46 protein-coding genes, 1 tRNA gene and 1 pseudogene are annotated in these 51,298 nt (G+C 57.4%); 19 read left to right on the top strand and 29 right to left on the bottom strand.

Features of this window, described 5'->3' with window-relative positions:
- Positions 1–62: 62 nt before the first annotated feature.
- From serS to WCS52_16880, 5 genes are all read right to left on the bottom strand, one after another.
- Positions 63–1,346: a serine--tRNA ligase gene (gene serS / locus WCS52_16900; GenBank protein ID MEI6168861.1), complete on the bottom strand. Its 1,284-nt coding sequence runs from the start codon at positions 1,344–1,346 to the stop codon at positions 63–65.
- Between the two features lie 122 nt (positions 1,347–1,468).
- The gene (gene tsaE, locus WCS52_16895) at positions 1,469–1,909 is read right to left on the bottom strand and encodes a tRNA (adenosine(37)-N6)-threonylcarbamoyltransferase complex ATPase subunit type 1 TsaE (GenBank protein ID MEI6168860.1); all 441 of its coding nucleotides are present in this window, start codon (positions 1,907–1,909) and stop codon (positions 1,469–1,471) included.
- Complete coding sequence (locus WCS52_16890) at positions 1,890–2,828, bottom strand: thiamine-phosphate kinase (GenBank protein MEI6168859.1); 939 nt, start codon at positions 2,826–2,828, stop codon at positions 1,890–1,892. The genes tsaE and WCS52_16890 overlap by 20 nt, the downstream gene beginning before the upstream one ends.
- A 79-nt stretch (positions 2,829–2,907) precedes the next feature.
- Positions 2,908–4,689 (bottom strand): ATP-binding protein, encoded by a 1,782-nt coding sequence (locus tag WCS52_16885; GenBank protein ID MEI6168858.1) that lies wholly within the window; start codon positions 4,687–4,689, stop codon positions 2,908–2,910.
- Positions 4,690–4,691: 2 nt separating this feature from the next.
- Complete coding sequence (locus tag WCS52_16880; GenBank protein ID MEI6168857.1) at positions 4,692–5,378, bottom strand: response regulator; 687 nt, start codon at positions 5,376–5,378, stop codon at positions 4,692–4,694.
- A 123-nt stretch (positions 5,379–5,501) separates the two neighbouring features.
- Here WCS52_16880 and WCS52_16875 point away from each other — a divergent pair, with 123 nt between their 5' ends.
- Positions 5,502–6,134, top strand: a complete 633-nt coding sequence (locus tag WCS52_16875; protein ID MEI6168856.1) for a DUF47 family protein — start codon at positions 5,502–5,504, stop codon at positions 6,132–6,134.
- 31 nt (positions 6,135–6,165) lie between these two features.
- Complete coding sequence (locus WCS52_16870) at positions 6,166–7,242, top strand: inorganic phosphate transporter (GenBank protein MEI6168855.1); 1,077 nt, start codon at positions 6,166–6,168, stop codon at positions 7,240–7,242.
- Between the two features lie 10 nt (positions 7,243–7,252).
- Here the strand turns inward: WCS52_16870 and WCS52_16865 are convergent, their stop codons facing one another.
- On the bottom strand, positions 7,253–8,314 hold the full coding sequence (locus WCS52_16865; protein ID MEI6168854.1) for an ATP-binding protein: 1,062 nt from the start codon (positions 8,312–8,314) through the stop codon (positions 7,253–7,255).
- Positions 8,311–8,991: a response regulator transcription factor gene (locus WCS52_16860; GenBank protein ID MEI6168853.1), complete on the bottom strand. Its 681-nt coding sequence runs from the start codon at positions 8,989–8,991 to the stop codon at positions 8,311–8,313. The genes WCS52_16865 and WCS52_16860 overlap by 4 nt, the downstream gene beginning before the upstream one ends.
- A gap of 359 nt (positions 8,992–9,350) precedes the next feature.
- On the opposite strand from WCS52_16860, the gene WCS52_16855 reads away from it, so the two are divergent.
- From WCS52_16855 to WCS52_16840, 4 genes are read left to right on the top strand one after another with little or no spacing between them, the layout of a single operon-like run.
- Positions 9,351–10,376: a hypothetical protein gene (locus WCS52_16855; protein MEI6168852.1), complete on the top strand. Its 1,026-nt coding sequence runs from the start codon at positions 9,351–9,353 to the stop codon at positions 10,374–10,376.
- On the top strand, positions 10,366–11,085 hold the full coding sequence (locus WCS52_16850) for a methyltransferase domain-containing protein (protein ID MEI6168851.1): 720 nt from the start codon (positions 10,366–10,368) through the stop codon (positions 11,083–11,085). The genes WCS52_16855 and WCS52_16850 overlap by 11 nt, the downstream gene beginning before the upstream one ends.
- Positions 11,086–11,109: 24 nt before the next feature.
- A complete protein-coding gene (locus WCS52_16845; GenBank protein MEI6168850.1) occupies positions 11,110–11,739 on the top strand; it encodes a hypothetical protein in 630 nt (209 codons plus the stop codon).
- Positions 11,740–11,749: 10 nt separating this feature from the next.
- Entirely contained in the window at positions 11,750–12,625 is an 876-nt protein-coding gene (locus tag WCS52_16840) for an SDR family oxidoreductase (GenBank protein ID MEI6168849.1), read from the top strand.
- Here the strand turns inward: WCS52_16840 and WCS52_16835 are convergent.
- Positions 12,603–13,847, bottom strand: a complete 1,245-nt coding sequence (locus WCS52_16835) for an NAD(P)/FAD-dependent oxidoreductase (GenBank protein ID MEI6168848.1) — start codon at positions 13,845–13,847, stop codon at positions 12,603–12,605. The two genes, WCS52_16840 and WCS52_16835, sit on opposite strands and share 23 nt — an antisense overlap.
- On the bottom strand, positions 13,844–15,376 hold the full coding sequence (locus WCS52_16830; GenBank protein ID MEI6168847.1) for an MFS transporter: 1,533 nt from the start codon (positions 15,374–15,376) through the stop codon (positions 13,844–13,846). The genes WCS52_16835 and WCS52_16830 overlap by 4 nt, the downstream gene beginning before the upstream one ends.
- Before the next feature lie 201 nt (positions 15,377–15,577).
- Between WCS52_16830 and WCS52_16825 the strand changes: the two genes are divergently transcribed.
- A tRNA-Ser gene (locus WCS52_16825) sits at positions 15,578–15,669 on the top strand.
- Between the two features lie 379 nt (positions 15,670–16,048).
- Here the strand turns inward: WCS52_16825 and WCS52_16820 are convergent.
- The 6 genes and pseudogenes from WCS52_16820 to WCS52_16795 form a co-directional block, all read right to left on the bottom strand.
- Positions 16,049–16,267, bottom strand: a complete 219-nt coding sequence (locus tag WCS52_16820) for a hypothetical protein (protein MEI6168846.1) — start codon at positions 16,265–16,267, stop codon at positions 16,049–16,051.
- A gap of 47 nt (positions 16,268–16,314) precedes the next feature.
- Entirely contained in the window at positions 16,315–17,025 is a 711-nt protein-coding gene (locus WCS52_16815) for a hypothetical protein (GenBank protein ID MEI6168845.1), read from the bottom strand.
- A gap of 53 nt (positions 17,026–17,078) precedes the next feature.
- Complete coding sequence (locus WCS52_16810) at positions 17,079–18,218, bottom strand: tyrosine-type recombinase/integrase (GenBank protein ID MEI6168844.1); 1,140 nt, start codon at positions 18,216–18,218, stop codon at positions 17,079–17,081.
- 736 nt (positions 18,219–18,954) lie between these two features.
- Positions 18,955–19,953, bottom strand: coding sequence for a hypothetical protein (locus WCS52_16805; GenBank protein ID MEI6168843.1), 999 nt, complete (start codon positions 19,951–19,953; stop codon positions 18,955–18,957).
- Positions 19,954–20,457: 504 nt separating this feature from the next.
- Positions 20,458–21,417 (bottom strand): annotated as a pseudogene (locus tag WCS52_16800) (PDDEXK nuclease domain-containing protein).
- A gap of 158 nt (positions 21,418–21,575) precedes the next feature.
- Positions 21,576–21,932, bottom strand: a complete 357-nt coding sequence (locus WCS52_16795; GenBank protein ID MEI6168842.1) for a hypothetical protein — start codon at positions 21,930–21,932, stop codon at positions 21,576–21,578.
- An 874-nt stretch (positions 21,933–22,806) separates the two neighbouring features.
- On the opposite strand from WCS52_16795, the gene WCS52_16790 reads away from it, so the two are divergent.
- Positions 22,807–23,946: a Gfo/Idh/MocA family oxidoreductase gene (locus WCS52_16790; GenBank protein MEI6168841.1), complete on the top strand. Its 1,140-nt coding sequence runs from the start codon at positions 22,807–22,809 to the stop codon at positions 23,944–23,946.
- A gap of 25 nt (positions 23,947–23,971) precedes the next feature.
- Here WCS52_16790 and WCS52_16785 read toward each other — a convergent pair whose 3' ends face one another.
- From WCS52_16785 to WCS52_16775, 3 genes are read right to left on the bottom strand one after another with little or no spacing between them, the layout of a single operon-like run.
- Complete coding sequence (locus tag WCS52_16785) at positions 23,972–24,415, bottom strand: serine dehydratase beta chain (GenBank protein MEI6168840.1); 444 nt, start codon at positions 24,413–24,415, stop codon at positions 23,972–23,974.
- Entirely contained in the window at positions 24,412–24,669 is a 258-nt protein-coding gene (locus WCS52_16780) for a hypothetical protein (protein ID MEI6168839.1), read from the bottom strand. The genes WCS52_16785 and WCS52_16780 overlap by 4 nt, the downstream gene beginning before the upstream one ends.
- Before the next feature lie 32 nt (positions 24,670–24,701).
- Positions 24,702–26,150: an alpha-glucosidase/alpha-galactosidase gene (locus tag WCS52_16775; GenBank protein MEI6168838.1), complete on the bottom strand. Its 1,449-nt coding sequence runs from the start codon at positions 26,148–26,150 to the stop codon at positions 24,702–24,704.
- 119 nt (positions 26,151–26,269) lie between these two features.
- On the opposite strand from WCS52_16775, the gene WCS52_16770 reads away from it, so the two are divergent.
- The 3 genes from WCS52_16770 (at position 26,270) to ilvN (ending at position 29,666) form a co-directional block, all read left to right on the top strand.
- Positions 26,270–27,118: an AraC family transcriptional regulator gene (locus WCS52_16770; GenBank protein ID MEI6168837.1), complete on the top strand. Its 849-nt coding sequence runs from the start codon at positions 26,270–26,272 to the stop codon at positions 27,116–27,118.
- Between the two features lie 171 nt (positions 27,119–27,289).
- Positions 27,290–29,086 (top strand): biosynthetic-type acetolactate synthase large subunit, encoded by a 1,797-nt coding sequence (ilvB, locus tag WCS52_16765; GenBank protein ID MEI6168836.1) that lies wholly within the window; start codon positions 27,290–27,292, stop codon positions 29,084–29,086.
- A gap of 37 nt (positions 29,087–29,123) precedes the next feature.
- Positions 29,124–29,666 carry an acetolactate synthase small subunit gene (ilvN, locus tag WCS52_16760; GenBank protein MEI6168835.1) on the top strand — a complete coding sequence of 181 codons (543 nt, stop codon included), beginning with the start codon at positions 29,124–29,126 and terminating at the stop codon, positions 29,664–29,666.
- A gap of 8 nt (positions 29,667–29,674) precedes the next feature.
- On the opposite strand, the gene mutL is transcribed toward ilvN, so the two are convergent.
- The 8 genes from mutL to WCS52_16720 all read right to left on the bottom strand — a co-directional run bounded on the left by mutL (position 29,675) and on the right by WCS52_16720 (position 39,957).
- Entirely contained in the window at positions 29,675–31,477 is a 1,803-nt protein-coding gene (gene mutL / locus WCS52_16755; protein MEI6168834.1) for a DNA mismatch repair endonuclease MutL, read from the bottom strand.
- A 5-nt stretch (positions 31,478–31,482) separates the two neighbouring features.
- On the bottom strand, positions 31,483–32,982 hold the full coding sequence (locus tag WCS52_16750) for a prenyltransferase/squalene oxidase repeat-containing protein (GenBank protein ID MEI6168833.1): 1,500 nt from the start codon (positions 32,980–32,982) through the stop codon (positions 31,483–31,485).
- A 66-nt stretch (positions 32,983–33,048) separates the two neighbouring features.
- Positions 33,049–34,539, bottom strand: coding sequence for a prenyltransferase/squalene oxidase repeat-containing protein (locus tag WCS52_16745; GenBank protein ID MEI6168832.1), 1,491 nt, complete (start codon positions 34,537–34,539; stop codon positions 33,049–33,051).
- Between the two features lie 19 nt (positions 34,540–34,558).
- On the bottom strand, positions 34,559–34,972 hold the full coding sequence (locus tag WCS52_16740; GenBank protein ID MEI6168831.1) for a biopolymer transporter ExbD: 414 nt from the start codon (positions 34,970–34,972) through the stop codon (positions 34,559–34,561).
- Between the two features lie 21 nt (positions 34,973–34,993).
- Entirely contained in the window at positions 34,994–35,422 is a 429-nt protein-coding gene (locus WCS52_16735) for a biopolymer transporter ExbD (GenBank protein MEI6168830.1), read from the bottom strand.
- 24 nt (positions 35,423–35,446) lie between these two features.
- The gene (locus tag WCS52_16730; protein ID MEI6168829.1) at positions 35,447–36,271 is read right to left on the bottom strand and encodes a MotA/TolQ/ExbB proton channel family protein; all 825 of its coding nucleotides are present in this window, start codon (positions 36,269–36,271) and stop codon (positions 35,447–35,449) included.
- Between the two features lie 44 nt (positions 36,272–36,315).
- Positions 36,316–37,104 carry a hypothetical protein gene (locus WCS52_16725; protein MEI6168828.1) on the bottom strand — a complete coding sequence of 263 codons (789 nt, stop codon included), beginning with the start codon at positions 37,102–37,104 and terminating at the stop codon, positions 36,316–36,318.
- Positions 37,105–37,119: 15 nt separating this feature from the next.
- Entirely contained in the window at positions 37,120–39,957 is a 2,838-nt protein-coding gene (locus WCS52_16720; GenBank protein ID MEI6168827.1) for a tetratricopeptide repeat protein, read from the bottom strand.
- A 191-nt stretch (positions 39,958–40,148) separates the two neighbouring features.
- On the opposite strand from WCS52_16720, the gene WCS52_16715 reads away from it, so the two are divergent.
- On the top strand, positions 40,149–40,775 hold the full coding sequence (locus WCS52_16715; GenBank protein MEI6168826.1) for a type II secretion system protein GspG: 627 nt from the start codon (positions 40,149–40,151) through the stop codon (positions 40,773–40,775).
- Between the two features lie 72 nt (positions 40,776–40,847).
- Here WCS52_16715 and WCS52_16710 read toward each other — a convergent pair whose 3' ends face one another.
- Positions 40,848–41,621 (bottom strand): hypothetical protein, encoded by a 774-nt coding sequence (locus WCS52_16710; GenBank protein MEI6168825.1) that lies wholly within the window; start codon positions 41,619–41,621, stop codon positions 40,848–40,850.
- 25 nt (positions 41,622–41,646) lie between these two features.
- Positions 41,647–43,128, bottom strand: a complete 1,482-nt coding sequence (locus tag WCS52_16705) for a hypothetical protein (GenBank protein MEI6168824.1) — start codon at positions 43,126–43,128, stop codon at positions 41,647–41,649.
- Between the two features lie 640 nt (positions 43,129–43,768).
- Between WCS52_16705 and WCS52_16700 the strand changes: the two genes are divergently transcribed.
- The 7 genes from WCS52_16700 to WCS52_16670 all read left to right on the top strand — a co-directional run bounded on the left by WCS52_16700 (position 43,769) and on the right by WCS52_16670 (position 48,251).
- A complete protein-coding gene (locus WCS52_16700; protein ID MEI6168823.1) occupies positions 43,769–44,353 on the top strand; it encodes a Maf family protein in 585 nt (194 codons plus the stop codon).
- Between the two features lie 854 nt (positions 44,354–45,207).
- Positions 45,208–45,666, top strand: a complete 459-nt coding sequence (locus tag WCS52_16695; GenBank protein ID MEI6168822.1) for a hypothetical protein — start codon at positions 45,208–45,210, stop codon at positions 45,664–45,666.
- A gap of 175 nt (positions 45,667–45,841) precedes the next feature.
- A complete protein-coding gene (locus WCS52_16690) occupies positions 45,842–46,075 on the top strand; it encodes a DUF2442 domain-containing protein (protein ID MEI6168821.1) in 234 nt (77 codons plus the stop codon).
- Positions 46,076–46,332: 257 nt separating this feature from the next.
- Entirely contained in the window at positions 46,333–46,668 is a 336-nt protein-coding gene (locus WCS52_16685) for a hypothetical protein (GenBank protein MEI6168820.1), read from the top strand.
- Positions 46,665–46,958 (top strand): NadS family protein, encoded by a 294-nt coding sequence (gene nadS, locus WCS52_16680; GenBank protein ID MEI6168819.1) that lies wholly within the window; start codon positions 46,665–46,667, stop codon positions 46,956–46,958. Before WCS52_16685 ends, nadS begins: the two co-directional genes overlap by 4 nt.
- Positions 46,959–47,712: 754 nt before the next feature.
- Positions 47,713–47,934 carry a DUF433 domain-containing protein gene (locus WCS52_16675; GenBank protein ID MEI6168818.1) on the top strand — a complete coding sequence of 74 codons (222 nt, stop codon included), beginning with the start codon at positions 47,713–47,715 and terminating at the stop codon, positions 47,932–47,934.
- Positions 47,931–48,251 (top strand): DUF5615 family PIN-like protein, encoded by a 321-nt coding sequence (locus tag WCS52_16670; GenBank protein MEI6168817.1) that lies wholly within the window; start codon positions 47,931–47,933, stop codon positions 48,249–48,251. The genes WCS52_16675 and WCS52_16670 overlap by 4 nt, the downstream gene beginning before the upstream one ends.
- 759 nt (positions 48,252–49,010) lie before the next feature.
- Here WCS52_16670 and WCS52_16665 read toward each other — a convergent pair.
- Positions 49,011–49,538: a nucleotidyl transferase AbiEii/AbiGii toxin family protein gene (locus WCS52_16665; protein ID MEI6168816.1), complete on the bottom strand. Its 528-nt coding sequence runs from the start codon at positions 49,536–49,538 to the stop codon at positions 49,011–49,013.
- Positions 49,539–51,298: the final 1,760 nt, after the last annotated feature.

Raw genomic sequence — 51,298 nt, 5'->3', positions numbered from 1 at the left:
GCATCGCACTTTTCTCCTTTATTGAAAAGTGTCAATCTACAGCCGGACGGGACACCCACTGCCTACTGCCCACTGCCCACTGGCGTCAGCTGGCGGATCCCGCCCATATAGGGAACGATCGCGTCGGGAAGGATCACGGATCCGTCTGCCTGCTGCCCATTCTCCAGAATAGCCACCATCAGCCGCGGCAACGCCACGCCGGAGCCATTCAAGGTGTGAACAAAGTCCAGCTTCCCATCCGCACGCCGGTACCGGATGTTGGCACGCCGCGCCTGGAATGACTCAAAATTACTGCAGGAGGAGACTTCCAGCCATCCATTCTGCCCGGGGGCCCAGAGTTCAATGTCATAACACTTGGCGGCGGCAAAACTGATATCGCCCTTGCAGAGCGACAGGACCCGGTAATGAAGCCCCAACCGCTGCAACACCTCCTCGGCATTCACGACCAACGATTCCAGCTCCGCATAGGACGTGGCCGGCTCGACAAACTTGACCATCTCCACCTTATCGAACTGATGGACCCGGATAATGCCACGGGTCTCTTTGCCGGCGGCTCCGGCCTCACGGCGGAAACACGGCGTGTAGGCCGTCAGATAAACCGGCAGCGCCTTGTCGATCACATCATCCCGGTAATAATTCGTGACCGGCACTTCGGCCGTGGGAATCAGCCAGAGGTCGTCGGTCGCGTGATACATATCCTCCGCCATCTTGGGCAACTGACCGGTACCGATCATGGAAGCGGTATTGACCACAAACGGCGGGAGCATTTCCGTATACCCATGCTCGGTCGTATGAAGATCCAGCATGAACTGGATGAGCGCGCGCTGCAACTTAGCGCCCTGCCCCAGATACAGCGGGAACCCGGAACCGGTCATGCGGGCGCCCCGGGCGAAATCAAAGATCCCGAGCCGCTCCCCCACGTCCACATGCCCCTTGGGCGGAAAGGCAAACGTCTTGGCCACCCCATACGTGCGCGCCACCACATTGGCCGCGGCGTCCAGCCCGTCGGGCAGGCTGTGGTGCGGAAGATTGGGGATCCGCAGCAGGTTGTCCTTGAGACGGCTGTCAATATCACGGACTTCGCCATCCTTCTGGACAATCAGGTCGCCCAGCTCGCGCATGGCTTTCTGGGTCGCGGCGGTATCCTGGCCCTTGCTCTTGAGCATCCCGATTTCCTTGGAAACCACATTGCGCTGATTTTTCAGGTTCTCGACCTCGGTCACCAGCTTACGGCGCAACCCATCATCGGCCACCACCGCATCCAGGAATTCCAGACTGGCGCCACGAGACAATAAGCCCTGCCGCACCTGGTCCTCATGATCACGAATCAATTTGATATCCAGCATAAATCACCCCAAACGTTGGTTCATTAAAAGCGGGATGATGCTAGCGAAGCCGACGGCGGGATGCAATGACGGAAGAGAGTGAGCCAGTAAGCAGTGGGCAGAGGACACTTACTGCTCACTGCCTACTGGCTTAATTTGATCAACGATTTGATCGTGATGCGGCGGGCATGGGAGACGGCCAGGGTCTCGAAGAAAATATGGATGGTCCGGGGCGGAAAAATATCCTCGGCCCGTTCGGCCCATTCAATGGCGGTAATGCCGGCGGCGTCGAAATATTCCTCAAGCCCCAGCATCAGGGCGTCCAGCGAATCACGCAGGCGATAGAGGTCCACATGCACCAGCGGCCGTAGCCCGGGATATTCATGGACCAGCGTAAAGGTCGGACTGGTCACCGGCCGATCCACACCCAGGGCAAGGGCCAGCCCCTGTACAAAACAGGTCTTCCCGCTCCCGAGGTCCCCATGCAACGCCAACACCTGTGGCCCCGGCAACTGCTTCAACACATGCCGTGCCAGTTTATGCGTGTCTTTCACACTGTTGGATTCAACGACTAAAATGTTCATATCCATGAATCGTCAATGGTTTGCAATCCTGTCCATCCCGGCCTTCCACCCGGCCCGGCTTCGCCGTCATCTCGCCAATCCGTGTGCAAGGCAGGAGGAAGGCCTTGGCCCAGGCCGCCTCAAACGACCGGGCCTTCCGCTCCTGCACGGTGAAGAGTAATTCAAAATCCTCCCCATCTGCAAGCGCATGCTCCAGCGCCGACCGTTGATCCTTGAGGCGGCGGGCCGCTCCGGCCACAGGAATGCGCCCGAGATCCAGCACCACCCCGGTGCCGCTGGCGGCCGCCAACCGGCGCACATCCGTGGCCAGCCCATCACTGACATCCATCATCGCGGTGACCCCGGCCGCCTCACGCAGCCATTGCCCCTCGCTCAGCCGCGGCTCAAAGCGTAAATGGCGGCCCAATCCGCTGCCGCCCAGAGCCCCCGTGACATAAAGGGCATCCCCCGGCCGCGCCCCCGACCGCAGGATCGCCTTCCCGCGGGGGACACGCCCCGCGGCAAACACATGCACTTCCAGGACTTTTCCACTACTGGTATCGCCTCCGACAATCGCCGCACCATACCGGCGGGCCAACCGGGCCATCCCTTTATACACGGCCTCAATATGGGCTACTGAAGCGGTGGGCGGGGCCACCAGATCCACCAGAATCCACAACGGCTCGCCGCCCATGGCCGCCAGATCACTCAATACCCGGCCCAGCGCTTTATGCCCGATCGCGACCCCGCTGGCCTCCGGCAGGAAATGAACACCCTCAATAACCGGATCACTTTTCAGAAGCAGATCATAGGGGTCACGCCGGCCCGGGCGGACCACGGCACAGTCGTCGCCGATTCCGGCGACCACATCCGCACGCCCCGGCACCAGCCGTTTCAGCCGCCGGATCAAGTTGTCTTCACCAATCTGTTGGGTATTCATTTTCTGACAGAATGCACAAAATATACAAAATAGAATTTAAGATCGTCTCCTCAATTCTGTCTCATTCTGTAAATTCTGTCTAAGAATTCTTTGTTGCCTGCGGAAGACGCAAAATAAACGTGCTGCCCTGGCCGGGGACACTTTCCACCGAGACGCTGCCGTGATGGGCGATGGCAATATGTTTGACGATAGCCAAGCCCAGGCCGGTCCCCCCCATGGCGCGACTGCGCGCCTGGTCCACCCGGTAAAACCGTTCAAAAATGCGTTCCAAATGGTGCCGTTCAATCCCGTGCCCCTGATCCGCCACCCGGATCTCCACAACGTCCTGGGTCTGCCCCCCGGTCACCGTAATCCGCGTTTCCTCAGGACTGTACTTGATGGCATTATCGAGAAGATTCCCGACCGCCTGTTCCAGCAGAGGCGCATTAATCAAGGTCTGCAGCGAGTCCGGACAATCCAGCACCAGCAGAATCCCCCGGGCCTCCGCCCGTTTGGCAAACGACTGGACGGCACGGGACAGGACATCATGCACTGACCCCAAACCCAGCACGATCTCCCCTCGTTCCGACTCAAACTCCAGCCGGGACAATGCCAGCAGATCCTCCACCATCAATTCCAGCCGGGTCACATGGCGCCCCATCATCTCCAGAAACCGCATCGACTCCCCGGGGTTGTGGACCGCCCCGTCGGACAAGGTTTCCACACAGCCTTTCAGCGTCGTAATGGGGGTCTTCAGCTCATGCGACACATTGGCCACAAAATCACGCCGCATGGTTTCCAACCGCTTCAGGCGCGTAATGTCATTCATGACCACCAGTGCCCCGATATTATTTCCATCTGCATCCTTAAGCGCCGCGCCGTGGAGCTGAATGACGCGTTCCGATTCACCACGCAGCACGATCACCCGTTCCGTCGGACCCGGCGCCGCAAGGGTCACCCCCAGGAATTCCTGTAATTCGATATTGCGAACCGTTTCCAGAATGTGGCGGCCCCGCGCCTCGTCCGGCTTCAGCCCCAGAAGGTGGCAGGCGGCAGGATTGATGAGAAGGACCCGCTCCGCCAGATCCACGGCGAGAACGCCCTCCACCATGTTCGCCAGCACCGCCCGTTGCTCATTATGCTGCAACGCCTCGGTACGCACCCGGTCATGAAGTTGGAGCGCCATCTTATTCATGGTCTGGGCCAGCGCGCCCATTTCCGCCGTGTCCGGCACCGGAATCCGGGCGGTCAGCTCCCCTTTCGCAAACTGCTCGGAAGCCTGCCGCATGTGTTCGAGCGGCCGGGTGATCCGTTGCGAGAGCGCGAGGGCCACCAGGGCAAACAAGCCGGCCACGATCAGCCCGCCCATGGCCATGCTGCCGTAGAGCGCCTTGAGGGCGTCATCAATCACCGCCAGGGGGAGCGAGACCCGAACGACCCCGGCGACCGTACCATTCTGCCAGACCGGAATCGCCAGATACATGAGGCGACGACGCAGGGTGTCACTATAGCGCGACGCCTGCCCGGTCCGGCCTGCCAGCGCCTCCATGACCTCCGGCCGGTTCCGGTGATTCTCAAGACCGGCCGGGTTTTCAGAGGAGTCGGCCACCACCCGTCCGTCGGTGGTCATAATCGTCACGCGCGTCAATGTCATCCGGCCCAGGTCATTGACCAACTGATTCAACCCCGCGGCATCCTGCCCCAGGGGGGGGGTGAGTTCACGGGCAATAATCTGGGCGCGGGCCAACAGGTCTGCGGCCACCTGCTGCTGATGAAAGGAATACAAGGACCGGTCAACGTACCAGGCCGTTGCCGCCAACGCCCCGAGGGTCACTATTAGAAAATAGATGTAAATCCGCCAGAATAGTCGTTTCGTTCGCATGCTCACTCCTTGAAGCGATAGCCCACCCCGCGGACCGTTTCGAGATAGTCCGCCCGCCGCCCCAGTTTGCGCCGCAGGGAAACCATCTGGACATCCACCGCACGGTCGGTGACGGCGTAATCCTCCCCCTTCACCCCATCCACAATCTGCTCACGGGTGAATACCCAACCCGGTCGCTGCGCCAGGAAATGGAGCAGCCGGAACTCCGACGCGGTCAGGTCCAACGCGGTCTTCCCGCACATCACCTCATGCCGGCCGGGATTGATCACGATGTCATGTATCGCGAGCTGTTCACCGGCCTTGGCCGGCCCCTTTTCACGGCGTCGCAGCACCGCATGAATCCGCGCGAGCAACACCTTCATATTGAACGGCTTAGCCACATAGTCGTCCGCCCCCATTTCCAGCCCGACCACCACATCCGACTCCTCCCCCTTGGCAGTGACCATGATAATCGGGATTCCGGCCGTTTCAGGCTTGGCTTTCAGCAACCGGCAGATCTCCAGTCCCCCTACTCCCGGCAGCATCAGATCGAGAAGAACCAGATTCGGCTTGTTCCGGGAGATCGCCCCAAGCACCAGCTCTCCATTGGCCAGCCCCGTCACCTCGTACCCGTCCCGGGTCAGGTTGTAGGTTAGCAGCTCAAGGATATCCCGTTCATCCTCGACGACAAAAATATGTTCTTTAGCCATAGGCGTCCTTTAACTGTCCAACATACTAGGCAAACTCACCGGTAAAGGGAAAGCGTTTCTTGTTAGAAGTTCGTGAGGAAATGTTCGTGATTTTTGCAACTCATTGTGGCATAAGTTCACTCCATGATAACAGCCATCAGACGACTACTCGGGTACGACGACAAATTCTTCAACCTTCTGGAAGCCAGCGCGGACGAAGCCAAGGCTAGCGTCCAACTGTTGCTGACCCTGATCAAAACGCCGGAAAGCACGACCTCCATGGGCGATTTCATCCAGTCCCGCCGCAAGGACAAGCGCATTACCGAGCAGATCACAGAAGAATTGTGCAAAACCTTCGTGACGCCACTGGAACGTGAGGACATTGAATCCCTCTCCCTGGCCCTCTACAAAATCCCGAAAACCGCTGAGAAATTCAGCGAGAAATACATGCTGTGCAAAGGCATGCTGAAGGATGTGAATTTCCTGGAACAGGCCGCCATCCTGGATCAAACCACGGACACCGTGTCCCAGATGGTCAAAAAACTCCGGGCCCGGGCCCATCTCGAGGACGTAAAGGAATTCAATAACCGGCTCCATTACCTGGAAGGCGAAGCCGACAAATTGATGCTCGATCTGGTCAAGGACTTGTACAGTGGAAAGCATGACCCGCTCAAGGTCATCATCATCCTCGATCTGCACGAGACCCTGGAGAAGATCATCGACCGCTGTCGTGATGTGGGGAATATCATCTTCCAGGTCGTCCTGAAGTATTCCTGACCACGAACCTTGTAACCCGAAGAACACACGCATGCTCACCCTCATCCTGATAGTGTTAGTGATCGCCCTGGCCTTTGAGTACATCAACGGCTTCCATGACACGGCCAACTCCATTGCCACCACGGTATCGACCAAGGTCCTGAGCCCGCGGCAAGCCGTGTTCATGGCCACCTGCTTCAATCTTCTGGGTGCCATGGCCGGGATCTCGGTGGCCAAAACGATTGGACAAGGGTTGGTGGATACGGCCTATGTGGGGATCGACACCATTCTGGCCGCCCTGCTGGGGGCCATCATCTGGAACCTGCTGACCTGGTGGCTGGGACTGCCGTCCAGTTCAAGCCACGCCCTGATCGGGAGCCTCTGCGGGGCTACGCTGGCCTCCTCCCAGGGGAACTGGCATGTCATCAAATGGGCCGTATCCAATCCCGTCACCGGCCACACGGAGGGGCTCTGGCCCAAGGTGATCATGCCGATGTTTGTCTCCCCTGCCGTCGGGTTTATTGGTGGGGCCTTGCTGATGGGCCTGCTGGTCGTGTTGCTTCACAAAATGCGGCCCCTGCTGATCAATAAGATTTTCTCCAAACTCCAACTGGCCAGCGCCGCCTGGATCAGCTTCAGCCATGGCACCAACGACGCCCAGAAGACCATGGGGATCATCGCCCTGATTCTCTTCACGGCGACCACTAAAAGTAACGCCTTCGGCGTCCTGCCCCCCTGGTTGGAATTTCTGAGAACCCCCGAGTTCACGGTCGCCACCTGGATCAAGGTTACCTGCGCCCTCACCATGGCCGCAGGCACCGCCGCCGGCGGCTGGCGCATTATCCGGACCATGGGCCACAAGATCGTGCGGATGCAGCCGATCCACGGCTTTGCTGCTCAAACCACGGCGGCCACCGTCATTTCCATCGCCACCCACTGGGGGATTCCGCTCTCCACCACCCACGTCATCTCCACCTCTATTATGGGGGTGGGCGCCACCAAGCGGCTCAGCGCCGTGAAGTGGGGCATCGTCGGTCGCATTGTCTGGGCCTGGGTGCTGACCATTCCGGTCACCGCCCTCCTTGGCTACTGGATCGAGAAAGCGCTCCTGCCCTTCTGGGGGAAGTAACCGGCCCGCCTCACGACATGGACGGCAGCAGCGGTAGCCGCACATGGAACACCGCGCCACGGGCATGCAGGGTACTCAGTTCTACTTGGCCGCCATGGGCTTTGGCAATGGCCGCCACGATCGCCAGACCGAGGCCGGCACCCGTCTGACGGGTTCCGGGGACCTGCCCGAACAACTCGAACACGCGCCCGGCCAATTCCGGAGCGATCCCCGGCCCCGTATCGGCTACGGTGATCAGCACCCCGCCCGCAGACTCCTGCTCCACTTTCATGAGAATATCTCCTCCGTTCGGGGTAACCCGAAGGGCATTGTCAAGAAGGTTGGCCAGCATCTCCACCAACAGATCTCCATTCCCCAGCACCTGAAGCCCCTCCTCGGTCTCCAGGCGCAAATTCACCCGTTTCTCCTCGCACAACGGCTGATAAATCTCCGCCGTCCGGTGCGCGACTTGCCCGATGTCCATCCGGACAAAGGAGGCGCGGACTTCTGTCCGTTCCAGTCGGGCGAGCCTCAGCAACTGTTCGGTCACGCGCGCCATCCGCCTGACTTCTTCCAGCATATCCGCCAGCGCCTGCCGGTACTCCTCGGGCGGGCGGTCGCGTGACAGGGCGACCTCCCCCACGCTTTGCATCGCCGCCAGGGGCGTCCGCAATTGATGCGAGGCGTCACCGCTGAACCGGCGCAAGCGCTCGACGGCCTCATGATAATAGTCGAAGGCGGCATTGATCGTGGTGGCCATGCGCCGCATCTCATCATCGGGCATATCGCCGGTGGAGATCCGCTCTTCAAAATGGCCGGCACAGATGTTGTCAGCCGCCAGGGTAATGGTCCTGACCGGCTGGATCATCCACCGTGAAATCCACCAGGCGACCCAGATCAGCAGGGGAAGCATGGCCAGATCCCAGCCCACTCCCGTAACCGCCTCCATCAGATGTTCACGCAACCGTCCTTCCGGATGATGTATCCAGGCACGGAACTCGATGATGCTGAAGATGGCGAACTGCAGGGCCACAAAGAGCACCAGCAGGGCCACCAACCAGTAGAACATGCGCAGACGCAACGGTGTTTTCATTTGTTTCCCTTCAGTGCAAACCCGACGCCATAGACGGTCCGGATCAACTCCTTGTCAAAGCCCCGGTCTACCTTCGCCCGCAAATGCGAGATATGGACGTCAATGACATTATCCAAAGGGGTCGCCCGTGACTCAATGTGCCAGACATCCCGGGCGATCATCTCGCGCGACACCGTTTTCCCGACATTCACCGCAAGGTACCTGAGCAACTCGAACTCCTGACCGGTCAGGGTGATCTCGCTGGCGCCCCGCATGACCCTCCGGTTCAACACATCGATGGCCAGCTCATCCACCTTCAGGATCGCCGCATTCGGAGCCTCGGGGCGGCGGAGCCGGGCCCGGATTCTCGCCAGTAATTCCGCGAGGGAAAAGGGCTTTACAAGATAATCATCCGCGCCGGCATCCAGTCCCTTGACACGATCCCGCACTGCATCGCGCGCCGTCAGGATAATCACGGGGGCCACGCAGTTCCGGGACCGGAGCACCTGCAGCACCTCCAACCCGCTCCGGTCGGGCAACCCGATATCCAGGAGAAACAGGTCAACGGGGTCGCCCTCCACCGGTTTCAGGGCATCGGCCGCCGTCCCGCAGGTCGTCACGTAATAGCCGTCCTCCCTGATCCCCTTGGCGAGGGCGGCCGCCATCATTTTATCATCTTCCACAACCATCACATGCATGTGCATCACCTCAGCAAATCCACCACCGAGTACACCATGAAATCCCCACCGCAACAAGGGGCAAAATGGGTGGTTGGGGTTGCGTTCGGGCGCATCTCTGTATGGTGGCTCGCGGTGTGGGGCGGATGTCCCCATCCGCCTTTTTGCCAGTTGGATCCGCAGACAGGCGGATGGGGACATCCGCCCCACACCCACTCTTCGCTTTGTAACCAAACGTTCAGCCCACATAGCGCCAATACTCGGATCGGAGATGAGCCCTTTGCTTTCTTAAGAAATCTTCATGATTCCTGAATGGCTACGGCCGGAGGTTTCGTGTCATCCTCTTGACAGATCAAATGGTGAGGAAAGGGAAAACCAGTATGAACGAAAGTCGGGCAATGGCAATGTGGGAATCGGTCAAGGTCCTGGGACGGGCCTTCGGCGAACAACAGGCAATTGTGCGCGAGGTGCACCGGCTGGCCGCCGAGGTCGTGCAGTCGCCCCCTGACACCCCCGCCGCCTTCAGGGTGGAACTCCCCGCCACGCCGGGTCCGCTGCTGACCCTGCGACGCAACCTGTTTTCCACCCTTTTCCAATCCACGTATCATGTGCTGGACGTCGCCCCCGAACGACGCCAGCTCTATGGCTCGATCAACTACCTGTTCCGGATCTGGGTCACCAGTGCCGATAATCTTTTGGATAATGAGGACAAGGTAACGCTGCCCATTCAAATGCCGGGCCAGTCCCGCGTCATGCGGCAGGTCGTTGCGATCATGGCCGCCGACCGCATCCTCCAGCGACTCCTTAACTCCGCCCTGCAAGCCGGGCAGATTACCCGGGAAGAGGCGGCGCTCCTTTCCGAAAGCTCCCTGCAGGTGCTGCTTCCCAGCGCCGCGCAGGAGGCCACCGAGGAAGGCGGGATCACCGACCGGCCCCGTCCGGAGTATGTGCTCAACACGATCCACCGCCTGAAAACGGGCATGCTGTTCCAGTTGCCGTTTCTCGGGCCTGAACGCATCGAGCGCGGCGTGGACCGGCGGAAAATGATGGCCCTGAAAGAGGCGCTCATGGCCTTTGGACTCGGGTGCCAGATCCTGGACGACATCCGCGACATGGCCCGGGACCACCGGGAACGCCGCCACAACTACATTCTCTCCAGCCTCAAATGGACGTCCGATCCTTACGAACAGGTTCTCGACCGCCGGCAACCGGGAGTCGAGGAACGCCTCCATGGCGAGGTGCCCCATGTGGTACTCCCGGCCGCCCGGCTGGCGATGACCTATCTGTGCAACGGATTGAAGGCCATGAGCCGGGAAGGGCTCCATATCCGGAATACCGCCATCGACACCATGGCGAGCGTGCTCTTTGACTCATTGGACCTGAAGGACTTGAAATATGCACTCTGACACCCTCACTCAAACCATGCTGACAGCGCGCGGCATCAGCTGCCTGCCCAAACCGCCGGGAGATCCGGCGCGTCAAACCTCCGGCCGTACTCTGGATCATGTGGCCAGCGTATACGATCTGCTTGAACCCCTGATGATGTTCGGCCTCGATGCGGTCATCCGGCGCGAAGTGATCACCTTGCTCGCGCTGAAGGGGAGCGAGAAGGTCCTGGATGTCGGCTGCGGCACCGGAACCCTCACCCGCCAGATCGCCCGCTCCCTTTCCGACCCGGAACGCTCCTGCGTGGTCGGCGTCGACGCCGCGACGGCGATGATCGAGGTCGCACGCCGCAAGGCGGAGAAGATGCCCAATGTCGCTTTCGAGTCCACGCTGGCGGAGCAGCTTCCCTTTGCGGACAGCTCTTTTGACTGCGCCGTTTCGACCATGTTTTTCCATCACATCAACGCCGACCTCAAGTGCCGGGCCTTGAATGAGATCTGGCGGACCCTGGTGCCGGGCGGGAAAACCATCATCGTGGATATCACCCCCCCGACAAACTGGTTCGGGTCGATTTGCGTCTGGGCCGGATACTTCCTGTTCCAACAGGCGGAGATCCGGGAAAATATCGAGGGCAAGCTGGAGACGGCGTTTACCCGTTCGAAATTCCGGCAGTGGCACACCGTTGCCCATCACGCTGGGTATGTGTCTGTTTATGTATTGGAAAAATAATAAAAAAACAAGAAAAGGAAAATAATGATGAAAAAAAGTGCAATGATTCTCATGGTTCTGGTGGCAACACTGGGGATATCCAACGCCCGCGCGGATAACGAAGGCGACACCATGGCCAAGGCGGTCAGTAACTACGTCGCCGGTGTCATGAAAGGCCTGCAAGGAGTTGCAGACCAACAGCCCACGGTGGACACCTTCCGGGCGCAGATGAAGCCGTTCATGGAAGCCACCCCGGGGGTATTCGGGGCCTCCCTGATCGACACGAATTTCGTCATCCGGCAGGTGTACTACCGGCGTGATTTCCTCGCGGTGGGGTTTGACCTGAAACGCGTCAGCGAACTGGATTATTTCTGGAAGCTGATGCAGCAGAAGCCGGAGCCCCAACTCAGCGAGCCGGGTCATGGCAGCCTCATTCAGCCGCGCCTGGTGGCCATGCGTTACCCGATCCTGGTCAATGGTGAATTCAAAGGCATTGTATCAGTCCTGATTCATACCGATGCGTTTCTGGAGGCCGTGGGATTGGACGCCTGCAGTGCCTTCAAAATCACCTGTCTGGGGAAACTGGCGGAGCAGAAAGGCTCGCTGACCACGCCTCATCATGAGACCAAACTGGCGTTACCCTCCACCGAGTGGCAGATCGAATTTCAAAAATAGGAGACGACCGATGCACGTTTTTATTGCAGGCGCAGGGGGCCCTCTTGGTAAACAGCTGATTAATGCCTTCCTGGACAAGGACGCACAGGTTACCGCCATGGGGTTCAGTAAGCAGGAGTTCGCCGGGTTATATCATCCCCGGCTCACCACCATGGCTTGTGACGTCACCAAGCCCGAGCAACTCGTGGGGATATGCAAGGGGGCCGACATGGTGCTGTCCTGCATTGGCATCACCCGGATGCGGAGTCAGCTAACCCACATGGATGTGGACTATCAGGGAAATCTCAACCTCCTCAACGCGGCCAAAGCCCAAGGCGTACGGAAGTTCGCCTTCATCACACCGATCGGCGCCGAGCATGGTGAAGCACACGGGGTCCCGCTGCTACAGGCCAAATACCTCTTCAAGAAAGAGCTGAGGAAATCAGGCCTGGATTGGGTCATCTTCCGGGCGGGCGGTTTTTTTGCCGACCTCATGGAGATGGGCCGGATGGCGGAAAAAGGCACGATGGTTGTCGTCGGGCCCGGCACCAATGTCTTTACGCCCGTTGATGTAAAGGACGTGGCCCGGGTGATGGCGGAGGACAGCCTGACCCGGAGCAATACGGAGGTCGAGATAGGCGGACCGCAAGATATGAGCTGGAACGAGATCTGCCTGGCCTGTTTTGCCCATTACGGAAAGAAACCGCGGATTATCCATGTGCCGGCCAGATTATGTGCGGCCATCCTCCCTATCCTGAAGCTCTTCTCCCCCACGAATTATGCCATGGGCAAACTCGTGCTGTTCATGTCCACGCATGATTTAAAAACCGAGAAACGAGGAAAACTGAGTTTTGCGGACTATTTGAAGAATTGCTCAACACCGGTTACAGCTTCTTCTCCGAGGTGATTAGCCGTACCGCACGGTCGAAGAAAAAATAATCCCATGACCAGTTGATGAGAACAAGCAGGCGGTTCCGGAAGCCGATCAGGAAGGCGATGTGCACCACCAGCCAGATCAGCCAGGCCGGAAACCCAGTGAGTTGCATGGGGCCCAGCCGCACGACTGCGGCGTTGCGGCCGATCGTGGCCATGGAACCGGGATCGCGGTACCGGAACGGTTCGAGCGGCTCGTCCGCCAGCAGCCGCCAGATGTTGGTGGCCGCCGCTTCCGCCTGCTGGATCGCGACGGGACCGATCATGGGATAGACCGCTTGTCCGTCCCCCTCGGGTTGGGCGCAATCGCCAATTGCAAAGACCTCCGGATGCCCCGGGAGTTGCAGCGTGGGCTGAACCCGGATACGCTTAAGCCGGTCTAACTCCACCCCCAGTCCGCTCGTCAGCCGTTCAGCCCGCACCCCGGCAGCCCACACCAGCGTCTGGGCCGGGATCCGCTCCCCGCTCTTCAACAACACATGGGTGCCATCGTATTCACACACCCCCGCGCCGAAACGGACCTCGACGTATTTCCGCCATAGCGTCTCTTCGGCGGTGGCCCGCAGCCGGTCCGGGAAGCCGGCCAGCAGGCGGTCCCCGTTTTCAAGCAGCACAATGCGGACGTCCTTGATGTTAAGCTGGTGGTAGTCGCGGATGAGGACCAGGCGGAACAGTTCGGACAGGGCCCCCGCGCATTCAACGCCCGTCGGCCCGCCGCCAACCACCACAAAGGTCAGCAATGCCCGGCGCTTCAGAGGGTCCGACTCCTGGACCGCCCGCTCGAAACGGCCCAGCACATGGTTGCGGATATTCTCGGCATCGTCCAGATCCTTCAAGCCGAAGGCATGTTCCGTAATGGAGGTCATCCCGAAGAAGTTGGTTTCCCCGCCCACCGCCAGCACCAGGTAGTCGTAAGCCAGGGAGCCCGAATCCGTGACCACGGTCTTACCGGCCAAATCCACATGCGTGACCTCAGCCAGTCGGATATCGACATTCCGTTGCGTCTTCAGGATCGACCGGAGGGAGTGGGCAATATCGGTGGGGCCCAAGCCGGCGGTGGCCACCTGGTAGAGCAATGGTTGGAACAGATGATAATTCCGGCGGTTCAGCAATGTAATCCGGACCGGCGCATCAGCCAGGTGTCGCACCACACGCAATCCGCCAAATCCACCCCCCACCACGACGACATGTTTCATTTATCCATCCTTGCTTCGGGTGCATCAATCGCGACCACCTTATACCCACCGCGCCGGCGGTCGCAAATATAAATCGTCCCGAACACCAGCACGATCACCACGGACAGAGGGGCCAGCCGGCGGAACGCCATGCGGCCGCCATAATTGTCGGCGGGATCCAGTACGGCTTTCACCTGGGCGACCACGGCGCCGGCCTCGGGGGAATCAGGCGCCGAGGCGGCGGCCGAGACCGCGTGGCGCAGCGTGTTGGCGGTTCCAGCAGGCAAGGGACGCCCGGAGCCGGACTGCGCCAGGGTCGCGGAGGCATCCGTGACCGCGGCCTGGATCTCACTCTTGAACGGATCCCGGGCGGCGGAGGCCAGCGGCGTATACACCTCCACCACCTGCTGGAGCACAGCGACCGCACCGGGCGCGTCCAGTCGCGCAGGCAGGTTTTGGTCGGCGATGCGGCCCAGCCAGGGGGACGCGAGCATGCCTGAGGCGAGCATACCCATGCCGCCCATGAGCGAGAGGGCCAGCGCGCCCCCCTTGGGCACACGTTCCGCGACGACTCCGAGCATGGTCGGCCAGAAATAGCAGACCCCCAACGCAAACACGGTGGCCGAGGCCAGGGCCAGGGTCATGGTTTCGGCGTAACTCAGCCAGAACAACCCCAAGCCCGACAACACGGCCGACCCCACCAACATCCCGGTGGGCGACAGGCGGTGTACGATCGGTCCGGCAAAGAAACGCAGCACGGCCATCAGCCCGGAGATCCATACCAGCACGAGGATCCCGTGCATGCCGCCCGCCTGCAGAATGGCAGGGATCCAGCGGTTCGGTCCCAGTTCCAGCGAGGCGGTGATGCCCATGCAAAGGAAAAACACCAGGAACAGTGGACGGCCCAGCGTGGCCCGGACCATGCCGCTGAACGAAACACCGGAGCGGACGCGCTCGGTGACCGGGAAGGATTGCCCCAGGAAGAGAAGGCCATAGCTGAGGGTCGGGATGAGAATGAGCCCCAGACGCAGCTTATAGGAGCCAAGTCCGAATTGACTGAACGCGAAACACAACAGGCCACCGATCACGATGCCGCCGGGAAACCAGACGTGGAAGCGGTTCAGCATCTGGGTCTTGCGGTCCGGATAGAGCGTGGCCACGAGGGGATTACACGCGGCCTCAACCGTCCCATTCCCGAGCGAGAGGATGAGGGCACCGGCAAAAAGGGCCCAGAACCCGGTGGCGGCCATCATCAATAGCGGGCCGACCAGATGACAAATCCAGGCGAACCGTAACAGCGACCGCATGCCGAGCGCATCACACAACGGTCCCAGCACGATGATCGAGAGGGTAAAGCCCCATAAGGCGGCCCCCCCGATCTGCCCTACCTGCGCATTGGTCAGGACAAACGTCGTCTTCAGCGTCCCCATGATATCGCCAATCACCGCGAAGGCCACGGAGGTGGAGATGAGCGCGATGCAACTGCAAAAGAAAAGGCGTTTGGCATGGACTTCTCCCTGACCTGCTGGCGTGGTTGCGATTCCCGACATAATGAGCTCCCTTTCTGGCGATTGTTTCTAGCCGTCGTATTCAAACCAAAATATTGGGCAATATTCTGATCATTCAGTTCAATTTGTCAAAAAGTCTCTTTCGCTCACAACCCTGAATAAAAGCCTTCACCGGGCGCGCGAACCATGCCTTGACTTTATCAGGAGGGTTTTCTAGTTTTACCGAGCCTTTCGCAACCCTATGGAGGGGTGGCAGAGCCCGGTTGAATGCGCATGACTCGAAATCATGTTTACCTTCACTGGTAACGGGGGTTCGAATCCCTCCCCCTCCGCCATTTCAATAAATGCCCTGAAAACATTGCCTATTAAGCAGCAATGTGCTGGCAAAATATCGTTATGGATAACGGTCAAGGCTAACGGCTCCCCTTAAATCACAGACGTTTACCGATGTCACAATGCCCTACACGCCCCGCGATATACAAGAGGCGCATCTTTGTGTGTCTGGACATTCAGTCGGGCTCTACAGAGGTAAGTAGATGGTTATTTTTCGATCTGCCGAGCAAGAGTTGCGAGCCTGCTCCTCGACAATCACCCCTCACTTTGCCGCTACAGGATAGCCAGGGTTCGAACAATCTGGCTAGGAATGAGTGTATCCCTAGCGGGTAACCCATATTCTCGGAACTCGCCGTGATCACCCAAGGCCGATCGCAGGAGTTATACATAGACACGCCGGAGGGCCTCAACCAGCCCGAAGGCGGGGCTGTGGGTAAGGTTGTAGATGTGTGGTCTGCTCAATCCTGTGATCGGGCAATGGCCGACCGAGGGGATGCCAATCCACTGAGGACCGAGTGGCGGTATGATTGATTTCCGGGTGACCGGAGCGGAAGCACGTCCGCCGCTGTAAGAAACATCACAAGCTGTTTTTGTCTTCATGCCCCCACGATGACATAGGGGCGTGGGGACTGTGGCCCCCACAGTCCCTACTTTTTATGACGAGCAATATCGTGCCGTTCGAGAGTCTTAGCGGAACATTTGTGTTTATCAGCAATACGCTTGCGGGCACTCGAAATGCTCACAGTCCCTACAGGAGGACAATGCTTCCGCCGATACTCATCCAGATCTCTTAACGCAGCGTCAATGAGAGGCTGGAACTGGCGTGCCCGAATTGCTCCACTCTCTTTTGCGGCGTTCAGCACTTTTTGCCCTCGGGCACTATCTGCGGCAAGTATCGCTTTTTTCCGCCGAATCACAGCAAGGGCTTTCTGCTCTTCACTCCTCCGCCTTTTCACCCATTTATCAACCCTAATTTGATCATCATCAGAGATGATAGTCGTATCGGTCTCTATGTCTTTCCAATATTCTTGAAGATACCGCCTAGCTTCATTCACTTGAGCCGAACAATGATCAGGCATGACATGGTTATACGCCCGTTCCTTAAAGGCATCACTTCCCTTTACAGATGTTTTGTAATCGTCCTTTCCCTTAATCATATTCGTGAAAATAATAGCAGCCCTTTTCGCCCCATTCGTCACCCAGATGTGCTGGGCCAACAACTCTCCAATCTTTTGCGACCGCTCTTCTTGGGGAAATTCATAAGCTTTATTCAAAACCTTTTTCTGAAAGTCTGGATCAACCGAACCTACGACACGGTACAACTCATCCAAGACGTCCTTTCTTTGGCTTTTCTTCATAAGGCATCAATCTGCAATTTGATTGCTAGAGATCATCGTCTTTCCTTAAACAATTACTTTGTGAGGTCTGGGAGCTTGTCAACAGCGGCTCGTAGCGAAGAGCGGTCAATCTTCGTGTAATTTCTTGCGATCGCAGCCGACTCATGCCCCAACAAAGTCATAGCCACAACGTCCGTTACGCCATTATTCCGCAAGGCGCTTGCCGCGGAATGGCGTAGACAGTGAAACGAGAGTTCATTCAGGACACGCCTGGAATCACGCCCACCTTTCGCCTTCTCGTGAGAGCGTTTCGGCACAAGCCCAGCACTGACCATAATGTTGTAAAACCGATTACTCAGAGTGCCTGAACGGTTACCTTCATATGAAGATGGGAATAAGGGAGCATGAGGATCATCACTGGACGGTAGCGCCATAAGATATTGCACGAGGACCCCAGCCAGAGGAACGTGCATTGGGCGTTTTGTTTTCTGGGCGGTAAAGTGAAGTTCCTTATTGGCGAAATCCACATTAGCCCAAGTCAATGAGGCGATATCCGACAGACGAGCACCGACATAATAACCAAAGAGAATCATTCCCCTCCATTCATTATCGGAAACCCCAAGAATAAGTTTTAATTCCTCGCCCGTGAAAGGTCGGCGCTTGCCTTGCAACCCCTTCACAGGAGATATTTTCGAGAATATGTCGTCATCAATCAACCCATCTTTCCGGGCCTGGCGCCATACGCCGCCAAGTATCTTTAACGTTTTGTTGACGCTTGCAGCCGCCATGCGTCGGGCCAAAGTATCACGCAACGCTGAAACGTCCCTCAATGTGATCGTTTCGATAGATCGATTCGCCTTGGCCCCCAAATGGTCAAGGAGTGTATTCCGAGCTGTTCGATACTGCACAAGGGAGGATTCCTCAACTTCCAGCTCTTTCTTTGAAAGCCAGCTTTCGAGGTATTCCCTTACCGTACTCGTTGGGAGCATTTCCTTGTTAGATCTGGCGAATATGTCAGCCAAAACTTTGCGAGCCCGTTCTTGTGTCAGCCGGCCCTCCCGGCCGGTCTTTGATGCCTCAGCCCATTCGAGACAACGGCGCATGGCTTCTTTCTTATCATTAGTACCGGTGGACTTTAATGATCTAAGTCCGTCACCATTGTAAAAAGCGGCGTACCAATATGGGCGACCATCTCTCTTGTGTATGCTGGGCATCAGTTACTTCTCCAATCTATGGATAACGTAATGGATAACGTTCACTGATGTCAACGACGTAGGCAATGTATTATTTGCTAATAAATAACGATAAGTATAAGGGATACTGGTAACGGGGGTTCGAATCCCTCCCCCTCCGCCATTCTCACCAAACCCTTGCAAATAAAGGGTTTTATCTACATAGACGCTTTTGAAAAACAAAAAGTCATAACAGTTTTTCATAACAAATGTATCCTTGTCACCTATGTTTGCCGGTGTAAAAGAAGGATTCAAACGGGCGTATCTGAAGCCGGAAAAGTTACAACTCATGACAGTGAAACCGGAATGCGATTGAAATAATCGCGCCCTGCCGAACAGCAATTGAATTCCACGCACGGACGTGTCATAGGTCAAAAAAAAACTATCTCAAATATGATGGCCGCCGCCAGCCACCCGACAGTGATCAATTATGGATGTAATTGGATCCCAAAACAGCCAGAAATAGGTGCTTTCCCGCAATAAACCATGCGAATTAATGGGGTTTTTGTACTTGAATGCTGTAAAAACCAGAAAACGCATTTTCACCGTAAGTACCTGAATTTCAATGGATTACACTATATTTCGCCGAGTTTCGTTCAGGGAATAACAGGCGCGGCGGGGGCCCCATGGTCAGTAGGCTGGGAACAGTTGGCTGATTGCAGAGATGAGGGGCCCTGGGGAGAGACACCAATTTCAAGACCACAGTTTTTATACCCATTTACTGTGGTTGTTGACTTAAGAGAATTTCATGACCGAGTTTGAAATAGATCACAGATATTCCAAGCGATGCTAAGCCAGCGATGAAAGGAGTCGACAAGTTTGGTGTGTCAGGCAAAACCAAGGTCTTGTCACATTTGTGTTGCCCCATGGTGTGAACAATCAATTGACCTATTCCTGTGTAAAGGTTTTGCAGCGACACATCTGTTTTTACCTCCCAGACATGAATAAGTTGCGAAGACTTGACTAGGGCTAGATCAATCTTCTTTGTATTCACAAGTCTTTGGCCCGGCAACTGGGCTTTGGATTCCAAATAGCGTTTCAAGGCAGACACGACTCGTCCATGGTTGCAGTCTGCTGTAACTGATGCACGAGCAGGAATACTCTTCTTGCCTGAAAATTCATCGTGAAAATCGAATCCGGGCGCCTCGATTTTTGTTGTTCTATGTCCTTTACCCGCCGAAATGACAGATGCCTTAAATTCAGAAACCGCCTTAACGAAATTTACCACGTTTTCCGCCATATGCGGGTCTCGAAGCGATGTAATCAAATAGGCATCGGTTGTCCGCCCGTCCTTTTCATCGATGGTAGCGATACCACCATTATACCAAGCCGTGAAAGCGTTCTTCCCGATGCCAGGCCTTCCCCCACCAACCTTCCCACGGTGGATAAGAAACACTTCTTGAGTGTCAGGCGCTTCCGCGAAAAGAGCTGAAATTGTGCGATTAACGCCTTCGACGGGAATATTGATTTCGACTGTAATATTATTTGAACGATTGAAATCAGGATTCAGGCCATAGGCGTCCCAAAACCGATTGCTGTTCTGACTCAGTTGAGAGATGAACCACAATTCGTCATTGTAATGGGCCGGCATTTGGCCAGTTTCACCCTTGTATCCAATTGTCAGGGGTGCACTATGGCCAAGGGCGCGTCGGATGGCTTCGATAAAATCACGATGTATCTCTGCCACTCGTCTTTTGTCAGTTATGGCTCGTAACATGCTTGTACCTCCGTGATTAATTCATTTTTAGACTATCCCATTAACAATTGATGTAAAGATGATTCGCCCACCTGCTGCCGTAGGCGGCTTCGAGTGAAGCGAGTGCATTGAATTTTGTTGGACGGCGCAAACTTGGGGTGCCGATGACAACCGGGATGATGGAATCACCACGCTGGCCAGAATCTGCCGGCCGCCGGACAACACGCGCGTCTCCAAGGGGGTTCAGGGGCACTCCCCTGCCTGAGTTTTGCAGGCGCTCTTCCGCGCGAGGCCGGCGCGCCGCAAAACCAATGCGCCCACCCCCACCGGGGGTGATAAGGCGCAAGGGGGCTAAGGCATAGCCGCTTTGCTGGGTGAGCGTGCGAACACCTTGGAGGGCTGGAATGGTGGTGAGCGCGCGAACCACATGCAGGCCCGACTGAGCGTCCGGCCCCTGGGGGCCGAGACCGCAAGGGGGATGAGCGGCGGAGTGGCCCTGGCTGCGTCCAGCCTATGTGCTGCTGTCTATCCCTTTTTAATTCGAATCTCGCCGCGCGCTTCCAGAACTTTCCGCGTCCGGTCGATCTCGGCGACAAGCATCTTTTCGGCAGGGAGTGCGACCTTGTATTCGGCTGCGAGAACCTTGTTGGGTAGATTTTCGAGGGCGTAATGGGCGAGAGAGGAATCTTTTTGGGCGCAAAGGATCAATCCGACGGGTGGATTCTCGTCGGGCCGCGCCCAGTGCTCACGGGCGTAATTGAGATAGAGGTGCATCTGGCCCGCGTCAGCATGAGTAAACTTGCCAAGTTTGAGATCGATGATCACCAAGCAGCGGAGCCTGCGGTGGAAGAAAAGGAGATCCACACGATACCATTCGGCGCCGATACGCAGGCGTCGCTGGCGGCCGACGAAGGCGAAATCGCCGCCCAGTTCGAGCAGGAAGGACTCCAGGTGTTGAATCAGGGCCTCCTCAAGCTGGGACTCGGAATATTCATCCTTCAGCCCCAGGAATTCGAGTATGAGCGGATCCTTGATTTCTTCCTCCGGAGTGACCCGGTCCTCGGGCTTGGCCCGGCCACCCTTCTTGAGCATGGCGGCCTTGTCGCGCGAGAGGGCAGTGCGTTCATAGAAGAGCGTCGAGATCTGGCGGTCCAGCTGCCGAACCGACCACCCGCCACGCAGGGCTTCGGTCTCATAGAACAAGCGCGCCTGGGGATTGTCCACGGAAAGCAAGCGGACGTAGTGCGACCAGGGGAGAGGGAAGCGGGCCGTGAGGGTCGCCACGTCGGATTTTGCAGACAGTGTCTGCGAAATTACCTTGGGTGCAGAAAAGCCAGACACTGTCTGACCTTTTCGGGTGGATGGCAATTGGCCAGACGGCGTCTGGTTTTTCTCGCCCAACGGAAAGGTCACGTAGAATTGGCGGAACTGCTTGAGGTTAGTGAGACTAAACCCACGTCCGAACCGCGCTGTCAAATCGGCGGTACGAGTCCAGCATAGGCTGGCGGCGTTGTTGTGAGCGCCGATTTTCCTGATCCTGATTTGTTGTTGGATTTCGGTCTTGGCATAATGCCTGCTAATGTGGCTTCTTTTTCTGACGGAATCAACCCCTAAGCATGCAACATTTCAGTTCACAGTACCCGTCAGTGAGAATCGCCGACAACGGGGTTGAGATATATCAAAGTCTGGAACTCACCTTTTTCTCTCCGGAAATGGCCCGGCAACCGGGAAAGCCGGGACGAATTTCGGCAGGCCTTGTCAGCGCCCATGGCGGTGAATACGCCCTCATGACCATAGAACCGCGTCCCGATCTCCCTGTCCCACGTGGCGCGGTCGGGCAGGTTCACCCGGACCCAGGCATGTAATGACTTTCCACCGCTGTCCAGCAAGACGGCAACATCCAAAAGGCCCTTGCTGATGACCGAGTACCAGAATGCGAACTGCTCTGGCTTGGGCAGGTTGTCAAACTCCACCACCGCATACTGTCGGCACCCAATCATCCCTATATTCTGTCTTAGATGTTTCCATCCATCAGCCCTTTACGTTCCTGACTCAGCTCTTCTTATGCAGAGGCCCTTTGCTCCACGGTCGTTACCCGCTTCTTCACTACTCCGGCCTCGTCCGACTCCCGCCGATGTTGTGCGGCGGGTCTCCCAAGTTCCTGTGCAGAACTATCCGAGCGCGCTATCTCCCTTGACCCCGTCGTGTGCCCCCATCGCGTTCCCGTTCTTTGTTGGGCGGCTACTGGCTTCAGAATCTCCGACATCTTGACCACACGAAATTGGTGTATCGAGGCTTGGACGAGAGTTCACTTGCGTTATGGCTCACTCGTTCGCAGACACGGAGCTCCGCGCGATCAGTCACCTTCCCGCGCGTCCATGCTACTACTCATCTACGGTCATTTCATGAGACAAACACCTTTCAGTTTGTAAGTTCTGCCAAGCTTTCTTGGCGCACCGGAGACACGGAGGCTCAGAGAGAGAAGTAAAGGGAGAATGTTGCGGGTATTTAAGCTGCGGAGTACCGCATCTGAAATTCCCGCAACCCTTTCTGGAGTAATTCGTTGAGTAAGATAAGATTCTTAAACACACAACGCATCTCCTCCCGCTCTGGTCTTCCTCCAAGAAGGGTGGCGTTTATTTTGGCCACGGTATTTCCGTGGACGAGATAAACGCCACATTGTATTTTCTCTCTCTGATGAGTCTCCGTGTCTCCGTGGTAAATCTTTTTCTTCGCCTTCATTTGAAGTCCTTGAAAACCCCTACGGAAGTGACATGCGCCCCTGCTAAAGTTTCCCGCGACCCAGGCCTTTACAGCTCATGGCCATTTATGTTCAAATCGGACGGGTAATCCATAATGACAGGAGATGTGCAGATGAAACGAAAGATCAGGATGGGAATGGTTGGCGGCGGTCCCGGCGCGTTCATCGGCGGCGTTCACCGGATGACGGCGCGTCTTGACGGCAACATCGAACTCGTATGCGGAGCGTTCAGCTCGGATCCGGCAAAAAGCAAATCCATGGCCGAGGAACTGTTCCTTCCCGCCGCCCGCTGCTACGACTCCTATGACCTCCTGTTTGAAGCCGAGTCGCGCCTCCCGCCCGGCGACCGCATGGACTTCGTGTCTATCGTGACTCCCAACGTCCGGCATTTTGATATCGCGATGAAGGCGCTTGATCACGGGTTCCATGTGGTCTGCGACAAGCCCATGACGTTTGATTTCAGCCAGGCTCAACGTCTTCATAAAAAAGTGAAGGAGAGCGGACTGCTCTTTTGTGTGACGTATAACTACACCGCCTATCCGATGGTCAAGCAGGCCCGGGCGATGGTCGCCAGCGGGGTTCTGGGTGAGCTCCGCAAGATCATCGTGGAATACTCCCTCGGCTGGCTTGCCGCCCCGAATGCCGGAAAACAGGCCATCTGGCGGGTCGACCCCCTGCAGGCCGGATCGACCGCTTGCATGGGCGATATCGGCACTCATTCTGAAAACCTGATCCGGTATGTCACCGGACTTGAAATCGAGGCGCTCTGCTCCGATCTCAGCACGTTTGTCGAAGGCCGGACACTGGATGATGACGGCTCCGTGATGCTCCGTTTCAAGGGCGGGGCGAAGGGCCTCATCCATGCCAGCGAAGTGTACACAGGGGAAGAGAACCGGCTTTCACTGAAAATCTGCGGTTCCAAAGGCTCCCTCGTATGGAACCAGGAAACCCCGGAAGAACTGACGGTCAAAACCAACGATGCCCCGATGCAGGTCCTGCGCCGCGGTTGGGCTGGAACTATCCCGGAAATCGGAAAATTCACCCGAATACCGGCGGGCCACCCGGAAGGCTTCCTGGAAGCCTTCGCCAATATCTACAACGAGTTTGCCAAGGCCGTTGATGCCCGACTGAGAAATGAGACCTATCAGGCGGACTTCCCGACCGTCGAGGATGGGTTGGATGGCATGCTGTTCCTCAAGCGTGTCATCGAGTCTAACCAGAGCGCCTCGAAATGGACGCCCTTCGCGCTGTAAAGGCGCCACTACCGTCCCGCTCATATCATACTGGTGTCAAGGGCTGTCCTTGGTTATGACACCATTGCAGGATCCCCTCCATGGTGGTCAGCGCGTAAAGGCCGCCCGTCTGCTCCTCCAGTCCATCATCCGCCGCCAGCGCCCCGCCCCCGATACTATACACCGTCCACGAGTCGTAAGGCTGCCCCGCCTGGATCAGTTCCAAACGCAAGGCATTGGGATGGCGGGGAAGAAAAACGTCCGGCTGCCAGACGATCCCTTCCAACCGGCGACCAAGCACCTCGTGAATCGCGGCATCGGTCAGATGCCCCCGCCCGGTAGCCGCCAAAGCGCCGAACAGGGTCACGCGAACCGGGGTGTCGCCCGGATGCCTGGAGAGGAATAGCCGGGCCGCCCGCACCGGCCCCATGGTGTGACTGCTGGACGGGCCCTGTCCGATCCGGTAGAGGCCAAGAAGGGAGGGCATCATAAACGGCTCCTCCTGCCCGCATTCAGCTGCCGGATCACTGCCCCGCACAGGGTTTGGCGGACCTCCGCGCGGGAGCAGTCGAGTCCGATCGACCGTTTGAGCGTGCGGCGATTTGACACCATGAAATACGACACGGCCAGCAGATTGAAAATAAACCCCTCGAAGGGTACATCGGCCAGGAAATGACCGGACTTCTGCCCCTGCTCATACAGGCTCCTGAGATGTTTCAAGACGGGATCCTTGATTCCGGACAAGCAGTAGAGATGGCGTGCAAGTTATTTGCTGATTATTTCACGTTCCGTGCGGCCATGGAGGAGACTTGCGCGGCGGCATCGCCCGTTTTGACACTGGCCTTTTTGCTGAGCGCCGCCACCTGCTTACGGACCTGTTGCGCCACCACCGCATCCGTGTTTTTGACTTTTTTGACTTGCAGCCACTCGGGAATATAGGCCTTCTCGGCCCGGAACAGTTCATCGGCCATTTGGCGCACTTCCTGGGGCGAGCAGACGGCCGCCGACAGCGGGTCCACCATCATCGCCTGAATGACGGATTCCCGGTTGTGATTCAAAATTCCATCCACCGCCAACTCGAACACCGCCATGTTGCTGCGGCAGAGCGCCGCCACCTGCTCCGGCAAGGGGCCGAAATAGGTCGGCATATAGCCGCGTCGATCCACGAGGACCGCCACCTCCACCACGCCGGTCTGCGGCAGGTTGGGAATCAGGCCGGTATTGGGAACGGAGGCATAAATGATTTTGGGCCGGTTGAAGGCATGGGCCTCAATGATATCCGACGCATATTCGTGCCCGCGCGTCAGGTTGATGTCCTGGGTCCCATTCGCCATGGCCACACGCTTCTTGTCCGTCTCCTGCCGCCAGCGCGGCCAGTTGTCCGCATAGAAACTGGACCCGCCCAGATAGTCCTTGCGGCAGAATTTCTTGATCAGGTCTTTCCGCTTGCGGAAATACGGCACATATTCCGAGAAATGACCGCTGGACTCCGTCACATAGAGACCGAACTCCTTCATCATTTCCAGGCGGACGGGATCCTTCTCATAGACGCTCGTTTTCTTCATCGCCTCGCGCACCACCGGATACAGGTCATGACCGCGCCAGGAAAACTCGGTAAACCAGGCCATGTGGTTGATGCCGCCGCATTTCCAGGTGGTTTCCTCGTACGGCACACCGGCATAGCTGGCGAAATTGCGGGACGAGCCCTGCACGGAATGACAGAGGCCCACCAGCGGCTGATCGGTTACCCGCGTACTGCCCAACGTCATGATCGACATCGGGTTGGTGTAATTCATGATGATCGCATGGGGACAGTATTTCTTCGCATCGCGCAGAATCTCCACGAACACCGGCAGGGTCCGCAGCGCCTTCATCACGCCGCCCGGTCCGATGGTATCGCCGATGCATTGATCAATCCCGTACCTGAGGGGAATGTCGTTGTCGAACCGCACACAGGCGGTACCGGAGACCTCGATCGTGCTGATCAGGTAGTCCGTGCCCTTGAGGACTTCACGCCGGTCGGTCGACGCCTGAATGGTCCAGCCCGTCTTCCCCATCAACGCCAACACGCGCTGCATGAGCTTGAGGTTGACCTTCAGCCGGGCGGCATCAATATCCACCAGCCCGATGATCCCGCTCTCCATCCCTTCAATATTCAGAATATCCGTGAACAGGGGTTGCATGAACCCGCTCCCCGCACCCAACAACGTAATTTTTTTAAACATGAGTTTTCCTTCATCTATACAAATTGTGCTTGATTCACCTTGATGGATAAACAAATATCACCTTGTTTATGGCATTGTAAATATGCGTTTATTGATGTTTGTATACATTTTGTGATCTCATGATCCTCTGGAGCACCATTTTCAATACCCTGGGGCCATTTACACGGCTGCCGCGCCTGTTGTGCGTCTCGAGTGAAGTGCGCCGTGACAGCAGCTATCACCTGATCGGACGGCTCAGGGCGAAGGAGACGCACGCGATTTTCAAGTACACGCTCTCCGGGGCCGGCCGGTTTCGTGATGGGAAGGGCGTGCATGAGGTGCCTCCCGAGCACGGCTTCCTCTGCGAAGTCGGAGATCCCGACATTTCCTACTATTACCCCCCGGGCGCCCGGGAGCCCTGGATCTTTGTGTTTATCGTATTTGACGGGGAGTGCGCCATCCAGTGGGCCCGCGATCTGGTGAAGCAGGCGGGCCCCCTATTCCATCTCCCGCGCGAATCAGGCGTGGTTGAGCAGCTCTGCTCCTTTGGCAAGGAAGAGACGCAGCATCGCGTCATTCAAGCCGGCTGGGGGGCGGAGTTCGTCCTTTCCCTGCTGCTCGCCCTCACGCGCTCCCGGGAAGACGGTGCGATCCCGCCTGATGCCGATGGCGTGGTCCGGCGGGTGCAGGAATTTGTGGCCAACCACCTTGACCGGGATATCAATGGAAAAGAGATTGCCACCCGACTGCGGATTTCACGTGAACATCTCTCGCGAGTATTCCACAGTCAGACCGGCACCACCCTCCACACTTATATCCTGAGGCAGAAAATGGAGTATGCCAGCCACCTGCTCAAACATTCTGACTATAACATCAAGGAAGTCGCCAGCCACCTCGGCTATGAGTCCCCTGCCCATTTCGGACGCACCTTCCGCCGGATCAAGGCGATGACCCCGGGCGCCTTCAAGGCCGAAGGACAATTGCATTAGGAAAGCGGTTTTGACAGAGCAAAACCCTCCATTGAATAAAATCAGCGTTTTCCAGACGATTGTACGCGAGTAAAACCACAATGTTGTGACGAAAATATTAATATCTTGCCTTCCGGAAGGTTTACACCTACCATGTGTCCATAAATTTCGAACATTTGAAAGGTAATAACCATGACAGCAACGGCAGGTTCGACAAAAACAGGCAAAAAGACAGCCAATAAGTCACCCGGCAGCACTGACAGTGCCGCCAGCGCCTCACTTGACGGCGGGCAGGCGATCATCAAATGTCTCGAAAACAATGGCGTCGAGTACATCTGGGGCTATCCGGGCGGATCCGCCATCCCCATCTTTGACGCGCTCATCACCACCAAGACCAAAATCAAAATGGTCCTGGTCCGGCACGAACAGGGGGCCACCCATATGGCGGATGGCTATGCCCGCGCCACGGGCAAGCCGGGCGTGGTCCTGGTGACCAGCGGGCCGGGGGCCACGAATACGATTACCGGCATCATGACCGCGCACATGGACTCGGTCCCGATGATCGTGCTCACCGGCCAGACGATTTCGCCTATGATCGGAAAAGACGCCTTTCAGGAAGCCGACGTGTTCGGGCTCACCATGCCGGTGGTCAAACACTCCTACCTGGTGAAGTCCGCCAATGATATCCCGCGGATCATGAAGGAGGCGTTCCATATTGCCACCACCGGCCGGCCGGGCCCGGTGATCATTGATATCCCGAAGGATCTCAGCTCCGCCCCCTGCACGGCCCCCCTGGATGCCGAGATGGATCTGCCGGGGTACGGCATGCCGCCGGCCCTCGACCTGAAACAGGTGCAGGATATAGCCGCCGCGCTCAACCGGTCGACCCGCCCGCTGCTTCTCTGCGGTCACGGGGTGCTGATTTCTTCCGCTGTTCCGGCCTTGCGGGCCCTGGCGGAAAAACTGGGGGCCCCGGTGACAAGTACGCTCCTCGGCAAGGGCGGCTTCCCGGAGGATCACCCCCTGTCCCTCGGCATGCTGGGCATGCACGGCACCGCCTATGCCAACAAGGCCATGGAAGAGTGCGACCTGATCATGTCCATCGGCTCACGCTACGATGACCGCATCACCGGGAAGGCGTCACTGTTCTGCAAGAACGCGATCCGGATTCACATCGACATTGATTGGGCGGAAATCGACAAGATGATCAAGGTCCACCATTACTGCGTGGGAGATGCCCGCGCGGTACTGGAGGAGCTGATCAAGCACATTTCCTCACTCGACACCAAGGCCTGGCTGGCCCGTCTGGACGGATATAAAAAACACTACCCGCTGAAGTACCGGATGCAGGGGGGGCTGAAAATGCAGCAGGTGATGGACGAACTCAACAAGATGCTTCCCCCGGACGCCATTGTGAGCACCGATGTGGGCCAGCACCAGATGTGGGCCGCCCAATTCATCAAAACGGTCCAACCGGACACCTGGATCAGTTCGGGCGGGGCCGGCACCATGGGCTTCGGGTTCCCTGCCGCCATTGGCGCGCAGTTCGGCAAACCCAACTCGCAGGTCTGGGCGATTGTGGGCGATGGCGGGTTCCAGATGACCCTGTGCGAATTGGCCACCGCCTGCATCCATAAACTACCCGTGAAAATCCTGGTGTTCAACAATCACTATCTGGGCATGGTCCGGCAGTGGCAGGAGCTGTTTTATGAATCACGCGAAAGCGGGGTCAATCTGGAAGGCAATCCCGACTTTGCCAAGCTCGCGGAAGCCTACCCGGGCGCCAAGGGGCTGACCCTGAAGCGTCCGGCCGATATCCATAAGATCCTGAAACGGGCGATGGAGTATCGTGAGGGGCCCTGTGTGATCAATGTCGAGTGCGTGAAGAGCGAAAACGTGTATCCCATGGTCCCCGCCGGCCGCCCGGTGGAGGATATGATCCTGGAAGCACCGAAATCCAAACTTGAAAAGCCCACCGGCTCCACTTGAGACGCAACCACGTAACCGTTTAAATTGAGGTAACAGCATGACAACCAATCCGATTCTGAGCACAAGTAACACGGCCCCCACCTCCACCGCACCGGTGATCCACACGTTGAGTGTGTATGTCTCCAACAACCCCGGTGTGCTGGCACGCATTGCGCAATGTTTTTCCCGGCGGGGCTTCAACATCGAATCGCTGGTGGTGTCGCCGGCCATGGACGGGAAGTTCTCCCGCATGACGATCGGGGCCAGCGGGAATCCGGACGGCCTGGAGCAGATCATCAAGCAGGTCAGCAAACTGATTGACGTGCTCCGCTGTGTGGACCACACCGGCGATAATGCCGTCATCAAGGAGCTCGTCATGATCAAGGTGGCGGTGAACCCCGCCGAGCGGGCAGAGGTGCTTCAAATCGGCGAGCACTTCGGCTGCAAGAATCTAGACATGACGGAGACCTCCATGATCCTGATGTTTGCCGGGAAAACGGAAAAAATCGATACCGCCATCCGCATGCTCAAGAAATTCAAGATCATCGAACTGGTTCGCACCGGTAAAATCGTGATGAGCCGGGGAGAGGGAGTGTCGTAACTCTCCCCCTACTCTCTCCCAAACTTCCGCGCCAGTTCCTTGAATGACGTGTAGATCAGGGTCGGGCGGCCATGGGGGCAGGTATAGGGCATTTCGGCGGAGGCCAGTGCCACCACCAGTTCCTCCACTTCCCGCAGGCTCAGGTGATCCCGGGCCTTCACGGCAGCCTTACAGGCGGCCTGGGCAATGGCTTCCTCACGCCACCGGGTATGACTGCCCCGCTCGCCCAGCGTTTCCAGGTGCCGGGCCATATCAATCAACAGCTCCTGGATATTCAGGCCATCCATCCCCTGCGGCAGGGCATCCACCACGAACGTATCGCCCCCGAATTCCGAAACGCCCGCTCCCATTTTCTTGATCAACTCGAGATTCTTGCGCACATACATCGCATCCCGTGGCTGGAGTTCCACCGTCACCGGCGGAAGCAGGCCCTGGCTTTCGACCCGCCCCTGTTCCAATGACTGAAGGATCTCCTCAAACAAGACCCGCTCATGGGCGGCATGGGGATCCATCACCACATACCCATCCTCGGTCTCAAGCAGGACATAGAGTCCGCCAATCTGGCCGATCACGCGGCACCAGGTCCAGGGTCCCTTCGCTGAAGGGGGTGCCGCCGGGCCCGCTACCGCCCCTGCGGCCACTCCTTCACCGGGACGCAGTTCGGGAGGACGCGGCTCGGGGGGGGCCATCCGGGGATAGGAAAAGATGCGTGAGGGCGGCAGATCCTCAATGGTCAGGCTGGGCAATACCACCTGTTGTTCATGGGCCACCGGGGCCTCAAAGGCAGGGGTCTGTCCTGCGACAAAGGCCGAACCGGCCCCGGACAAGGCCGAGCGGATGGTCCCGATAATGGCATCGCGCACCTCGGAGGGGTTCCGGAAGCGGACCTCCTTCTTGGTCGGGTGCACATTCACATCCACCAGCTCGGGATCGAGGTGGAGATACAGAAAGACATACGGATGCCGCCCGTCGGCAATCAGGGAGTGAAAGGCCTCGTTGATGGCATAACTGACCACCGGGGCGGTGGCCGGACGGCCATTCACAAAGACGTACTGCTCGGTCCGGTCGCCCCGCGTCAACTCCGGCAGGCTCACAAATCCCGTCAACCTGATCTCGCCGGCCGTTTTTTCGATCGCGCATAATTTCGCCACGATCTCCTTGCCGAACAGTTCCCGGATCCGCTCCTCCGGCGTGGCGCCGGCGGCCAGCGCCAAAGAGCGCCGGCCATCCAGGGTCAAACTCATCCCCACCGCCGGCCAAGCCAGGGCCTGCAGCAGAAACATCTGCCGCACATGCACGGTTTCGGTCTGGGGCGAACGCAGGAATTTGCGGCGGACAGGAATATTAAAAAACAGATCGCGAACTTCGATGAGGGTCCCCGGCGGGCCGCCGGCCTCCTTCACATCCAGCAGTTTGCCTCCGGTCACAACCAATTCGGTTCCGGCCAGGTCATCATGCCGGCGGGTCTGGAGGCGGAAGCGGGCGACGGAGGAGATGGCGGCCAACGCCTCGCCACGGAAACCCAGCGTATGGATATGTTCGATATCCGCCGCGGTATAGATCTTGCTGGTGGCATGCCGTTCGATCGACAGCAGGGCATCATCGCGATTCATGCCGGAGCCGTTATCGGCGACGGAGACCAGGCGGGTTCCACCGGAAACGACCTCCACATCAATCTGCGAGGCCCCGGCATCAATGGCATTCTCGAGGATTTCCTTGAGGATCGAGGCGGGGCGTTCGACCACTTCGCCGGCCGCGATTTTATTCGCGACATCGGTCGGAAGCAATCGTATGTGCCCACCCTCGCTCATCGGGTTCAAATCACATCCACCACAACATCATCCGACTTGGCGGCAGGCGCCGTCTCTTTTTCTCCCTCGACATGCTTGAACGTCGGCAGATAGCGATAATAGACTTCCAGCATCAGGCAACAGAGCGCGGTGGTGTAGACCGGCCCACCCCAGTCGCCGCCCTCCCAATGGCCCAGCGGCCCTTCCACGATCTGGCCCTGAACGAGCGCCTTGGTGAAGCGCGGGTTCCAGGACTCCCAGTCCTTGCCGCCCTTCTGGAACTTGGCCTGGGTGGCATAGTACCAGGTATACACCTCCTGTTTGCCCCGCTCCGCCTTCTTCTCGTTATCCTTAGGCTCAACCTGCGGAGCCCATTCCACCGGCATCTCTTCCATCAACTTCAAAGCGGTCCGCACCTGTGGCACATTGGGTTTCCCCATTAACTGCAGGCACAAGGTGCCTGCCGCGGTCATACTGGGTTTGGAGCCTGCGCCTGGACCGCCTTTCTCGTTGGCATAGCCGAAGCCACCCTGCCGGGGATCATAGGCAGTCTCCTGAATAAACGTCATACCTAATTTGATAGCGTCTTCCAGTTTGGGGTGACTGCAACCGGCCATTCGAGCCGCCTTCAGCGCTTGAAACTGCCAGCCAGCGACGGATAAATCCCACCGTGTCCCTTTTTTATAGCCATAGTCATAGCCCCCTCCCGGTTGCTGCCCTTCGATGATAATATTGATGCCCTTGTCCATGGCCTCCTTGAGGGCCATGATCTTCGTTAAGCCGAAGCCCTCACTGATCGCGTAGGTGCAAATCGCATGCTCATAACTATTCCCGCTGAATAACCCGTTGGGCTGTTGCTTGGACACGACATACTTCATGGCTTTTTCAACCGTCTGACCGAACTCGGGGGAGGAGGGGGTTTCCCCATGGGCCAGAAAGGCCAGCAACGCAAGACCGGACATCGCCAGTGCAGACGTCTTATCGGCTTTGGCCCATGAGCCATCCGCATCCTGCTTGGCCTTGAACCAGCGCAAGGCGCGCATCACGGTGTCTTCCCCGCGGCGGGATCCGCCAAAGGCGCTCAAGGCGCCTTTGCGCCCGCCCGACGTCCGTGCAGAATATAAGCCCTTCATCACCAGGGGACTTTTCGCCATGGCCACTTCGAACCCGGCCGACAGACTCGGATCGCCACTGCCGATTCCGGCCCCGGCGGAATCCCCGGCGCCCGAACCCGGCGCATCCGAGGGAACATCCATGGTGCTCACCGTCGCCACATCCGGACGTTCCACGGTGACATCCTCCTGAACCGGCGGCGTTTCCACCTTTTCAATCTCGGTCTTCATCACCTCTTCAAGCACATCCGCCTTGGTCTCCATCATGTTGACTTCGACTTCCGGGGGCGGCTCGGGGGGCGGGGCTGAGGCAAAAATCAGGAGCATCGACACGATGATCACGTGAAAAATAACGGATCCGACCGGACCCCAGATATGCTGCTTGATCACTCTCTGTATTTGAATTATATCCATGATTCGAGACTCCTATCCCCTATTACGCGAAATCCGGAAAATATTACAACAAATCGCGCGAGGGGATCAAATCACGTCCACCACAACATCATCCGACTTGGCGGCAGGCGCCGTTTCCTTTTCGCCCTCGACGTGCTTGAAGGTCGGCAGATAGCGATAATAAACTTCCAGCATCAGACAGCAGAGCGCGGTGGTATAGACCGGACCGCCATGGTCCCCGCCCTCCCAATGGCCCAGCGGCCCTTCCACAATCTGGCCCTGAACGAGCGCCTTGGTGAAGCGCGGGTTCCAGGACTCCCAGTCCTTGCCACCCTTCTGGAACTTCGCCTGGGTGGCATAGTACCAGGTATACACTTTCTGGGCTCCCCCCTTGCCCGCTTTTTCAGGCTCCACCTGGGCGGCGGCCCATTCAACGGGCAGCTCTTCGATAAATTTCAATCCGGTCCGCACTTGGGGGACATTGGGTTTACCCATCAACTGCAAACATAAGATCCCTGCCGATGTCATACTGGGGGTGGAGCCTGCTCCGGGGCCCCCCTTCTCATTGGCATAGCCGAAGCCGCCCGCCCGGGGGTCATAGGCGATGTCCTGGATGAACGTCATACCTTTTTTGATGGCATCCTCAAGCTTCGGATGGCTGCACCCGGCCATGCGGGCCGCTTTCAGCGCCTGGAACTGCCAGCCCGCGACCGACAAATCCCAACGTGGCCCTTTTTTATAAACATAATCATAGCCACCTTGGTCCTGCTGCCCCTCAATAATAATGTCGATACTCTTGTCCATGGCTTCCTTGAGGGCCATGATCTTGGTCAGACCAAATCCCTCACTGAGCGCGTAAGCCCCAATCGCATGTTCATACCCGGCGGCCCCGATCATCCCTTTGGCATTTTGCTTGGACACGAGATACTTCATGGCCTTTTCGACCGTCTGGCCAAATTCCGGGGAGGAAGGGGTTTCGCCATGAGCGAGAAAGGCCAACAAGGCCAATCCGGTAAAGGCAATCGGGCTCTTATCCGTTTTGGACCAGGAGCCATCGGCGTCCTGCTTGGCCTTGAACCAGCGCAAGGCGCGCATCACGGTGTCTTCCCCGCGGCGGGATCCGCCAAAGGCGCTCAAGGCGCCTTTGCGCCCGCCCGACGTCCGTGCAGAATATAAGCCCTTCATCACCAGGGGACTTTTCGCCATGGCCACTTCGAACCCGGCCGACAGACTCGGATCGCCACTGCCGATTCCGGCCCCGGCGGAATCCCCGGCGCCCGAACCCGGCGCATCCGAGGGAACATCCATGGTGCTCACCGTCGCCACATCCGGACGTTCCACGGTGACATCCTCCTGAACCGGCGGCGTTTCCACCTTTTCAATCTCGGTCTTCATCACCTCTTCAAGCACATCCGCCTTGGTCTCCATCATGTTGACTTCGACTTCCGGGGGCGGCTCGGGGGGCGGGGCTGAGGCAAAAATCAGGAGCATCGACACGATGATCACGTGAAAAATAACGGATCCGACCGGACCCCAGATATGCTGCTTGATCAGCCGCTGTATTTGAATGACATCCATGTTATGCTTCCGCCCCTGTTCAAGCGCCGCCGGAACTGACGACCGAGAGGTTGGTCAACTTGAGTTTCGCGCACAGGTCGAGTAATTCGATCAGTTTGCCGTGCGGCGATTCGTTCAGACACTGGATCAGGACCGTCTGCGTCTTATCCAGATCCGCCAGCTTGCCGAGCAGGGTGTTCAGACCCCGGCTATCCACGGCCCGGTCATTGATGGTAAAGCCATCAGGGAAGACCGTGACCCGGATCACCTTCGCCGGCGACTGGTCCTGGGAGGCCTTCTCCGCCATGGGACGGAAGACGTCCAGGTTGGTGACCACATCCACGGGTTTAGCCGTCAGGATGAAGAACGCCAGCAACTGGAAGGCCACGTCGATCATGGCGGTGAGGTTGAGTTCACCCGCCTGAAATGAATTTTTTCTGCGTTTTCTACCCATAAGAATCCATCCTTCGACCGGCTAGGCTTTTTCGGCTCGTTCCTTGAGTGCGGTGAACTTGATTTTCCAGATCTTGGCTTCGGTACAGGCATCCATGGCCTTCTTCACGGAGCCATGTTTGGCCCGCATATCCGCCATAATCAGCACCGGGACGTCGCCGCCCCGCGCATCGGCCCGGGCCTTGTTCAGGATCATGGTCAATTCACGGGCGGTAATCGGCGTCCGTCCAATGGACAGGGCCCCTTTTTCACTCACATACACCTTGACGGCACGGGGATCCTTCTTCTTTTCAACCACGCCGTTGGGCGCTGAAGCCAGTTTAATCCGGTCGTCCGTGGCACTTTCCTGCAAATTGGAGGTGCATACGAAGAAAATGATCAACTGGAAGACCACGTCGATCATGGCCGTCAGGTTGCCACTTAAATATTCTTCTTCTTTTTTCGCGCGCATAGGATCTTCAACTCCAATGCCGGTTTACTCCGAGACGACTTCGACGTTACGCAGGGCCTTGATCAGATCCAGCGTCAGGGCTTCCATCCGCAGAATGCTGTTCATGGCGCGGTTCTTGAAGTAGTAGAAGAAAACGGTCGCCGGCACGGCGGTACCCAGCCCGATGGCGGTGGCCCACAACCCGTGTGAAATGTTAACGGCCAGCATGGACTGCTGCGCGGCACCGGCCTCCATGGTTCCCATGGTATAGAAGGCCATGATCATACCTTGCACGGTACCGATCAGTCCCAGCATGGGGGTGGTGTTCGAGATCACGCTCAGGTAGGTGACGCGGCTGAGCAGTTTCTCGCTCTCCAGATCCGCGGCCACACCGACGGCGTCCTGCACCACTTCGTACCCTTCCTCAACCTGGGCAAACCCCGCCTTGAGAATGTTCGCCAGCGCGCCGGGCGAACTGTCGCAATGCCCGATGGCCTTCAACAGGTCGCCCTGCTCCATGGAGGAGCGGACGTTGGCAATCAAATCGGGAGGCATGATCTTGACATCCTTGATGTTGACAAACGAGTCGACAATCAGGGCCACACTGATGATAGAGCAGATGATCAACGCCGCCCAGATGACCATACCGAACCAGCCGGCACGCGTGATGATCTCCAGGAAACCGCCCTCGCCACGCTTCGGTGCGGCGGCCGCCCCGTCCTCAACGACCAGGCCACCGGCCGGCGCCGCTGCCACAGCCGCACCCGCACCTGCCCCGGCTGCTGCCGCTTCGGCCTTCACCCACTGTGCCGAACCCAGAACACAGAACACCGCCATTACCAGCCCGAACCATACTGCCTTTTTCATCATGCCATTCTCCTTGATACGTTAACTTCAGACCTTGAACATTACACTCACCCGCCCAGTTTCCTTGCATAAGGGCTGTCGGGATAATTCGCTCTCAACCGCTTCCTCAATTCTTCCGCACGGGGATCGCGCATCTCTTCAAATAACTGGGCCGCCTTGAACAGGGCTTCCGCCTGGAAGGCCGCCACGTCGCTATACACCAGGATCGAGCGGAGATAATCCAACGCGGCATCATCCCGCTTGCCATCCCCCTTGCTCAGGTCAGCGCGCTTGATCAGCGCCAGGGCCGCCAGGGGACGGGAATCCCCGGCAATGGCCTCGCTCAGGCTCTGCTTGAGCACCGCATTCATCTGGGCACCGGCCAGGGCGGTCCAATACAGGTTGTACTGGTCATCCGTCACCAGATTCTTGGCCGACCCTTCCATGATCCCGCTCAGTACCTGGGCCGCTTTCTTGAAATCGCCCTTGCCGAGATAAGCCTTGGCCAGAAGCTCACTGGCGATCCCGTCCCATTGCAACCGCTTATAGCGGCCGATCACATCCTCGAGGATCGGGATGGCTACCTCGAACTGCTTGGCGGCACAGGCCTGCGCGGCCTTGTCAAATTCGGCGGGCTTGGTGATCTGCAGGGAATCCACTTCATCGGCCGGCACCGCGAGCATGGTGCCGTCTGCCTGATCCACCTGATACTCCTGGCGGCTGGCAAACCACTTGATTTTAAGGCCTGAAATTTCACGCCCGTCGGTCTTGACAATTTTATCGGCCCGCACGGCGCCGGGAAGCCCCAGGAGCACCGACGCGACCACCGCCCAGATCACTATGCTGTTTTGGCTCATGCTGTCCTGATCCTCTTATCGGCCGGTTGCCAGTCTGGTTTTTGCGTCATCCCGCCCCTGTCGCGCCTTGTTCACAAGCCGCCCCTGCGGGAACTGTTTCAAATAGGTCTCACAGGCCTCAATCATGTCCTTGTACCGTTCCAGCTCCTTCATCAGCGGCAAGGCCGCTTCAAAGGCATTCTCCACCACCGGGCGGACCTTCATGTTGGAATAATCGGCAAAGTCCAGGATTTTCACAAAGGACGCCATGGCGGGCAGTTTTTCACCCTGCATGAGCTGGATCAGCGCCATCTCGTAATCGGCATTCACCAGCATTTCAGGCTCCCGCGCATATTGCCGGACCTTGCCCATGGCGAGATAGGCCTTGTCAAAATACGGCTTGGCCGCCTTCAAATCGGGCATCGATTTCTTGGCCACCTCAGCATAGGCCCGGCTCAGCGCCAGATTGATCTCGATGACATAACCGGACTTGGGGTTCTTGGCGAGGAAGTTGGTATAGACGTTGATCGCTGCATCAAACTCGCGGACTCCGCCCAGTGACTGTGCATACCCCACCGTAGCGGCCTGCAACACCCCCGGATCGGGTGACTTCATGGCCTCGGCAAACAGGCCCTTGGCCACTTCATACTCCTTCGCCTCCAGCAACACCCGGCTGGCCCGCAGGAACTGGCTGGGATTAAAGGCCTTGGTGTTCTTCAACATCTCGGTATAGACCTTGACCGCCTTGTCCTTCTCGCCCATCGCCATCAGGGCATCGGCCCGGACAAAGATGGTGTTTTTAGCCTGATCACTGTCGGGATACTCTTTCACCAGCCGGTCGAAACATTTGCCGGCATCATCAGATTTATTGAGCAGATAGTTCAGGGTTCCCATGGCGCCCAGGGCCGCCGGAGCCATATCGGATTTCGGGAATTCCTTCATGAAGGCGTCATAGCCATCCACGGCCTTCTGCTGGTACACGGCCACCTGGTTGGTGGGCTCGCGCAACCGCGAGTAGCATTGCGCCCGTGAATACAGGGCATATTCATACGACCGGCGCACCCGCACGGTATCTTCCGGCGTCTCCGCAAACTTGGCCCCGTCCTGGGTGATCAGCTTGATCAGGCGCGCATATTCGTTCAAGGCCGGGATGATCATGTCCGCCGAGCGATAGGCATCCCCCAGGCGCAACCGCGAGCTGACCATTTCGGGCCCGGCCACCACCTGGGCAATGTAGTTGGTCAGGTAGGGAATGGCATTGGTGTAATCGCCCTGCAACGTCATCACATAGGCGCACCGGCTCAGGGCGTCGGGGTAGACCCGGTTCCGGGGATAATTCTCCAAAATGCGCTGATAGTATTTCAGGGCGTCCACCGTATTCGTGGCCCGCAGCGCGGCTTCCGCCTGGCGGAACATGATGGCGGGCGCCTTGGTGTGGTCGGCATAGCTGGCAAAAAACAGTCCATAAACGGTATCGGCCTTCAACTGGGCGCGCCGCTCCTCATAGAGTGACGCCACCGCCAGCAGGGCGTTGCCCGCCTCCTCGTACCGGTTGGTGTTCTGGCAGTAGCGCTCCGTCAGATACTCGGTCATGGCCCGGGCGTAGGGGGCATCATTGAGCTCCACATAACTGCGGGCAAGTTCGCTCACCGCCCAGGGGGCGCCCTTGAAATCATCGGAAATCCCGAGCACTTCCGCGTAACGCTGCGCCGCCATCTTGAAATCCTGATTCTGGAACAAGACGCGGGCCTGCTTGAGTTGTTCGGACACCAGCTGGGCATTATTGCTGACCGGGCGTTTCACGACTTTCCCCATACTCTCGAGCAGATCGGCAATGCTGTCCGCACGCCGGCGGGCTTCCGAAGCCCAACTGCTGGAGGGGTATTTCTGCGCCACGGTGTACAGCTGGCCCATGGCCTGGCCGAACATCTTGAAGGCTTCCGGCTTCGTCGCCTCATCTTTGACTTTCACGCGGGCTTCGTCATCAAGCAGTGTCCCCAGCAGGAACTTACATTCCGCCATCGGGCTGAGACTGGCGTCCCCGGCCTCTTTAAGCATATTGTCCACGTCCGTCAGCATGGTCATGTAATCGGTGATCGCCTTGCGGGCCAGCGCCTTGTCCCCGTTCACCAGATGGACATGCGCCTGGATCACGACGGTCTTGGCGAACCAGAGATCCGTGCCCTTCCATTGGATCTCGGTAGAGTATTTGATGGCGTCCGCCAACAGCGCCTTCTTCTTGTCCGGGGGCGTGCCGGGCAGCTCCGCCACCCGCAACAGCAGCTCGGCCATTTCCGTTTTCACACGACGCTCGATGTCCGTTGAATTCAGCGGACAAGTCAAGACGCGGCGGTAGGCGTCCAGGGCGCCAACCAGATCGCCGGACAACATCAGCATCTGGGAAAACTTATAGGCGGATTCACCATAGAGCCGGGCGATTTCCGGGGGCGGCCCCTGGGGAAACTGCTTGAAGAAGGTCTCATAAATGCGCTGTGCATCCTTCATGCGCTGCCAGGCATAATACTGGTCGCCCAACGCCAGCTGCATGACCATGGTTTCCGGCGCACCGGGGGGGAGGGTCTTGAGGAAGGCTTCGGCCTCATCGAACTTGCCGCGGGAGGTCAGGATTTCCACCCGGACCTTGGCGGCTTCCGCCTTGGCACCCGGATATTTCGCGATGAACCGGTCCATCGCCTTCTGGGCATAGTCCGGGAAGTGGAATTTAATCAACTCAGACGCGAACTTGAGTTCCAGTTGCGTCTCCGCTTGTTCATCAGCAGCCGACGCTGATGTGGCGGCCAGAATGACCACTAACCCAGTCGCCAACCGACGCATTGCCCAAAGGCCCAGCTTGTAGAGCTTTTTAGTCACCATGGTTTTTTGTTATTATCAAACGGTTCATATCAAGTCAAGGGATCTGGATTAATAATACATGACCTTGGAAAGAAATGTTTAACTACGAAACACGCGAAATTCGCGAAAAGAATATTTTACTGATCTGAGCATCAAACCCTTTCGCGAATTTCGCGTGTTTCGTAGTTGGTTTTATTATACAAGTCACCATTATGAAATACCGTTGCCCCCATTGCCGTCATCTTTTTGAAAAACTGGACTCCGCGCATTGTCCGAATTGCAAAAAAGCCCTGCGCCACCCCATGAAGTGGAAGGGGCTCAAGGAGGAAAAGACCCGGCGGGAAGGGATTCAGCAACGCCTGCCCGCGACCAGGGACATGCGCAAGCCCCTCTGGATGCTCTTCCTGAACCGGCCCCGCTTCGCCGTCTGGGTTCTGGGCGGCTGCATGCTGGTGGGGGGCGTGATCCTCTCTTCCAGCGACAAGGTCACCACGCCCTATCAGGCCCCCAACAAAGTGGCCCGGACGCGCAAGGAACTGCTGGTCATGCGCACCGCGCTGGAATGGTTCCGGATCCACTGCAAGCGCTTCCCCACCACGGAGGAGAGTTTAAAGGCACTCGTCCGGGATCCGGGCGTGCCCGGCTGGAAAGGCTTTTATATCGAGGAATTGCCCCCGGATCTGTGGGGTCATCCGTTCCTCTATTCCAGCAGTAACGACACCATCCGCCTCTCGTCCAGCGGCCCTGACGGCAAACCGGATACCGCCGATGATATCCAGGCCCCACCCCCGGATTACAAGGCCTTGATGAAGCGGTTGTCGAAGGAGATGGGAGAGTAGGGATGTGAGTCGAGAGTCGTGAGTTGAGAGCCATCAGTCTTGACTTATGACTCGTGACTCATGACTCGCGACTCATTTCGCCGCTTTGGCGGCGAATTCGCTCGCCTTGAAGTCCTGCTGCAGGATCTTGCGCAACTCGGCGGCGCGGGGATCCTTGGCCTTGTCCAGCAGCTCGGCGGCATTGTAAAGGGCTTCCGGCTGAGCGGCCTTCTCGCCCTTGAAGATCGTCACGATCTTAAGGAAATCAGACAAGGCGGCGTCCTGGTCGCCATCCTGCAAATACATATTCGCCCGGACCAGATAGGCGGTGGCCGCGAGATCCGGAGCCCCGGTTCCCATTGCCCGCCCTAATTCCTGATGAAGCCGCTTGGTGTCCCCGGCCTTCTGCAAGGCCTTCCAATAGATCATCTGCAAGGCGGGGGTCATGGTCCCACCGGCCTCGGCCAACGCATCGATCGCCACGGCCGCCTTCTTGGTGTCATTCATCTCAACATAGCACTGGGCCTGCAGCTTCAAGGCGTCGAGATCCCAGCTGAGCTTCTTGTACTTCTTGATCATCCCTTCCAACAGGGGAATAGCGAGGGCGAATTGACGCGAGGCGATCAGGCTCTTGGCCTTGTCCAGCTCCGCTGGCCGATCGATGTCGATTTTTGTCACTTGGTCTTCGGGAACGGGCATGCTGGCGCCTTCATTCACCACGAGGTAATCATGGGTAGCCTCGCGCCACTCAATGCTCTTACCGGACACGGTGCGTCCGTTTTTCATGACAATCGAGCTCGCCCGGGCCGACAGCGCCGTCCCGCCCACCATCACCAGCACCACGAGAATTCTGACCAAGATGTTCATTGTTATTCTCCTTAACTAAAACCCTCTACCGCCGGCCTTTGCCTTTGGGACGCGCCATCTGGACCCGTGCCACCGCTGTGGCTGGCACTGCCATACGCCCATCGGAAAACTCAATCACATGACCCTTTTCAACCAGCCATTGCACCTGACGCTTGAACTCCGATTCCTTCGGGTTCACCGCACCGGCGACTGGAGCAGTCGGAGCAGTCGTTACCGGCTCGGCTTCAACCGCCGCCGGAACTGCCGCCTCGGCATCCGCCTCCACCGCCACCGCGACGGGAGCGGGAGCGCCCTCGCCCGCGGGCACCGCGCCCGGGAACAACTGAGCCATGAGCTCGGCCTTCGTACAGCCCGGATTGGCCGCCACAAAATCAAGAATCTCGCGGATCCCCTCCACGGCATGGGCGGGATCAATGGCGCTCGGCGCCACCGAGGTGACAAACGTAAAGCCGCCCGCCGCCTTGAAGGTATGCAGACCCAGATGACGGAAGGCCAGCCGCAACGTGACCGAAAGCTTGAGAGGGAACCGCGATTCCTTCTGCCAGGCCTCCTCAATCACCGAGCGCAACGGACCCGGGTCCATCGCATGGGCAATCGTGCCCGAGACCACTACGCTGCGGGATTCCTTGATGGCGCCCGTCAGACAGTGTTCACGGAAATAGGCTTCGGCTTCGGTGAAGCGGGTGAAGGTGACGGCGTTTTCATTCTCGCCGAACTGATAGACCACCTGCTGGCACATCTCCTCTTTCCACTTTTCAATCACCGCCGCGTCATGGATCGTTTCAATCCGCTTGCGATAGGCGTCCATGGGCATATCCGCAAAGCGCGAGCGGTGCACTTCCGCCACCTTGTCGTTATAGCCGTGGTAATTCGGCGGGCCGAGCAGGATGCTGGAGAGCCCGCATTTGGCGACGCAGACGAAATTCCCCTTGGGCGCCTCAACCTCTTTGACGTCCTTTTTGCAGAACTTCTCGAAGTGTTTGGCGAAGACGTGGGCCCCGGCGGCTTCCTTATCGAGGAAGATGGCCTTGCACTCCGCACACTGGTAGAACGCAAAATTTTCAAGAGTGGCCGGAGCGTCGATCTTGATGAGATAATAGTCAGGCTTACTGAGGAACAGGGCTGCCACTTCGAATAATGAATAGGCCCGGCCCGACCGGCCGAGGCGATGCGCCAGGGGCGTGAGGCCGCGCCGTTCAGGGAGAAAGGTCACTTCCAGGGCCGCCAGCCGCTCATCGACGGGTTCCGGTTTGGGTTGGGGCAAAGCAAAGTCACTGCGGGGCCGGTCGCGGAATTCGGGCCGACGCGCGCCCGCGCCCGGACGCCGTTCCGTGCGCTCCGGCCGGTCACGCCGGCGGGAATCAGAACCCCGGTCATCCCGTTGCTGACCACTGAAACGGTCCCCTCCTCCGGCGGCCCTGTCATCAGGAGGCCGACGCGCCCAGCCAGGAGTGAAGTTTAAATCAATGATCAAATGCTCTTTGTTTTCGGATACCGGTTCAGTCATAGCTGGGCATTATAGGCCCGCACGTCGATTTTTCAAAACGGTTTTTTTAAGAACGACTCAAGGTACCGGATTCGGGGTTCAGGGTTCAGGCAAATTTCGGGGCCGCCCCCCTCCTTTTTGACCCTCCTAACCCCCGCCTTCTGCCCCTCCAAATGGAGGGTTTTGCTCTGTCAAAACCGCTGGAGAAGCAGGAAGACTTCACCACTGATTCAAGAAATGAAAGAAATCCGGATTCAGCCTAAGAAATCTAAAATGTTGCGGCATTGTTAATTCGGGGTGGTCGTACTATGGGGTTACACGGGAACGCGTTGTGGTCTTCCCCGAATTAAAAATCCCGCAACGGTGTTTCGGGGGGACATTCAAGAATCATAGTGGGATCAAGCCCTTGAGTTACCACATTTCCCCTGATGTCCGGGAAAAACCTGTTTGGCGATTTTTCGTGGCTGGCTAGTTACAGGGGACCCTACCTGCCCCTAGCGCGCCAAGCCAGACATGACAAATCGCCAAACATTTTGGGCGTTTCTGAATTTCCTTCATTTCTTAAATCAGTGGTGAAGTCTTCTCTTTAAATCCACGGTTTCTTACACTGGCGCATAATTAGAAGTGCGTACCCGGCGGCTTCATTGCTAAACTGCCCCGCATGAACCTTATCCTGGCATCACAATCCAAAGGGCGGGCGGCCCTTTTAAAGGCGGCGGGGGTCCGTTTCCGGCAGATTCCCTCGCAAGCCCGGGAGCCGGCGCCGGCCAAAGGCGAGAATCTGGAGCGGCATGTGCTGGCGCTGGCCTGTTTAAAAGCCGAAGCGGTGGCCCGGCGTTATCCCCGCGCCATCGTCATCGGGGCCGACACCGCCCTGATTCTGGGTGATAAGATCATTGGAAAGCCGAAATCCCTGGCGGACGCACGACGGATGCTGGCCCAGTTGGGCCGTCAGCCGCACCGGATCAGCAGTGCGGCCTGCGTGCTGATTCCTTCGAAAATCAAAGGCCGGCCCCCGCGCAGTGTTAAATTGGTGGAATCCGCCACGGTCACCCTCCGGCGCTGGACGCCAGCCCGGCTCCGCCAGCATGTCGCCCTCACGCACCCGCTGGCCTGGGCAGGGGCCTATGCGGTGCAGGATCCTTGGTCCGCCGCCATTGTCCAGCACATTGAAGGCGACCTCGCCCCCGTCATCGGACTCCCCCTGGAGGCGGTGCTGAAGACGTTGAGGGGCGCTGAGCGTTGATATCCCCGCCGAACCCATTCATTTCACATCGATTAACAGGATATACAGGATAAGGTTCGGATCGAATAATGGGTTCAGGGTTATCCTGTGTATCCTGTCTATCCATGTTTGAATCTCATTCTTGGGCCCCTTCCTGCCGGCGCTGACAGAGCAGCGCCCTCCATTTAAGATTCTATTCCCGAAATGGAGGGTTTTGCTCCGTCAAAACCATTCCTCAATGGCGCTGACAGATCCGCCTCCGTGCCCCTACGGCGGACCATGGCCGCGCCTTTCCTTGAAGATTTCAATATGCGCAAACAATAAAAAAGCGTTTGCGCATATCTTCGGCGATAAAGTCCAAAGATCCTGCAGCGAGGGCACATCTGCGATCGGGGAGCACCGTTGCCGCGACCATCCGGCTTCCCGGCTGAGTCGACCCGGGGAGTGCAGGGACTGTCCCTGGTGACACGTTGCCGGAACAAGAACAGTTACTGGCCCTGACAAACTGTCTGGGCTACTGTTGTGGGAGGCGCGCTACGCGCGGCGATTCTTGTCCGGCTCAGACACCCCTGTGAGCCTGTCGCGGCGCGTAGCGCCCCTCCCACATACGGATGGTCAGGGACTGTCCCTGGTGAACGGTGATTTACATGGGGATCATCTTGACTCACAACACCTCAGATGGCATCCTTATTTTATGTCAACCGTAACGATCAAACTTCCCAAAGGGTGCTCCAGCGGCATTGTTGCAACCCACTCGATCCGAGATAGACGGGTAGTCGCCCATGGACGCCAGTTGAAGTCCGTGCTCCAACGCGCAAGAAAAGCAGGCGCAGTAGAGCCTGTAATTATGTTTGTTCCACATGCAGATGGACGGTATGTCTACTGAATTTATGGAATCTCGCGCGTACCCCTTTTATCGCATCGAGTATCAGAAGGGGCTGAAAACACCTCCCTGGCGAATCTATCTTCCGATTCGATTCTCAAACCCTTCAACTGGCCAAACTGTTTCCGTCTATGGCCTTGTGGACACCGGCGCTGATGCCTCGCTATTGCCCGCCAGCCTCGTCACGCTATTGGGGCATGACCTCAAGGGCCAAGGCGTCAAAGACCGCATCACAAAAGGCATCGAGGGCAAAGACATGACCGTTTACCGTCATACATTCGATGTCGAACTCCTCTCGGCCACAGGTGGCGCAACCGTACGGACTTTTCGAGGATCGCTCATAGACTGTTCGGATTTGAACCCACCCGTGATTCTTGGCGCTTCCGATTTTTTGACACATTTCGCCTGGGCAATTGATTATAAAACCCAGGACGTTGTTGTGGACTGGTGAATCCCCCCCCCCTGATCTTTCGATTTAAGGCGTTCTCTTATACACCTAAGCGAAAATCAAGGAGTGTCACGAACGCATCCCAATGCTTTTTTATAATCTGAACCGTTTCAGATCGGCATTTCAAGGAAATGGGAACTACTTGTGTGTCCCTATTGAGTTACAAAGGGCTGGACCAATGATTATTTCAAAAATTCAGCCGGAATCTAATTGGATATTGACCATCTCTGCGGAAGATGGGCGCACGGGAACATTTGACCTCGCCCCTTATTTAAAATATGAGGCATTTGAAGCTCTACGTGATCTGAACGAATTCATAAAGGTCTCGAGCAGAGGCTATTTTGTCGAATGGGCGTGCGGCGCCGATCTGACGGCTGACACCATTGAGGCGAAGTGGTGCCTCAAATCGTAATACGCCTTTGCTACGCGCATCAGCCGGCCGGGACTCTACTACGTAGCGAAGGTCCGCTACTTCGAAGAGTAGTAACGCCGGTTGCCACCAGTGCTTCGCACCCAATTCCCTCCAAGGTGGCATTCGCCCAGATCAGCGACTGTCCCAGGTGAACTCCCCGCTATAATTTCATAAAATTAGAACTGACACATCTAATACATATACTATACTTGACCATATTAATAATCACGAATTTAAAGAGTTGACGAGGTAAGCCAATGGCGTATAGTAAAGGGATCGTTTTTCTGGAAACGTCGTTCTTCACAAAGCAGATCATTGCGCTGTTGCCCGATGATGATTATCTGGGACTCCAGCAGGCGTTGATTTTAAATCCCGGAGCGGGCGACATTATTCGGAATAGCGGGGGCTTGAGAAAAGTGCGCTGGCGAACGGCCGCCCGCGGAAAGCGTGGAGGAATCCGCGTCATTTACTACTGGCTCGTTGGCCAGAATGAGATTTATATGCTGTTGGCCTATGGCAAGAATCAGAAGGACGATTTATCTGCAAGGGAGCTGACCCTCCTGCGCGGACTCGTCAGCAAGTTGTCACAATGAAAAAAAAATTATTCAAAGATTTAACAGAGAGCCTTTCGGAAGCAGGAAGAATTCGGAAAGGGCAGTTATCCCCCAGCCGTGTGCGGCAATTCAATCCGGTGGATGTGAAGCGAATCCGTAGTGGACTTCATATATCCCAGAGTCAGTTCGCCATGATGATCGGTGTGAGCAAGGCCACGCTTCAAAATTGGGAACAAGGCCGCCGCGTCCCGGATGGTCCGGCACGAGCGCTTCTATGCGTCGTCGAAAAGCAACCGCAGGCAGTTCTGGAGGCCCTCCAAGCCTCTTGAACAGAGTTCACTTCACATCGATTAACAGGATGTACAGGATAAGGTGCGGATCAAATATTGGGTTCAGGGTTATCCTGTGTATCCTGTTAATCGATGTTTGAATCTCATTCTTGGGCCCCTACCTGCCGGCGCTGACAGATCCGCCTCCATGCCCCTACGGCGGACCATGGCAGGGACTCTACTACATAGCGAAGGTCCGCTACTTCGAAGATTAGTAACGCCGGCTGCCACCAGTGTTCAACGCTCACTATCATCCGCCAAGGTGGTATTCGACGTCCCCGGCGAATGCATTCGCCCAGACCAGGCCTAAATTTCGAGGAAATGGGAACTATTTGTGTGTCCCTATTGAGTTCTGTCTCTGGAGTTTTTTGTGGGAGGCGCGCTACGCGCGGCGATTCTTGTCCGGCTCAGACACCCCTGTGAGCCTGTCGCGGCGCGTAGCGCCCCTCCCACATGCGGATGGTCAGGGACTGTCCCTGATGAACGCAAAAGGCCCGCGTGCACACGTAGGCGCGGGCCTTTTATCGACCATATAACCTGATTCTGGCGGCCTCTTTGCTGACACACTCCTCGCATTCAGCCGGTAGTAACGCCGGCTGCCACCAGTGTTCAACGCTCAATATCATCCGCCAAGGTGGTATTCGACGTCCCCGGCGAATACATGCGCCCAGATCAAGCCGAAACAGGGACTGTCCCAGACAAACTACATAATCTGAAAGCTTGAATAATTGCGGAAACTTTCAATAATAGGGACATGAATCACTTAAAACAGACGGTCGTTAGCGATCCCGCTATTCTGGGTGGCACTCCTGTTTTCGAGGGCACCCGGGTACCGGTGCAGAATCTGATCGCGTGCCTTGAAGCTGGCGATTCCATTGATCTGTTCCTTTACGACTTCCCCTCTGTCAAACGGAATCAGGTGATCGCTGTTCTGGAGGCGGCCAAACAGGATTTGCTTGAAGCCGTTCCCGCATGAAAGTGATCCTGGACGAATGCCTTCCCCGGCGTTTGGCGAGAGATCTTCATTCACACACCATCACCACCGTGCCCCGGCAAGGCTGGGCAGGAAGGAAGGACTCTGAACTGTTGAGCCTGATCCGGGGTGAATTCGATGTTTTTGTCACCATGGACTCCAATCTGATCTACCAGCAAGCCCTGCCCGCCGATTCCTTATGCGTCATCGTTCTTCATGCGCCGAACAGTTGCTACGAAACGCTCCTCCCCTTGATTGAACGGCTCCTGGATGCCATCAACAACGCCAAACCCGGCCGCGTGATTGAACTCTCGGAGTAGCCACGGCGTTTCGCTGGTTGGGGCTTGGCTCGACTAGTTGCTCGCATTCAGCCGGCAGGGACTCTACTACGTAGCGAAGGTCCGCTACTTCGAAGAGTAGTAACGCCGGTTGCCTCCAGTGTTCAACGCTCACTATCATCAGCCAAGGTGGCATTCGACGTCCCCGGCGAATACATTCGCCCAGATCAGGCCGAAATTTCAAGGAAATGGGAACTATTTGTGTGTCCCTATTGAGTTATTAGCCTGCCCCTGGAGTTTTCCTGGAGTTTTTGTGGGAGGCGCGCTACGCGCGGCGATTCTTGTCCGGCTCAGACACCTCTGTGAGCCTGTCGCGGCGCGTAGCGCCCCTCCCACATGCGGATGGTCTGGGACTGTCCCTGATGAACGACCCCGAAAAAACGAAAGCGCTTTCGTTTTTTCCAGCGAACCGTGCCACGCTCATGTAATTCTGCAGTCGCTACAGGGACTGTCCCTTACGCCCCACAGACGGCCTCTCTCGCTCACCCTGGCCTTGTTTCCAGTTTGCTCCTGCCCACGTTCCAGGGGTTTCACCCCTGGCTTTCGAATTCAACCCTTTCAGGGTTGGGAAGAATCTGATTAGGGACTGGCCCAGGCGACCCGTCCTGAACGAACCCGACCACCGGCGCATCAGCCAAGGTGGCATTCGACGTCCCCGGCGAATGCTTTCGCCCAGATCAGGCCTAAATTTCAAGGAAATGGGAACTATTTGTGTGTCCCCATGGAGTTTCTCATATGGAGCTATGGCTCAATCTGGCGCTGAAGATCGAGGGGAAGTGAAGCGCGCAATTCCGGATGTGACTCAACTAACCGGACGATATCAGCGAAATCCTTTATCCGCTTGCTCTGGCGGCGTGCTGAATCAGAATATGCCATCAATTTGCCAGCCATCGTGTCTTGCAGACTCGCCACACGCAGGAGAATCCCATGGACATCGGCCGCCACAGCGCGAGCCGGAAAATCCCGGTAGGTTGGCTCTGTCGTCAGTTGCAAGCTGACACTTGATTTCCCCACGAAATTGACTGACCATTCGTGCCGCTCAGCAGTAAACCCCGCCTCACACAGCACCTGTTCAGCACGTGCAAGATTTTCCGCAGCCACTACAAAGTCCACATCACGGGTAACCATGGGCTCCGCAGCCCAATGATTGACCGCCACTCCGCCTATCGCGCACCAGGATACTTCAGCACGCTCAAGGGCGTCCACCATCCGCATCACATCATCAGCGCCCCCAGCTGTCTGCCAGTCATAGAATTGCCGCTTTGTCATGTCACATAGAATAACGAAAGCCTGTTTTGTATGCGAGAAATTTAAGGAATCCCATCAGCCGGCAGGGACTCTACTACGTAGCGAAGGTCCGCTACTTCGAAGAGTAGTAACGCCGGCTGCCACCTGTGCTTCGCGCTCGACATCATCCGCCAAGGTGGCATTCGACGTCCCCGGCGAATGCATTCTCCCAGATCAGGCCGAAATAAGATTTGTCACGAACGCATTCCAATGCTTTTTTTCATCTGAAGCGCTTCAGATCGTCATTTTAAAGAAATGGAAACTACTTGTGTGTCCCTATTGAGTTCGACTCGACCCGAAGAACCGGGACCGTCCCTGGACGACCGCACGCACCCCGAAGCGGGTGCCACTCCTCAGCCCGGGGTGAAACCCCGGGTTCACGGTCCCAGATAAACTCGGTGTGGCCATGGAGCGCGAAAAATGACAACCGGCCTCACTCGCTCTCTCCGGCCTCGTTTCCCCTTTTCCATTCCGGGTCTGGTTCCAGGGGTTCACACCCTGGCTTTAGAATTCAACCCCTTCAGGGTTGAGTACAAATATAGGGACTGTCCCTGGCGATTCATAAGCCAGAGCGATTTTTAAGCCCGGCTGACGCGTCGGATCGCTGACGGCAACGTCATCGTTCTTTCCTGCGGAAGTGCGCCTCGGGAGGCGTCGGAATCGGGTTGCCGGAAGAAGCTCCTTCTAGGGACTAGCGGATGGCACGTTGTACCACCACGCTCATAGCCTGAATAGCTCCCCGGCGTTTATACCCCAAATGACAATAGCCGTTTGCCTGAGGGAATAGGCTCCAATGGGTGTCTGGGAATGATCCTGATACGCACGTCATGACGATCCGGAAACCAGCCACTCGAGAGCACGACCAGTAGCAACGAGAGGAAGGAACAAAGTCAGTGGAAAGCCGAAGTCAACGCCTGCCCCTACAACCGGGGCTGTCCTGCAAAGCCAAGACTATTTTTTGTCGCTTCGCGGGTTGGGACGAATCCGTCTTGACTTTGCTTCTCATGGGTGTCCCTGGAGTTTTCCTGGAGTTTTTGTGGGAGGCGCGCTACGCGCGGCGATTCTTGTCCGGCTCAGACACCTCTGTGAGCCTGTCGCGGCGCGTAGCGCCCCTCCCACATGCGGATGGTCTGGGACTGTCCCTGGTGAACGCCCTGGCTTTCGAATTCAACCCCTTCAGGGTTGGGAAGAATCTGATTAGGGACTGGCCCAGGCGACCCGTCCTGAACGAACCCGACCACCGGCGCATCCGCCAAGGTGGCATTCGACGTCCCCGGCGAATGCATATGCCCAGATCAGGCCGAAATTTCACGGAAATGGGAACTATTTGTGTGTCCCTATTGAGTTACCTGTGCTTCGTGCTGAATATCATCCGCCAAAGGAACATTCGTCAGGATGTGGAAGCGCCACTTAAAAAGGCCCGCGTGCACACGTAGGCGCGGGCCTTCTTGATCGGAGATATACTTGCGAAATCTAATAACATCCAATGCTTAACTGCTGGCGGCATTCGGAAAGTATACCAGTCCGGCACTCGGAAAGTGCACCACCCCGAAGCGGTTAATAATGTAGGTTGATGATGGCAGGGAAGCAAGGTTTGTCTCCCGCCTGAACCCGAACGCCGGGCGTAGAATTCTCCGTTCTGTGGTGGCCTTCTGCCTCCCCAGCCTGTAGCCCGAGCCCGCCGTAGGCGCATATGCGTCAACCTAACGGGGTGCCTGCGTAGCAAGAATGCCTACCCAGAA

The sequence above is a fragment of the bacterium genome, from assembly GCA_037128595.1.
In the GTDB taxonomy this organism is placed as follows: domain Bacteria; phylum Verrucomicrobiota; class Kiritimatiellia; order CAIKKV01; family CAITUY01; genus JAABPW01.
Note: the sequence above shows the minus strand (reverse complement) of the source record. Positions and strands in the feature narration are given on the sequence as shown.

Bases quoted from the DNA above. Each gene is read 5' to 3' on its own strand.
- WCS52_16695 (MEI6168822.1), top strand. From the start codon at position 45,208: ATGTCTACTGAATTTATGGAATCTCGCGCGTACCCCTTTTATCGCATC.
- WCS52_16875 (MEI6168856.1), top strand. From the start codon at position 5,502: ATGATAACAGCCATCAGACGACTACTCGGGTACGACGACAAATTCTTC.
- ilvN (MEI6168835.1), top strand. From the start codon at position 29,124: ATGACAACCAATCCGATTCTGAGCACAAGTAACACGGCCCCCACCTCC.
- WCS52_16870 (MEI6168855.1), top strand. From the start codon at position 6,166: ATGCTCACCCTCATCCTGATAGTGTTAGTGATCGCCCTGGCCTTTGAG.
- WCS52_16890 (MEI6168859.1), bottom strand. From the start codon at position 2,828: ATGAATACCCAACAGATTGGTGAAGACAACTTGATCCGGCGGCTGAAA.
- WCS52_16815 (MEI6168845.1), bottom strand. From the start codon at position 17,025: ATGAAGAAAAGCCAAAGAAAGGACGTCTTGGATGAGTTGTACCGTGTC.
- WCS52_16770 (MEI6168837.1), top strand. From the start codon at position 26,270: ATGATCCTCTGGAGCACCATTTTCAATACCCTGGGGCCATTTACACGG.
- WCS52_16685 (MEI6168820.1), top strand. From the start codon at position 46,333: ATGGCGTATAGTAAAGGGATCGTTTTTCTGGAAACGTCGTTCTTCACA.
- WCS52_16720 (MEI6168827.1), bottom strand. From the start codon at position 39,957: ATGGTGACTAAAAAGCTCTACAAGCTGGGCCTTTGGGCAATGCGTCGG.
- WCS52_16860 (MEI6168853.1), bottom strand. From the start codon at position 8,991: ATGCATGTGATGGTTGTGGAAGATGATAAAATGATGGCGGCCGCCCTC.
- WCS52_16820 (MEI6168846.1), bottom strand. From the start codon at position 16,267: ATGAAGACAAAAACAGCTTGTGATGTTTCTTACAGCGGCGGACGTGCT.
- WCS52_16745 (MEI6168832.1), bottom strand. From the start codon at position 34,539: ATGGATGTCATTCAAATACAGCGGCTGATCAAGCAGCATATCTGGGGT.
- tsaE (MEI6168860.1), bottom strand. From the start codon at position 1,909: ATGAACATTTTAGTCGTTGAATCCAACAGTGTGAAAGACACGCATAAA.
- WCS52_16700 (MEI6168823.1), top strand. From the start codon at position 43,769: ATGAACCTTATCCTGGCATCACAATCCAAAGGGCGGGCGGCCCTTTTA.
- WCS52_16670 (MEI6168817.1), top strand. From the start codon at position 47,931: ATGAAAGTGATCCTGGACGAATGCCTTCCCCGGCGTTTGGCGAGAGAT.
- WCS52_16730 (MEI6168829.1), bottom strand. From the start codon at position 36,271: ATGATGAAAAAGGCAGTATGGTTCGGGCTGGTAATGGCGGTGTTCTGT.
- WCS52_16840 (MEI6168849.1), top strand. From the start codon at position 11,750: ATGCACGTTTTTATTGCAGGCGCAGGGGGCCCTCTTGGTAAACAGCTG.
- WCS52_16845 (MEI6168850.1), top strand. From the start codon at position 11,110: ATGATGAAAAAAAGTGCAATGATTCTCATGGTTCTGGTGGCAACACTG.
- WCS52_16710 (MEI6168825.1), bottom strand. From the start codon at position 41,621: ATGAACATCTTGGTCAGAATTCTCGTGGTGCTGGTGATGGTGGGCGGG.
- serS (MEI6168861.1), bottom strand. From the start codon at position 1,346: ATGCTGGATATCAAATTGATTCGTGATCATGAGGACCAGGTGCGGCAG.
- WCS52_16855 (MEI6168852.1), top strand. From the start codon at position 9,351: ATGAACGAAAGTCGGGCAATGGCAATGTGGGAATCGGTCAAGGTCCTG.
- mutL (MEI6168834.1), bottom strand. From the start codon at position 31,477: ATGAGCGAGGGTGGGCACATACGATTGCTTCCGACCGATGTCGCGAAT.
- WCS52_16740 (MEI6168831.1), bottom strand. From the start codon at position 34,972: ATGGGTAGAAAACGCAGAAAAAATTCATTTCAGGCGGGTGAACTCAAC.
- WCS52_16705 (MEI6168824.1), bottom strand. From the start codon at position 43,128: ATGACTGAACCGGTATCCGAAAACAAAGAGCATTTGATCATTGATTTA.
- WCS52_16865 (MEI6168854.1), bottom strand. From the start codon at position 8,314: ATGAAAACACCGTTGCGTCTGCGCATGTTCTACTGGTTGGTGGCCCTG.
- WCS52_16675 (MEI6168818.1), top strand. From the start codon at position 47,713: ATGAATCACTTAAAACAGACGGTCGTTAGCGATCCCGCTATTCTGGGT.
- nadS (MEI6168819.1), top strand. From the start codon at position 46,665: ATGAAAAAAAAATTATTCAAAGATTTAACAGAGAGCCTTTCGGAAGCA.
- WCS52_16690 (MEI6168821.1), top strand. From the start codon at position 45,842: ATGATTATTTCAAAAATTCAGCCGGAATCTAATTGGATATTGACCATC.
- WCS52_16750 (MEI6168833.1), bottom strand. From the start codon at position 32,982: ATGGATATAATTCAAATACAGAGAGTGATCAAGCAGCATATCTGGGGT.
- WCS52_16725 (MEI6168828.1), bottom strand. From the start codon at position 37,104: ATGAGCCAAAACAGCATAGTGATCTGGGCGGTGGTCGCGTCGGTGCTC.
- WCS52_16885 (MEI6168858.1), bottom strand. From the start codon at position 4,689: ATGCGAACGAAACGACTATTCTGGCGGATTTACATCTATTTTCTAATA.
- WCS52_16735 (MEI6168830.1), bottom strand. From the start codon at position 35,422: ATGCGCGCGAAAAAAGAAGAAGAATATTTAAGTGGCAACCTGACGGCC.
- WCS52_16835 (MEI6168848.1), bottom strand. From the start codon at position 13,847: ATGAAACATGTCGTCGTGGTGGGGGGTGGATTTGGCGGATTGCGTGTG.
- WCS52_16830 (MEI6168847.1), bottom strand. From the start codon at position 15,376: ATGTCGGGAATCGCAACCACGCCAGCAGGTCAGGGAGAAGTCCATGCC.
- WCS52_16790 (MEI6168841.1), top strand. From the start codon at position 22,807: ATGAAACGAAAGATCAGGATGGGAATGGTTGGCGGCGGTCCCGGCGCG.
- WCS52_16795 (MEI6168842.1), bottom strand. From the start codon at position 21,932: ATGATTGGGTGCCGACAGTATGCGGTGGTGGAGTTTGACAACCTGCCC.
- WCS52_16850 (MEI6168851.1), top strand. From the start codon at position 10,366: ATGCACTCTGACACCCTCACTCAAACCATGCTGACAGCGCGCGGCATC.
- ilvB (MEI6168836.1), top strand. From the start codon at position 27,290: ATGACAGCAACGGCAGGTTCGACAAAAACAGGCAAAAAGACAGCCAAT.
- WCS52_16775 (MEI6168838.1), bottom strand. From the start codon at position 26,150: ATGTTTAAAAAAATTACGTTGTTGGGTGCGGGGAGCGGGTTCATGCAA.
- WCS52_16880 (MEI6168857.1), bottom strand. From the start codon at position 5,378: ATGGCTAAAGAACATATTTTTGTCGTCGAGGATGAACGGGATATCCTT.
- WCS52_16665 (MEI6168816.1), bottom strand. From the start codon at position 49,538: ATGACAAAGCGGCAATTCTATGACTGGCAGACAGCTGGGGGCGCTGAT.
- WCS52_16805 (MEI6168843.1), bottom strand. From the start codon at position 19,953: ATGTTACGAGCCATAACTGACAAAAGACGAGTGGCAGAGATACATCGT.
- WCS52_16715 (MEI6168826.1), top strand. From the start codon at position 40,149: ATGAAATACCGTTGCCCCCATTGCCGTCATCTTTTTGAAAAACTGGAC.
- WCS52_16785 (MEI6168840.1), bottom strand. From the start codon at position 24,415: ATGATGCCCTCCCTTCTTGGCCTCTACCGGATCGGACAGGGCCCGTCC.
- WCS52_16810 (MEI6168844.1), bottom strand. From the start codon at position 18,218: ATGCCCAGCATACACAAGAGAGATGGTCGCCCATATTGGTACGCCGCT.